General features: G+C 70.4%; 53 protein-coding genes, 2 tRNA genes, 1 other RNA gene and 1 pseudogene (2 of these 57 running past the window's edge). 36 read left to right on the top strand and 21 right to left on the bottom strand.

The window, feature by feature from the left end:
* The 3 genes in view from AB0F91_RS35780 to AB0F91_RS35770 are tightly spaced (at most 26 nt apart) and all read left to right on the top strand, a layout consistent with a single transcriptional unit that may run on beyond the window.
* Positions 1–2,891 carry the 3' portion of a bifunctional [glutamine synthetase] adenylyltransferase/[glutamine synthetase]-adenylyl-L-tyrosine phosphorylase gene (locus AB0F91_RS35780; RefSeq protein WP_360604909.1) on the top strand. The gene continues 85 nt to the left of window position 1, outside the view, so the window shows 2,891 of its 2,976 coding nt (coding positions 86–2,976); its start codon lies beyond the left edge, outside the window; the stop codon is at positions 2,889–2,891.
* A 26-nt stretch (positions 2,892–2,917) separates the two neighbouring features.
* Positions 2,918–3,349, top strand: a complete 432-nt coding sequence (locus tag AB0F91_RS35775; RefSeq protein WP_360604907.1) for an acyl-CoA thioesterase — start codon at positions 2,918–2,920, stop codon at positions 3,347–3,349.
* Positions 3,346–3,978, top strand: a complete 633-nt coding sequence (locus AB0F91_RS35770; protein WP_360604905.1) for a class I SAM-dependent methyltransferase — start codon at positions 3,346–3,348, stop codon at positions 3,976–3,978. Before AB0F91_RS35775 ends, AB0F91_RS35770 begins: the two co-directional genes overlap by 4 nt.
* On the opposite strand, the gene AB0F91_RS35765 is transcribed toward AB0F91_RS35770, so the two are convergent.
* Together AB0F91_RS35765 and AB0F91_RS35760 are read right to left on the bottom strand one after the other, a co-directional pair.
* Positions 3,966–4,097 carry a hypothetical protein gene (locus AB0F91_RS35765; protein WP_360604903.1) on the bottom strand — a complete coding sequence of 44 codons (132 nt, stop codon included), beginning with the start codon at positions 4,095–4,097 and terminating at the stop codon, positions 3,966–3,968. The genes AB0F91_RS35770 and AB0F91_RS35765 overlap by 13 nt on opposite strands.
* An 82-nt stretch (positions 4,098–4,179) precedes the next feature.
* Positions 4,180–4,746 carry a TetR/AcrR family transcriptional regulator gene (locus AB0F91_RS35760; protein WP_360604901.1) on the bottom strand — a complete coding sequence of 189 codons (567 nt, stop codon included), beginning with the start codon at positions 4,744–4,746 and terminating at the stop codon, positions 4,180–4,182.
* A 221-nt stretch (positions 4,747–4,967) separates the two neighbouring features.
* Between AB0F91_RS35760 and AB0F91_RS35755 the strand changes: the two genes are divergently transcribed.
* The 3 genes from AB0F91_RS35755 to AB0F91_RS35745 are packed head-to-tail and all read left to right on the top strand — an operon-like array spanning position 4,968 to position 8,540.
* Positions 4,968–5,420: a (2Fe-2S)-binding protein gene (locus AB0F91_RS35755; RefSeq protein WP_360604899.1), complete on the top strand. Its 453-nt coding sequence runs from the start codon at positions 4,968–4,970 to the stop codon at positions 5,418–5,420.
* Complete coding sequence (locus tag AB0F91_RS35750) at positions 5,407–6,369, top strand: xanthine dehydrogenase family protein subunit M (protein ID WP_360604897.1); 963 nt, start codon at positions 5,407–5,409, stop codon at positions 6,367–6,369. Before AB0F91_RS35755 ends, AB0F91_RS35750 begins: the two co-directional genes overlap by 14 nt.
* Complete coding sequence (locus AB0F91_RS35745; RefSeq protein ID WP_360604895.1) at positions 6,366–8,540, top strand: xanthine dehydrogenase family protein molybdopterin-binding subunit; 2,175 nt, start codon at positions 6,366–6,368, stop codon at positions 8,538–8,540. The genes AB0F91_RS35750 and AB0F91_RS35745 overlap by 4 nt, the downstream gene beginning before the upstream one ends.
* Positions 8,541–8,639: 99 nt before the next feature.
* On the opposite strand, the gene glnA is transcribed toward AB0F91_RS35745, so the two are convergent.
* Complete coding sequence (gene glnA, locus AB0F91_RS35740; protein WP_360604893.1) at positions 8,640–10,064, bottom strand: type I glutamate--ammonia ligase; 1,425 nt, start codon at positions 10,062–10,064, stop codon at positions 8,640–8,642.
* A gap of 175 nt (positions 10,065–10,239) precedes the next feature.
* Between glnA and AB0F91_RS35735 the strand changes: the two genes are divergently transcribed.
* A complete protein-coding gene (locus AB0F91_RS35735; RefSeq protein WP_360604891.1) occupies positions 10,240–10,725 on the top strand; it encodes an RDD family protein in 486 nt (161 codons plus the stop codon).
* A 70-nt stretch (positions 10,726–10,795) separates the two neighbouring features.
* Here AB0F91_RS35735 and AB0F91_RS35730 read toward each other — a convergent pair whose 3' ends face one another.
* Positions 10,796–11,524, bottom strand: coding sequence for a DUF4191 domain-containing protein (locus AB0F91_RS35730; protein WP_360604889.1), 729 nt, complete (start codon positions 11,522–11,524; stop codon positions 10,796–10,798).
* Between the two features lie 64 nt (positions 11,525–11,588).
* Between AB0F91_RS35730 and AB0F91_RS35725 the strand changes: the two genes are divergently transcribed.
* From AB0F91_RS35725 to AB0F91_RS35695, 7 genes are all read left to right on the top strand, one after another.
* Positions 11,589–13,682 carry an ATP-dependent DNA helicase UvrD2 gene (locus AB0F91_RS35725; RefSeq protein ID WP_360604887.1) on the top strand — a complete coding sequence of 698 codons (2,094 nt, stop codon included), beginning with the start codon at positions 11,589–11,591 and terminating at the stop codon, positions 13,680–13,682.
* Between the two features lie 189 nt (positions 13,683–13,871).
* Positions 13,872–14,153 carry a hypothetical protein gene (locus AB0F91_RS35720; protein WP_360604885.1) on the top strand — a complete coding sequence of 94 codons (282 nt, stop codon included), beginning with the start codon at positions 13,872–13,874 and terminating at the stop codon, positions 14,151–14,153.
* Positions 14,154–14,306: 153 nt separating this feature from the next.
* Positions 14,307–14,651, top strand: coding sequence for a WhiB family transcriptional regulator (locus tag AB0F91_RS35715; RefSeq protein ID WP_360604883.1), 345 nt, complete (start codon positions 14,307–14,309; stop codon positions 14,649–14,651).
* Positions 14,648–14,905, top strand: a complete 258-nt coding sequence (locus tag AB0F91_RS35710) for a hypothetical protein (protein WP_360604881.1) — start codon at positions 14,648–14,650, stop codon at positions 14,903–14,905. The genes AB0F91_RS35715 and AB0F91_RS35710 overlap by 4 nt, the downstream gene beginning before the upstream one ends.
* Before the next feature lie 287 nt (positions 14,906–15,192).
* Complete coding sequence (locus AB0F91_RS35705) at positions 15,193–15,582, top strand: Na+/H+ antiporter NhaA (protein ID WP_360604879.1); 390 nt, start codon at positions 15,193–15,195, stop codon at positions 15,580–15,582.
* 29 nt (positions 15,583–15,611) lie between these two features.
* On the top strand, positions 15,612–16,613 hold the full coding sequence (locus tag AB0F91_RS35700) for a class I SAM-dependent methyltransferase (protein WP_360604877.1): 1,002 nt from the start codon (positions 15,612–15,614) through the stop codon (positions 16,611–16,613).
* The gene (locus AB0F91_RS35695) at positions 16,610–16,792 is read left to right on the top strand and encodes a hypothetical protein (RefSeq protein ID WP_360604875.1); all 183 of its coding nucleotides are present in this window, start codon (positions 16,610–16,612) and stop codon (positions 16,790–16,792) included. Before AB0F91_RS35700 ends, AB0F91_RS35695 begins: the two co-directional genes overlap by 4 nt.
* Before the next feature lie 751 nt (positions 16,793–17,543).
* On the opposite strand, the gene AB0F91_RS35690 is transcribed toward AB0F91_RS35695, so the two are convergent.
* The 3 genes from AB0F91_RS35690 to AB0F91_RS35680 all read right to left on the bottom strand — a co-directional run bounded on the left by AB0F91_RS35690 (position 17,544) and on the right by AB0F91_RS35680 (position 20,948).
* A complete protein-coding gene (locus AB0F91_RS35690) occupies positions 17,544–18,422 on the bottom strand; it encodes a hypothetical protein (protein WP_360604873.1) in 879 nt (292 codons plus the stop codon).
* Between the two features lie 102 nt (positions 18,423–18,524).
* Entirely contained in the window at positions 18,525–19,856 is a 1,332-nt protein-coding gene (locus AB0F91_RS35685) for an AarF/ABC1/UbiB kinase family protein (RefSeq protein WP_360604871.1), read from the bottom strand.
* Positions 19,857–19,910: 54 nt separating this feature from the next.
* Positions 19,911–20,948 carry a hypothetical protein gene (locus tag AB0F91_RS35680; RefSeq protein ID WP_360604869.1) on the bottom strand — a complete coding sequence of 346 codons (1,038 nt, stop codon included), beginning with the start codon at positions 20,946–20,948 and terminating at the stop codon, positions 19,911–19,913.
* Positions 20,949–21,169: 221 nt separating this feature from the next.
* On the opposite strand from AB0F91_RS35680, the gene AB0F91_RS35675 reads away from it, so the two are divergent.
* On the top strand, positions 21,170–21,682 hold the full coding sequence (locus tag AB0F91_RS35675) for a M48 family metallopeptidase (RefSeq protein ID WP_360604867.1): 513 nt from the start codon (positions 21,170–21,172) through the stop codon (positions 21,680–21,682).
* 1,071 nt (positions 21,683–22,753) lie between these two features.
* Here AB0F91_RS35675 and AB0F91_RS35670 read toward each other — a convergent pair.
* Positions 22,754–24,184: a zinc-dependent metalloprotease gene (locus tag AB0F91_RS35670; RefSeq protein WP_360604865.1), complete on the bottom strand. Its 1,431-nt coding sequence runs from the start codon at positions 24,182–24,184 to the stop codon at positions 22,754–22,756.
* An 89-nt stretch (positions 24,185–24,273) separates the two neighbouring features.
* Between AB0F91_RS35670 and AB0F91_RS35665 the strand changes: the two genes are divergently transcribed.
* Entirely contained in the window at positions 24,274–25,395 is a 1,122-nt protein-coding gene (locus AB0F91_RS35665) for a PDZ domain-containing protein (protein ID WP_360604863.1), read from the top strand.
* 84 nt (positions 25,396–25,479) lie between these two features.
* Here the strand turns inward: AB0F91_RS35665 and AB0F91_RS35660 are convergent, their stop codons facing one another.
* Positions 25,480–26,040, bottom strand: coding sequence for a PPA1309 family protein (locus AB0F91_RS35660; RefSeq protein ID WP_360604861.1), 561 nt, complete (start codon positions 26,038–26,040; stop codon positions 25,480–25,482).
* A 165-nt stretch (positions 26,041–26,205) separates the two neighbouring features.
* Here AB0F91_RS35660 and AB0F91_RS35655 point away from each other — a divergent pair, with 165 nt between their 5' ends.
* The 3 genes from AB0F91_RS35655 to AB0F91_RS35645 all read left to right on the top strand — a co-directional run bounded on the left by AB0F91_RS35655 (position 26,206) and on the right by AB0F91_RS35645 (position 31,427).
* Positions 26,206–29,205 carry a UPF0182 family protein gene (locus tag AB0F91_RS35655; RefSeq protein ID WP_360604921.1) on the top strand — a complete coding sequence of 1,000 codons (3,000 nt, stop codon included), beginning with the start codon at positions 26,206–26,208 and terminating at the stop codon, positions 29,203–29,205.
* 67 nt (positions 29,206–29,272) lie between these two features.
* A tRNA-Met gene (locus AB0F91_RS35650) sits at positions 29,273–29,346 on the top strand.
* 860 nt (positions 29,347–30,206) lie between these two features.
* Entirely contained in the window at positions 30,207–31,427 is a 1,221-nt protein-coding gene (locus tag AB0F91_RS35645) for a cytochrome P450 (protein WP_360604859.1), read from the top strand.
* Here the strand turns inward: AB0F91_RS35645 and AB0F91_RS35640 are convergent.
* A complete protein-coding gene (locus AB0F91_RS35640) occupies positions 31,420–32,826 on the bottom strand; it encodes an FAD-dependent monooxygenase (protein ID WP_360604857.1) in 1,407 nt (468 codons plus the stop codon). The two genes, AB0F91_RS35645 and AB0F91_RS35640, sit on opposite strands and share 8 nt — an antisense overlap.
* A gap of 77 nt (positions 32,827–32,903) precedes the next feature.
* Between AB0F91_RS35640 and AB0F91_RS35635 the strand changes: the two genes are divergently transcribed.
* From AB0F91_RS35635 to ftsX, 6 genes are all read left to right on the top strand, one after another.
* Positions 32,904–33,521, top strand: coding sequence for a TetR/AcrR family transcriptional regulator C-terminal domain-containing protein (locus AB0F91_RS35635; RefSeq protein ID WP_360604855.1), 618 nt, complete (start codon positions 32,904–32,906; stop codon positions 33,519–33,521).
* Between the two features lie 53 nt (positions 33,522–33,574).
* Positions 33,575–33,648: transfer RNA gene (locus tag AB0F91_RS35630), tRNA-Met, on the top strand.
* Between the two features lie 259 nt (positions 33,649–33,907).
* Positions 33,908–34,408 (top strand): helix-turn-helix transcriptional regulator, encoded by a 501-nt coding sequence (locus AB0F91_RS35625; RefSeq protein ID WP_360604853.1) that lies wholly within the window; start codon positions 33,908–33,910, stop codon positions 34,406–34,408.
* A gap of 63 nt (positions 34,409–34,471) precedes the next feature.
* Positions 34,472–35,575: a peptide chain release factor 2 gene (prfB, locus tag AB0F91_RS35620; RefSeq protein ID WP_354866860.1), complete on the top strand. Its 1,104-nt coding sequence runs from the start codon at positions 34,472–34,474 to the stop codon at positions 35,573–35,575.
* Positions 35,576–35,782: 207 nt separating this feature from the next.
* Complete coding sequence (gene ftsE, locus AB0F91_RS35615) at positions 35,783–36,472, top strand: cell division ATP-binding protein FtsE (protein WP_220246574.1); 690 nt, start codon at positions 35,783–35,785, stop codon at positions 36,470–36,472.
* Positions 36,473–36,530: 58 nt separating this feature from the next.
* Complete coding sequence (ftsX, locus tag AB0F91_RS35610; RefSeq protein WP_360604851.1) at positions 36,531–37,424, top strand: permease-like cell division protein FtsX; 894 nt, start codon at positions 36,531–36,533, stop codon at positions 37,422–37,424.
* Positions 37,425–37,481: 57 nt separating this feature from the next.
* On the opposite strand, the gene AB0F91_RS35605 is transcribed toward ftsX, so the two are convergent.
* A complete protein-coding gene (locus AB0F91_RS35605; RefSeq protein WP_360604849.1) occupies positions 37,482–37,649 on the bottom strand; it encodes a hypothetical protein in 168 nt (55 codons plus the stop codon).
* Between the two features lie 4 nt (positions 37,650–37,653).
* A pseudogene (locus AB0F91_RS35600) lies at positions 37,654–37,827 on the bottom strand (FAD-dependent monooxygenase); the annotation flags it as partial.
* Between the two features lie 582 nt (positions 37,828–38,409).
* Here AB0F91_RS35600 and AB0F91_RS35595 point away from each other — a divergent pair.
* The 4 genes from AB0F91_RS35595 (at position 38,410) to AB0F91_RS35580 (ending at position 40,427) form a co-directional block, all read left to right on the top strand.
* A complete protein-coding gene (locus tag AB0F91_RS35595) occupies positions 38,410–38,808 on the top strand; it encodes a BTAD domain-containing putative transcriptional regulator (protein ID WP_360604847.1) in 399 nt (132 codons plus the stop codon).
* The gene (locus AB0F91_RS35590) at positions 38,766–38,987 is read left to right on the top strand and encodes a BTAD domain-containing putative transcriptional regulator (RefSeq protein WP_360604845.1); all 222 of its coding nucleotides are present in this window, start codon (positions 38,766–38,768) and stop codon (positions 38,985–38,987) included. The genes AB0F91_RS35595 and AB0F91_RS35590 overlap by 43 nt, the downstream gene beginning before the upstream one ends.
* A 64-nt stretch (positions 38,988–39,051) precedes the next feature.
* On the top strand, positions 39,052–39,534 hold the full coding sequence (smpB, locus tag AB0F91_RS35585) for an SsrA-binding protein SmpB (RefSeq protein ID WP_360604843.1): 483 nt from the start codon (positions 39,052–39,054) through the stop codon (positions 39,532–39,534).
* Entirely contained in the window at positions 39,531–40,427 is an 897-nt protein-coding gene (locus AB0F91_RS35580; protein ID WP_360604841.1) for an amidohydrolase family protein, read from the top strand. The genes smpB and AB0F91_RS35580 overlap by 4 nt, the downstream gene beginning before the upstream one ends.
* Here the strand turns inward: AB0F91_RS35580 and AB0F91_RS35575 are convergent.
* From AB0F91_RS35575 to AB0F91_RS35555, 5 genes are all read right to left on the bottom strand, one after another.
* On the bottom strand, positions 40,417–41,754 hold the full coding sequence (locus AB0F91_RS35575; RefSeq protein ID WP_360604839.1) for an acyltransferase: 1,338 nt from the start codon (positions 41,752–41,754) through the stop codon (positions 40,417–40,419). The genes AB0F91_RS35580 and AB0F91_RS35575 overlap by 11 nt on opposite strands.
* Before the next feature lie 94 nt (positions 41,755–41,848).
* A complete protein-coding gene (locus AB0F91_RS35570) occupies positions 41,849–42,085 on the bottom strand; it encodes a hypothetical protein (protein WP_360604837.1) in 237 nt (78 codons plus the stop codon).
* 79 nt (positions 42,086–42,164) lie between these two features.
* Positions 42,165–42,806: a response regulator transcription factor gene (locus AB0F91_RS35565; protein ID WP_360604835.1), complete on the bottom strand. Its 642-nt coding sequence runs from the start codon at positions 42,804–42,806 to the stop codon at positions 42,165–42,167.
* 54 nt (positions 42,807–42,860) lie between these two features.
* Positions 42,861–43,994, bottom strand: coding sequence for a sensor domain-containing protein (locus tag AB0F91_RS35560; protein WP_360604833.1), 1,134 nt, complete (start codon positions 43,992–43,994; stop codon positions 42,861–42,863).
* Entirely contained in the window at positions 43,991–44,677 is a 687-nt protein-coding gene (locus tag AB0F91_RS35555) for a sensor domain-containing protein (RefSeq protein ID WP_360604831.1), read from the bottom strand. The genes AB0F91_RS35560 and AB0F91_RS35555 overlap by 4 nt, the downstream gene beginning before the upstream one ends.
* Positions 44,678–44,863: 186 nt before the next feature.
* Here AB0F91_RS35555 and ssrA point away from each other — a divergent pair.
* Both ssrA and ggt read left to right on the top strand, forming a co-directional pair.
* Positions 44,864–45,236, top strand: a transfer-messenger RNA (tmRNA) gene (gene ssrA, locus AB0F91_RS35550).
* A gap of 432 nt (positions 45,237–45,668) precedes the next feature.
* Positions 45,669–47,456: a gamma-glutamyltransferase gene (gene ggt / locus AB0F91_RS35545; RefSeq protein ID WP_360604829.1), complete on the top strand. Its 1,788-nt coding sequence runs from the start codon at positions 45,669–45,671 to the stop codon at positions 47,454–47,456.
* Positions 47,457–47,502: 46 nt separating this feature from the next.
* On the opposite strand, the gene AB0F91_RS35540 is transcribed toward ggt, so the two are convergent.
* Positions 47,503–48,288 (bottom strand): IclR family transcriptional regulator, encoded by a 786-nt coding sequence (locus tag AB0F91_RS35540; protein ID WP_360604827.1) that lies wholly within the window; start codon positions 48,286–48,288, stop codon positions 47,503–47,505.
* An 18-nt stretch (positions 48,289–48,306) separates the two neighbouring features.
* Positions 48,307–49,281 (bottom strand): aldo/keto reductase, encoded by a 975-nt coding sequence (locus AB0F91_RS35535; protein ID WP_360604825.1) that lies wholly within the window; start codon positions 49,279–49,281, stop codon positions 48,307–48,309.
* Positions 49,282–49,424: 143 nt separating this feature from the next.
* Here AB0F91_RS35535 and hutH point away from each other — a divergent pair, with 143 nt between their 5' ends.
* The 5 genes from hutH to hutI are packed head-to-tail and all read left to right on the top strand — an operon-like array spanning position 49,425 to position 56,233.
* Positions 49,425–50,951, top strand: coding sequence for a histidine ammonia-lyase (gene hutH / locus AB0F91_RS35530; protein WP_360604823.1), 1,527 nt, complete (start codon positions 49,425–49,427; stop codon positions 50,949–50,951).
* Positions 50,952–50,953: 2 nt separating this feature from the next.
* Positions 50,954–52,606 carry a urocanate hydratase gene (gene hutU / locus AB0F91_RS35525; protein ID WP_360604821.1) on the top strand — a complete coding sequence of 551 codons (1,653 nt, stop codon included), beginning with the start codon at positions 50,954–50,956 and terminating at the stop codon, positions 52,604–52,606.
* Complete coding sequence (locus tag AB0F91_RS35520; protein WP_360604819.1) at positions 52,603–53,799, top strand: allantoate amidohydrolase; 1,197 nt, start codon at positions 52,603–52,605, stop codon at positions 53,797–53,799. The genes hutU and AB0F91_RS35520 overlap by 4 nt, the downstream gene beginning before the upstream one ends.
* Positions 53,796–55,100: a formimidoylglutamate deiminase gene (locus AB0F91_RS35515; RefSeq protein WP_360604817.1), complete on the top strand. Its 1,305-nt coding sequence runs from the start codon at positions 53,796–53,798 to the stop codon at positions 55,098–55,100. The genes AB0F91_RS35520 and AB0F91_RS35515 overlap by 4 nt, the downstream gene beginning before the upstream one ends.
* A complete protein-coding gene (hutI, locus tag AB0F91_RS35510; RefSeq protein ID WP_360604815.1) occupies positions 55,088–56,233 on the top strand; it encodes an imidazolonepropionase in 1,146 nt (381 codons plus the stop codon). The genes AB0F91_RS35515 and hutI overlap by 13 nt, the downstream gene beginning before the upstream one ends.
* A 14-nt stretch (positions 56,234–56,247) precedes the next feature.
* On the opposite strand, the gene AB0F91_RS35505 is transcribed toward hutI, so the two are convergent.
* Both AB0F91_RS35505 and AB0F91_RS35500 read right to left on the bottom strand, forming a co-directional pair.
* Complete coding sequence (locus AB0F91_RS35505; protein ID WP_360604813.1) at positions 56,248–56,424, bottom strand: alpha/beta hydrolase; 177 nt, start codon at positions 56,422–56,424, stop codon at positions 56,248–56,250.
* Between the two features lie 134 nt (positions 56,425–56,558).
* Positions 56,559–56,679 carry the 3' portion of a nitrilase-related carbon-nitrogen hydrolase gene (locus AB0F91_RS35500; RefSeq protein WP_360604811.1) on the bottom strand. Its footprint extends 1,322 nt past the window's final position, so the window shows 121 of its 1,443 coding nt (coding positions 1,323–1,443); its start codon lies off the right edge, out of view; it ends in the stop codon at positions 56,559–56,561.

Here is a 56,679-nt window from a genome sequence, read left to right as displayed (position 1 = left end):
GCTGGTGGGACGCCGCGGGACCGGTCGAGGGCACCGCCGACGTGCTCGCGGCCCTCTCCCGCGCCGCCGATCAGGACCTCGCGTTGCAGGGCCTCGACCGCATCCGCGAAGCCGACGAAGGCGCGTGGCCCGAGCTGGACCGCGCCTTGCGCGACAACCGGACGTTCCGCGGCCGCCTGCTCGGCGTGCTGGGCACCTCCACCGCGCTCGGCGACTTCCTCGCCGCGAACCCCGGCGAGTGGCACTCCCTCGCCGACCACCGCTGCACCGTGCCCGAGCGGTTCGCCGACCGGCTGCTCGACGACCTGCGCCAGGACGACGGCACGTACGTGACCGGTCTGGCCGCCGAGCAGGCGCTGCGGACGGCGTACCGGCGGCTGCTGCTCGGCATCGCGGCCGTCGACCTCGGGCACCTCGTGGAGGAGGGGCTCGACCACCCGTCGTTCAAGGACATCACCCACCAGCTGACGCTTCTGGCCGAGGCCGCGCTGAGGGCGGGCCTCGCCGTGGCCGAGCAGGAGGTCGGGGCGAGCGCCGAAGGTGCGCTGGCCGTGATCGCGATGGGCAAGACCGGCGGACGCGAACTCAACTACGTGAGCGACGTCGACGTGATCTTCGTCGGCGCCGGCGACCTCGGTGTGGCGACGCGGCTGGCCAGCACGATGATGCGGGTAGTCGGCAAGGCGTGCTTCGAGGTCGACGCGGCGCTGCGGCCGGAAGGCAAGAGCGGGGCGCTCGTGCGCACGCTCGAGGGGCACACGGCGTACTACCGGAAGTGGGCGAAGACCTGGGAGTTCCAGGCGCTGCTCAAGGCGCGCCCGGTCGCGGGTGACACCGCGCTGGGCCAGGAATACGCGGAGATGGTCGCACCCATGGTGTGGTCGGCCGCGGACCGCGAGAACTTCGTGACCGAGGTGCAGCAGATGCGCCGGCGCGTGGAGGACCACGTCTCCGCGGAACACGCCGAGCGCGAGCTGAAGCTGGGCCGCGGTGGGCTGCGCGACGTGGAGTTCGCCGTGCAGCTGCTGCAGCTCGTGCACGGGCGCGTGGACCCCGAGCTGCGCTCACCGTCCACAATGGATGCGCTGGCGGCGCTGGGTGAGGGCGGGTACGTCGGGCGCGCGGACTCGGCGGAGATGGGCACTTCGTACGAGTTCCTGCGCACCGTCGAGCACCGGCTGCAGCTGCGCCGGCTGCGGCGCACGCACTTGTTCCCGGCGTCGAACGACACCGATGAGCTGCGCATCCTCGCGCGCGCGTGCGGGATTCGCGCGGTGCGTGGGCGCAGCCAGGGTCAGGAGCTGCTCGCCGAGTTCCGCCGGCACGCGCAGGGCATCCGGCGGTTGCACGAGAAGGTCTTCTACCGCCCGCTGCTGCAGTCCGTCGCGAACGTGCCGACGGAAGCGTTGCGGCTCACGACAAAGCAGGCCGCGAGCCGGCTCGCCGCCCTGGGTTACGCGGCGCCGGAAGGCGCGCTGCAGCACATCAAGGCGCTGACTTCGGGCGTCTCCCGGCGCGCGGCGATCCAGCAGGCGTTGCTGCCGGTGCTGCTCGATTTCCTCGCCGACACACCGGATCCCGACGGCGGTCTGCTCTCGTACCGCAAGGTGTCCGAGGCGCTCGAGGACACGCCGTGGTACCTGCGCGTGCTCCGCGACGAGGGCACGGTGGTGGAACGGCTCGCGTTCCTGCTGGGGACGTCCAAGCTCGTGCCCGACCTGCTCGTGCGCGCACCGGAAGTGTTGCAGCTGCTGGGAGAGCCGGCTCGGCTCACGGGGCGCAAGCCGGCCGAGGTGGCGACGTCGTTGCGGGCGGCCGTCCGGCGCCAGCCCGGGTTGAACGCGGCGGTCGCGGCGGCGCGTTCGTTGCGGCGGCACGAGTTGCTGCGTGTGGCGTGTGCGGATTTGCTCGGACTGCTGGACGTTCCGGCGGTGTGCGAGGCGCTTTCGAGTGTGTGGGTCGCCGTGCTGCAGGGCGCGCTGGCCGCCGCGTACCGGCAGCGGCAGGCGGAGCTGGGACGCACGCCGGCGACGGTCGCTGTGATCGGTATGGGCCGCCTCGGTGGCGCGGAGCTGGGTTACGGCTCGGACGCCGACGTGCTGTTCGTCTGCGAGCCGGCGGAAGGCGTGTCGGACTCGGACGCGGTGAAGTTCGCTTCGTCGGTGGCCGAGACCGTGCGCAAGATGCTGGGCGCACCGAGTTCGGACCCGGCGCTGGTCGTCGACGCGGATCTGCGGCCGGAGGGACGCAGCGGGCCGTTGGTCCGGACATTGGAGTCGTACCGCGCGTACTACCAGCGCTGGGGCGAGGTCTGGGAGTCGCAGGCGCTGCTGCGCGCGCGGTTCATCGCCGGTGACGAGGAGCTGGGCGAGCGGTTCATCATGATGATCGATCCCGTGCGCTACCCCGAGGGCGGCCTGGACGCGACGAAGGCCCGCGAGATCCGCCGCATCAAGGCGCGCGTGGAAACCGAGCGGCTGCCCCGCGGTGCCGACCCGACGCGCCACACGAAGCTCGGCCGCGGCGGGCTGGCCGACGTCGAGTGGACCGTGCAGCTGTTGCAGCTGCAGCACGCGCACGAGCAGCCGAGCCTGCGCACCGCGTCGACGCTCGATGCTTTGACGGCGCTCGCGGAAACGGGGCTGGCGCCCGCGGAGTCGGTGGACTACCTGCGCGAGGCGTGGCTGCTGGCCACGCGCGTGCGCAACGCCGGGATGCTCGTGCGCGGCAAGGCCGTCGACGAGGTGCCCAGCTCGGGCCGTGACCTCGCCGCCGTGGCGCGCGTGTTCGGCTACACCGTGGACGACGACCCGGGCGAGTTCCTCGACACGTACCGTCGAGTCACGCGCCGCGCCCACGCCGTGGTCGAGGAGCTGTTCTACGAGACCTAGGTTTCGCCGAGATCTAGAGTGTCGGAGTGACCGATCGCGAACCGTTCCGCACCCGGATCAAGGTGCGTCACTACGAGCTCGACTCGCTGGGCCACCTCAACCACGCCGTCTACCACTCCTACGGCGAGGTCTCGCGCATCGAACTCTTCGAATCCGCGGGCGATTCCCGGCTGCGCGAGGAAAACCTCGCACCGGTCCTGCTGGAGTCCCACATCGTCTACCGCCGCGAACTCCGCGCCGGCGACACCGTCGACGTCACCTGCGACGCCCGCTTCGGCGACGGCAAGGTCTTCTGGATGACCTCCCGCATCCTCAAACTCGACGGCACCCTCTCGGCCGAGATCACCTGCACCGTGGGTCTGATGGACCTGCAGGCCCGCCGCCTCGTCGACGACCCTCGCGGCCGCTTCGAACGCGCCGGCCTCAACCTCAAGGTGCTCTCGACGGGGGAGCGGTGACCTCCTGGCTGTCGGAGATCCGCGCCTCCTACGACACCGTCGCCCCTAGCCACTCGGTACAGCTGCGCGACGCCCTCGCCGGTAAGCCTCACCTGCGTTCATTGCTGAAGTTGTTCGCGGAACTCACCGACGGCCGCGTCGCCGACCTCGGCTGCGGACCCGGCTGGGTCACCGCCCACCTGCGCACCCTCGGCGTCGACGCCTTCGGTCTCGACCTCTCACCCGAGATGATCGCCTTCGCGCGCCGCACCCACGCCGGCGCCCCCTTCGCCGTGGTCTCGATGACGGACCTTCCCATCCCGACCGATTCGTTGGGCGGCATTCTCGCCTTCTGGTCCCTCAGCCACCTCCCCGACGCGGCCCTGCCCACCGTCTTGGCGCACTTCCACCGCGCCCTCCACCCCGGCGGCGTGGTCCTGGCGGGCTTCCACGTCGGCGGCAAAACCACCTGCAAGACTTCGGGCTACGGCGGGCACCCCATGCCCGTCCACATCCACCGCCGCCGCCCCGCCACCATGTCGGCCTTCCTGCGCGCTGCCGGCTTCTCCATCGAATCGGAACACCTGCTTGACCCGGACGCCCGCGTCTCCGGCGGCGTGGTCATCGCGCGGGCCGGTCAGTCCCAGTAGTCGAAGAGCGCTTCGCCCAGGTTCGCGGGTCGCCAGTAGGCGACGTCCACGGCGAACACGTGCGGCCACTCCTCCGGCTCGAACGGCCCGCTCAGCTCGGCCGCGGTCAGCACCCGCAACCGGCATCCCCGCTCGCCAGGCCCCGTGGTTTCGAGACCGCCAACGGAAGTCACGTACGTCGACCACGGCACCGACGACAGGTCAGTCCGCGCGCATCCCTCGCCACACGAAGTCCACGAGGCTTTCCGTGGCCGCTTTCCAGTCCTCGGCCGGGCTGAGCAGCAGCAAGCCCGCCATGGCGCGCATCACCGTGTCCACCGAGGTGTCCGGGCGGACGGTGCCGGCGGCGATGTTGGCCTTCAGCAGGGTGTCGAGGGCGTCGACCAGGGACTTGTACGCGTGGGCCGGCAGTTCGGCGCCGCTCGAGGTTGCGCGCAGGGCCTTGGCCAGGCCGCGTTTGGTGATCAGGTAATGCGCGAGGTGATCGCTCGCCCACACCCGGAACGCCTGCTCGGGTGGGCACCGCTCCAGCAGCGCCGGCGCGACGTCGACGAGCTGGCACACCTCGCGCTCGTATACGGCGAGGATGAGGTCGGCTGCGGTGGGGAAGTGGCGGTACACGGTGCCGACGCCGACCTCGGCCTGCTTCGCGATGGCGTTGAACGAAACCTCTCCCGAGCACGCGAGGGACTGGGCCGCGACGGCGAGGATGCGTTCGTGGTTGCGCCGGGTGTCCGCGCGTCGCGGGCTGACCGATCCCGTCGACATCGTCCCTCCCCGTTCTCGAGCGGCGTCTTCCCTGCTCACGACTGTAGTGCAGGTCCCCGACCGGCTCCAGGACCCGCGCTTCGTTGCGAAGCGGATAGTAATCCGATAGCCTCGGGAACGCGAGCTTGATGCGGATGACTATCCGCTAGCCTACCCGGCGCTCGCGTTCCGAGTGGCCGGCTTCTTCCACCACAACCCCACCCTGCGGGAAAGAGATCCCAGTGGACGTCTCCCTCGAAATCAACGGACGAGTCGAACGGCTCGCCATCGACCCCGGCGTGACGCTGCTCGACGCGCTGCGTGAACGCCTGGGCGTGACCGGCCCCAAGAAGGGCTGCGACCGCGGTCAGTGCGGCGCGTGCACCGTGCACGTCGACGGCAAACCCGTGCTCTCGTGCCTCACCCTGGCGGCCACCGTGCGCCGACCGGTCACCACGGTCGAAGGTCTGTCCACAGAGGACGGATTGCATCCCGTGCAACAGGCGTTCGTGGACCAGGACGCGTTGCAGTGCGGCTTCTGCACTTCCGGGCAGGTGATGTCGGCCGTCGCCGCCGTGCGCGACGACGTCACGGACGTCCGCGAGTTCATGTCCGGCAACCTGTGCCGCTGTTCGGCGTACCCGAACATCGTGGCGGCGGTCGAGCAGGCGAGGCGGGCCGATGCGACCGTTTGAGCTGACCGCGCCCACCACCGTCGAAGACGCGCTCGACGCGTCCGGAACCTTCCTCGCCGGCGGCACCACGCTCGTCGACCTGATGAAGCTCGACGTCCTCACCCCACAGCGGGTGCTGGACATCAACGATCTCCCGCTGCGCGGCATCGACACCACGGACGGCCTGCGTTTCGGTGCCCTGGAACGGATGGGCGACATCGCCGCGCATCCCGGCGTGTACCCGGCGATCTCGCGCGCACTGCTCCTGAGCGCTTCGCAGCAGCTGCGGAACATGGCCAGCATCGGCGGCAACCTGATGCAGCGCACGCGGTGCTCGTACTTCCGCGACGTCACCATGCCGTGCAACCGGCGCGACCCGGGCAGTGGCTGCTCCGCGCTGGCGGGCGTCAACCGCATGCACGCGATCCTCGGCACCAGCGACTCCTGCGTGGCGACCCACGCCAGCGACGTCGCCGTGGCGCTCGTCGCGCTGGACGCCGAGGTGGAACTCACCGGCAAGACCGGCAAGCGCACGGTGAAGCTCATCGATTTCTACCGCACGCCAGGCGAAACGCCGGACGTCGAGAACGACCTGCGACCCGGCGAGCTGATCACCGAGGTGCGCGTGCCGCGGCTGGACTGGGCCGAAAACTCCACCTACGTCAAGGTTCGCGACCGCCAGTCGTACGAGTTCGCGCTGGCTTCGGCCGCGGTGGCGCTGGACGTGCGGGACGGCGTGATCGCCGACGCGCGGGTGGCCGTCGGTGGGGTGGCGACCGTGCCGTGGCGGCTCACGACGGTGGAGGAAGCGTTGCGGGGCGAGAATGTCACGCAGGAATCGTTCGAGCAGGCCGCCGCGCTGGCCGCGGAAGGCGCGCGGCCGCTCGCGTTCAACTCGTTCAAGGTGTCCCTGGTGAAGCGCACCGTCGTGCGCGCGCTGCTGGAGCTGACCGAAGGGAGCCGTCGATGACGGACAGGCTCGACGCGCCACTGAAGGTCACCGGGCGCGCGAAGTACGCGATGGACCACAACTTCCCGGGCATGGCGTACGGCTACGTCGTGGTCAGCACCGTGGCCCACGGCCAGGTCGAGAGCATGGACGTGGGCGCGGCGAAGGAGGCGGCGGGCGTCCTCGGCGTCTACACCCCGTTCGACCGGCTGGACCTGCGCACGCCGCCGGTGTCGCCGATCATGGGCGAGACCTGGGTGCCGCTGCGCAACACCGACGTCGACTACTACGGGCAACCGATCGGATTCGTCGTCGCGGAGTCGTTCGAGCAGGCGCGTGACGCGGCGATGCTGGTGAAGGTGTCCTACGACGAGAAGCCTGCGCTGGTGTCGTTCGACGAAGGGCTCGCCTCGGCCGAGGACGCGCCGGAGTCGCGGGGGAACCCGCCGCGGATCGAGGTGCTGGCCGACGACGTCGAGTCCATTGAGGACGTTTTCGCCGCGGCGCCGTTCGTGGTGGACCACGCTTATCGCACGGCCACGCAGAACCACGCCGCGATGGAACCGCACTCGGCCGTCGCGGTGTGGGACGACGGCGAGCTCACCGTCTACACCGGCAACCAGGGCAGCAACCTCGTCGCCACGGAGCTCGCCGGCGCGCTCGCCCTCGACGTCTCGGCCGTGCACGTGATCAACCCCTACGTCGGCGGCGCGTTCGGCGGCAAGGGTCGCACGTCCACGCCCGCGTTCCTCGCGGCCGCGGCGGCGAAGGAGCTGGGCCGGCCGGTGAAGGCCGCGCTGACGCGCGAGCAGGTCTTCACGGCGACGGCCACGCGCGCCGCGACGCTGCAGAAGGTCACCATCGGCGCCGACGCTGACGGCACGATCCTCGGCCTGCGCCACGACTCGTGGTCGAGTACGGCGATGGATCGGTCGTTCGTCGAGCCGACGTCGCACGGCACCTCGCGCGAGTGGTACGCCACGAAGAACCTCTCCATCAGCCAGAAGATGGTGCCGCTCAACATCCCGCCGACCACGTTCATGCGGGCGCCGGGCGAGGCGCCGGGCTCGTTCGCGCTGGAGAGCGCGATGGACGAGCTGGCCGTCGCGCTCGACATGGACCCGATCGAGCTGCGCGTGCGCAACAGCTCGCTCGCCCCGCCCGGCAAGGACCTGCAGTGGTCGAGCAAGCACCTCGACGAGTGCTTCGCCATCGGCGCGCGCGAGTTTGGCTGGTCTGATCGGCAGCCGCACGGCCGCGTCGACGGCGACTGGCTCGTCGGTGTCGGCATGGCGACCGCGATGTTCCCCGCCCTGCGCTTCCCCGCGACGGTCGGCATCACGCTCCACGCGGACGGCACTGCCGAGGTCGCCACCAGCGGTGCCGACCCGGGAACGGGCCTGCTGAACGTGATGTCTTCGGTGGGCGCGGAGTCGCTGGACCTCGCGCCGTCCCGGATCACCCCTCGACTGGGCGACTCCAAGCTCCCCCCGGGCGGCATGTCCGGCGGCTCCACCGCGACCGCCAGCGTCGGTACCGCGATCATGCTCGCGGCCGGCGAGGTCCTCGATGCGCTGCTGGCCCTGGCTTCCGCGCCCGGCGCCCCTTTCGCGGGCCAGGAGGTGACCTACGCCGACGGCCATGTCCACGGCGACACCGACACCATGCCCTTCGGCACGCTGCTGCGTTCCGCGGGCCGGGATTCCTTGTCGGCCACGGGCTCGTCGGCGCCGGGTGAGGAGCTGACCAAGCACTCGTTCAGCTCGTTCGGCGCGCAGTTCTGCGAGGTCCGCGTCCACCGCCTGACCGGTGAGGCCCGCGTCTCCAGGCTGCTCGGCGTCTTCGACGGCGGGCGCATCATCAACGACAAGCTCGCCCGCAGCCAAATCAAGGGCGGCATGATCTGGGGCGTCTCCGCGGCGCTGCACGAGGCCCTCGAACTCGACACCTGGGGCCGCTTCGCCACGGGCGACTTCGCGAGCTACCTCCTGCCGGTCAACGCCGACATCCCCGACATCGACGTCCACTTCGTCCAGTACCCCGACACCTTCCACAACGCCGTCGGCGCCCGCGGCATCGGCGAGATCGCCACCGTCGGCGTCGCCGCCGCCATCGCCAACGCCATCTACAACGCGACCGGCGTGCGGGTCCGCCACATCCCGATCATGGTGGAGGACCTGCTGGTGGACTGAGGCTTTCCGGGCGGGGGTGCGAAAAACGGGACGGCGGCCGAGGTATTCCCTCGACCGCCGTCCCGCGTCTGACTCGGCCGTCAATTCACGGCCGGCCGATCACACGTCGTAGTAGAGCGCGAACTCGTACGGGTGCGGACGCAGCCGCAGCGGGTCGATTTCGTTTTCGCGCTTGTAGGAGATCCAGGTGTCGATCACGTCGGACGTGAAGACGCCGCCCTCGAGCAGGAAGTCATGGTCGGCTTCCAGGGTGTCGAGGACCGTGCCGAGGTCGCCGGGGACGAGCTTGACGTTCTTGGCCTCCTCGGGCGGGAGCTCGTAGAGGTCCTTGTCGATGGGCTCCGGCGGCTCGATCTTGTTCTTGATGCCGTCGAGGCCGGCCATCATCATCGCGGAGAAGGCCAGGTACGGGTTGCCCGACGAGTCCGGGCAGCGGAATTCGGCGCGCTTGGCCTTCGGGTTGTTGCCCGTGATGGGGATGCGGACACACGCCGAACGGTTTCGCTGCGAGTACACCAGTGAGACCGGTGCCTCGAAGCCCGGCACGAGGCGGTGGTACGAGTTCACGGTCGGGTTCGTGAAGGCCAGCAGGCTCGGCGCGTGCTTGAGCAGGCCGCCGATGTAGTGGCGCGCCGTGTCGGACAGGCCCGCGTAACCGGACTCGTCGTGGAACAGCGGCTGGCCGTCCTTCCACAGCGACTGGTGGCAGTGCATGCCCGAGCCGTTGTCGCCGGCGAGCGGCTTCGGCATGAACGTCGCGGTCTTGCCGGCGGCGAACACGGTGTTCTTCACGATGTACTTGAACAACTGCAGGTCGTCGGCAGCGTGCAGCAGCGTGTTGAACTTGTAGTTGATCTCCGTCTGGCCGGCGGTGCCCACCTCGTGGTGCGCGCGCTCGATCTCGAAGCCGGAGCCCTGCAGCTGGCGGACGATGTCGTCGCGCAGGTCGGCGAAGTGGTCGACCGGCGGGACGGGGAAGTAACCGCCCTTGAACTTCGTCTTGTAGCCCTGGTTGCCGCCGACCTCGTCAGCGCCGGTGTTCCACCAGCCCTCGACCGAGTCGATCTCGTGGAACGACGCGTGCTCGGCCGAGTCGAACCGCACGGAGTCGAAGATGTAGAACTCCGCCTCCGGGCCGAAGTACACGTTGTCGGCCACGCCGTACTCGGCGATGTACTGTTCGGCCTTGCGCGCGATGTTGCGCGGGTCGCGGCTGTAGGCCTCACGCGTGAACGGGTCGTGCACGAAGAAGTTCAGCGAGAGCGTCTTCGCCTTGCGGAACGGGTCGATGCGCGCGGTCTCGGGGTCCGGCAGCAGCAGCATGTCGGACTCGTGGATCGACTGGAAGCCGCGGACGGACGAGCCGTCGAAGGCCAGGCCTTCTTCGTAGGCTTCGAGGTCGAAGGCCTTCGCGGGCACCGTGAAGTGCTGCATCACGCCCGGCAGGTCGCAGAACCTGACGTCGATGGACTCCACCTTCTCGTCGGCGATCAGGCGCTGGATGTCGTCTGGAGTAGTGGGCACCCTCGGTGACTCCTTCTTCGATCGAGCTCGCTCGGCAGTACTCTCTTCGGCTCACGCTAAGAGTGCGGTGTTGCCCGACCGTCACCCGTATGTTTCACACACGTTAACGGGTGGCGTGACACGCGCCATCCGACCAGGGCAGATGTGGTGTGCGCCACCGGCATACCCTGGACGGGTGGCGAGATGGACGGGCGAATGGCTCCCCGGGACCGGCAGCGGACCGGGCTCGGAAAACCGAACCGCGTCGAAATGGCCCGGTGAAACGTTCGGTCTGCCCGAATCCGGCGTCGGCTCCGTCGCCGGCTTCGGTCCGCGCCTGCTGGCACTGGTCGTCGACCTGGTGCTCGCGGGCCTGATCACCACGCTGTTCGTGCGCTACGACCTGCAGGACGTCGCCGCGATGCAGACGTTCAACTGGTGGGCCGGCGTCGTCTGGGCCGTCATCACGACCGTCCCGGCGATGTTCTTCGGCTTCACCCCGGGCATGGGCGCCGTCGGCATCCGCGTCGCGCGCCTCGACGGCGCGACGATGGTCGGCCCGTGGCGCGCGGTGGTGCGGATGGTGCTGACCGTCGTGATCTTGCCCGCCCTCATCCGCAACACCGACGGCCGCAGCTGGCTCGACCGCGTGACCGGCACCGTCGTGATCCGGATGCGCTGACCGCAGACCCACGGAAAAGGCCTCCCACTCGGCGACGAGTCGGGAGGCCTTTTCCGTGGACCAGGCAAAGTCAGCGACGGCGGATCGTCCGCTGCACGTTGCGCATCTTCGCGCCGGCGGGCATCGGGCCCTTCGGCATGGCCGCGCCGCGGTTGCCGAGCGCCGCGAGCTTCGCCTCCAGCGCGTCGACCTGCGGCGGCTTGAGGTTGCGCGGCAGCTTCATCAGCGTGCTCTGCAGCTTCTTGAGCGGGATCTCGTTCTCGCCGTTGCCGATGGTGTAGTCGTAGATCGGGGTGTCGCCGATCAGGCGAGACACGCGCTTCTTCTCCTGCGAGAGCAGCGCCTTCACACGGTGCGGCGCGCCCTCGGCCACGAGGATCACGCCGGGCGCGCCGAGCACGCGGTGTACGGCGTCGAGCTGCGTGGTCGCGGCGACGGTCGGCGTCACGCGCCAGCTGCCGCGCATGTTCTCCAGCGCCCACGCGCCGGCGCCGGGCTGGCCGTCGGCCTTCGAGTACACGGTCTTCTGCACGCGGCGCCCGAAGATGATCACCGCGAGCAGCACGCCCAGCACGATGCCCAGCGGCAACAGCGCCCACTGCACGTTGAAGATGAACCCGACACCGAACAGGACGCCCGCGACGACCACGATCGAGCCGGCCATCCAAGGAATCAGCATCGGGTCTTCGCGGCGTTGCATCTTGAACGCCTCGAAGAGCTGCCCGCGCCGCGCCTTGCCGGCCGCGCGCTTCTCCTGCTTGGCCAGCTTGGCCGCTTCCTTGTCCTGCTTTCCCGCCATCTGACCAGGATACGGCCGCGTGCCCTGCCACGAATCCCTCGGCCCCCTCTGCGAGGATCGAGGGGTGGCAAGCGCATCGTCTCCGAAGAGTCGCCAGGGCCTGCTCGACGGGCTGGACCCCGAGCAACGAGCCGCCGCCTCCGCGCCGCGCGGGCCCGTCTGCGTTCTCGCCGGCGCCGGCACGGGCAAGACGCGCACGATCACGCACCGCATCGCGCACCTGGTCGGCGCAGGTCACGTCTCCGCCGGGCAAGTACTCGCCGTCACCTTCACCACGCGCGCGGCGGGCGAGATGCGCACGCGGCTGCGCGGTCTCGGCGTCGACGCCGCGCAAGCGCTCACCTTCCACGCCGCCGCGCGCCGGCAGCTGCGGTACTTCTGGCCGCGCGTGGTCGGCGACCGGCCGTGGGACCTCGTCGACAACAAGTTCCGGCTCGTGGCGCAGGCGGCCCAGCGCGCGCGGTTGAGCACGGAGACGGAGGTGCTGCGCGACCTAGCGAGCGAGATCGAGTGGAGCAAGGCCTCACTCGTGTCGCCCGACGACTACCCGGCCGTCGCCGCGCGCACGCAGCGCGACACCCCGGCCCCGGTGGCGCAGGTCGCGCAGGTCTACCGGTTGTACGAGGAGATCAAGAACTCGGCGCAGGTCCTCGACTTCGACGACCTCCTCCTGCACACCACCGCCGTGCTCGAAGAACACGAGGCCGTCGCCGTCGAGTTCCGCGACCGCTACCGCTGCTTCGTGGTCGACGAGTACCAGGACGTCACGCCGCTGCAGCAGCGCCTGCTCGACGCGTGGCTCGGCGGGCGCGACGACCTCACCGTCGTCGGCGACGCCAACCAGACCATCTACTCCTTCGGCGGCGCCTCGCCGCGGCCGCTGCTGGAGTTCACGCGGCGCTTCCCCGAGGCAACCGTCGTACGGCTCGAGCGCGACTACCGGTCGACGCCCGAGGTCGTCGGGCTCGCGAACCGGGTGATCGGCGCGGCGCGTGGGCGTCCGGCGGGGTCACGGCTGAAGCTCGTCGGCCAGCGGCCGCCGGGGCCCGAGCCGCGCTTCGCCGAGTACGAGGACGAGTCGGCCGAAGCGGCGGCGGTCGCGCGGCGCGCGCGCGAACTGCTCGACGGGGGAGTGTCGGCGAGCGAGATCGCCGTGCTGTTCCGCGTGAACGCGCAGTCGGAGGCCTATGAGCAGGCGCTGTCCGAGGCCGGCATCCCGTACCTCGTGCGCGGCGGCGAGCGGTTCTTCGCGCGCGCCGAGGTGCGGCAGGCGATGTCGGCGCTGCGCGTCGCGTCGAGTGACCCGACGTCGCTCGACCTGGTGACGGCGGTGCGGTCGGTGCTCGCGCGGGTGGGGCTCACCGAGCAGCCGCCGGCCGGCGGTGCGGCGAAGGAGCGGTGGGACGCGCTGCTCGCGCTGGTGGAGCTGGCCGAGGAGCTGGCGGCGAGCGTCGCCGACGCCGACCTGCCGCGGTTCGTCGCGGAGCTGGAGCAGCGCGCGGCGGCGCAGCATCCGCCGACGGTCGAGGGCGTCACGCTGGCGTCGCTGCACGCGGCGAAGGGCCTGGAGTGGGACGCGGTGTTCCTCGTCGGCCTGTCCGAGGGCACGATGCCGATCCTCCACGCGGGCGACGACGAAGCCGCGATCGAGGAAGAACGGCGGCTGTTCTACGTCGGCGTCACCCGGGCGCGGGAACACCTGTCACTCTCGTGGTCGCTGTCCCGCACGCCGGGTGGCCGCCGCAATCGCCGTCGCAGCCGGTTCCTCTACGGGCTGATCCCGGAGGACCACCCGGCTGCCCGCGTCGCGCGGTCGCAGCAGACGTCCTCGGCGCCGGGCTCGAAGGTGGCGCGCTGCCGGTTGTGCGGCGGGCCGCTGCTGCAGACGATCGAGGTGAAACTGGGGCGGTGCGCGAAGTGCCCGTCCACAGTGGATGAAGGGCTGCTGGAAAAGCTGAAGACGTGGCGAGGCGAGCGTTCGCGGGAGCTGAAGGTGCCGGCGTTCGTGGTGTTCACCGATGCGACACTCATGGCCATCGCCGAACAGCGACCGACCGACGACGGAGCACTCGTATCGATCTCCGGCATCGGCGCGACGAAGCTCGAGCGCTTCGGCGAAGAGGTCCTCAACGTGGTTCGCTCCTCGATGCGGTCTTGACCGCGTCCGCACCCTGATCGGTGCGGCGAACCCGCTGCTCGGAGGCGATCTTCGTAGCTTCGGAGAGTTTTCGGGAAAATAAGTTGCCCCGGTGTGCGAGGGGCAATAATCTGCTCCTACCCGGGTGGGAAGCCCCCGGTCTGGGGATCCATGTGACGCACGCCGCCTCGGGTGGCGAACGTTCGGACAGTGAAAGGTGGTGCCGGTGAAATGATCAGCAACATGATGCTCTCGAACCCTGGCGCCGGTCTGTCCGGCTGCGGTCTCACCCCCGCTTCGCGCCAGGGTACCGGTGTGTCCACGAGCGCCCACTTCGGCGGATTCCGTCGGATTGACGAGCGCACGTGGACCGCGGTTGAGGTCACCCTGGCCGACGCCGCCCTCGTTGGCGCGTACCCGCAGGTTGACGTCGATCTGCCGACCATCAAGCAGTTCCGTGTTCCGTTGTCGATACGGGAGCGAAGTTCCTGACCTAGTCAGGACACGAGGCTCACGAAGGCCGCGGAACCGGTAACCGGATCCGCGGCCTTCGTGTTTTTTTGGCTGCACAACCCCATGAGGAACAAGTTGTCCAGTTCGATCGACAGTCCCAAAACCACCGAAACGACAAGAAGGAGCACGGAAATGTCGTCCGCCATCGCCTTCGCCGAGGGGTTCGACCTCGGTATCGGCGACCTGCTCGACGGGGTCGCCGACCCCGAGTTCGACCTGCCCTGCCGTTCCCGCGACGCCGACCTCTGGTTCGCCGAGTCTCCCGCCGAGCTCGAGCGCGCCAAGGTCTTGTGCGCCGACTGCCCCGTCCGCGAGGCCTGCCTCGCGGGTGCTCTGGCCCGGCGCGAGCCGTGGGGTGTCTGGGGTGGCGAGATCTTCGAGCGCGGTGCCGTCATCGCGCGCAAGCGGCCCCGTGGCCGCCCGCGCAAGAACGCCGCCCTCGAGCCCGCCGCCGCCGCCCGGAGCGCCGCCGCATGACCGTCGAACTCATCACCATCCGCGACTACGAAGCGCGCACCCGCGAACCCGACCGCGCGCACCCGCTGCCCAAAAAGCTTGATACCCAGGAGACCAGCGAAATGTTGCTTCACGAAGAACTGTCCCGGGCCCGAATACGGGCCTTCCACCAAGAAACCCAAGCGCTCCGCCCCTGGCGTCGCGCCCGAGCCGCCCGCCGGTGGTCCCGCCTCGCCCGCTGGGCGGCGGACCGCTCGAGGCGGCTCGAGGACTGAGGGTCTTCGGGATCTTTGAGACTCTGAAGTGTTGAGGCTAGGAGATCTTCGAGGCTCCGGGGCTTGACGTCTTTCGAGTTGGCAGCCCTCCGAGGCTCTGACCTCGCGCCGCTGCGGTCCGTGAGATTTCTCCGGAGTCTCCGAGGACTCAAGGCGTTCGGTCCTTGGGGTTACTTCGGAGTCTCTGAGATCTTGGGCTTTCGAAGTCCGCGTTCCGTTGTCCGTGTGGAGGGCCGGTCACCCGTATGGTGGCCGGCCCTCCGGTCATTTCCGGTTTTCCGACACCGATGATCGTGGTGGCTCTGGGCTGGGCGAACCTAGCGCCGGGCGCGTACGACGCCGTGTGGAACCGGGTGCTGAGCGTGCGAATCGGCCCGCTGAGCGCCGCGCCGCCGGTGCGCGACCGGGTCAACAGCGGTCTGGGGACGCTGTTCTTTTCGGTGGTCGGGCTGGAGGCGCGGCGCGGTCTGTCGTCCCAGTGCCCGGCGGCTGTCACTGTGGCTGCGGTCGTTGCGCGGATTCCCGCCGGGGCCCGGCTCCGGCGGCGGAGTTTGTCGCCTCGACCGTTCGACCTGCGCAGCGTTGGCGCCATTGGCCGCAGGTCACCCGCCGACCACTTGGCGCTGTCCCTCCGGCATTTCCGTTCGACGGCCGCCGCCGGTTTGCCGGCTCGGTGACGGTGGGGCTTCGGGTGTTGAATGAGGTCGTGTCCGCTCATACGCACGACCACATCGACTGGGCCGACCGGCTGACTCAGCTCCGCACGGCCGACACCCTCGACACCGACGCCCTTTCGGCCATCGCCAGGCGGCTGGTCGCCGCCCTGCCCCCCGCCCCGACGATCGTCGACCTCGGCTGCGGCGCGGGCGGCATGAGCACCCACTTCGCCCGCGCCCTGGCCACCCGCGGCGGGGGCACCCTCGCGCTCGTCGACGCGACGCCGGAGCTGCTCGCCGAAGCCGAGAAGTCGGTTCGCGCAGCCGCCGACACCGCCTCGAATGCTCCCGGTGCGGCCGATGCGCAGGCCAAGCTCGGCGACCTTGCGGACACTGGTTCGGCCGGAAGCCGACCGGCGTCGGGCGGCCGCGCGGACGGTGGTTCGACCAATGCGACCTCCGGTGCCGTCGAGGTGCGAGCAGTGCGCGGTGACCTCGCGGATTCCGCGCTGCCGGGGGCGTTGCCGGCGGCGGATTTGGTGTGGGCGTCGCGCGTGGTGCACCACTTGCCGGACCAGCAGGCGGCCGTGGGGACGGTCGCGGCGGTCGCGAAGGCGGGCGGGTTGGTCGCGCTCGCGGAGGGTGGGCTCGATTTCCGTTGCCTGCCTTGGGATTTGGGCGTCGGCAGGCCCGGGCTCGAGGACCGGCTACTCGCCGCGCAGGCCGAGTGGTTCGTCGGCATGCGCGAGGGCATCGAGGGCGCCGTCGCGATGCCCTACGGCTGGTCCGTCGCGCTGGAGCGCGCCGGACTCACCGAAGTCGACTCCTTCGGCGCGCTCGTGCACCACCCCGCCCCGGGCCCGGCGGTGCTCGCGGACTACGTCGTCCACCGCGTCGCCCGCATCCTCGAGTTCGGCGGCGAGTACCTCACCCCGGACGACCGCGAAACCCTCGCCTCCCTCCTCGACCCGCACGGCCCCCACTACCTCGCCGCCCGCCGCGACCTCCACCTCACCGGCGCGAAGACCGTCCACTATGGACGACGCCCGTGACCGCCCCGGACCCCACCTGCTCCCGCTGCGGCCGCGCCCGCTGCGCCGAACCCGACCCGCTCGCCGCCCTGTCCTGGGTCTCCACCAAGGACAACGGCCGCGCCCAGTGGATCTGCGCAACCTGCGCCCGCGACCACGTCCGCGACATCGAAGCCAAACTGCCTGACGAGTACTGGTGACCCCTCGCGCGACTCTCACCGTCCTTTCGCTCGTTGTCCCGGCGCCGCAGACCGGGCCAGCCGTGCGCGCTTTGTCCGCCCGGACCTTCCGGGCGGCTCGTGGCAGGGCGCCTCATCGCCGCACGTGTTCATGCGGCGCGAGTCGCCGGCTCGCCCCTCACTTCGCTTAGCGACCGAGCGAGGCCAAATGCTTCACCCCGCCCCGGCATCGCGTGCGGAGGCGGCTTCGTCGCCGTGAGTACCAGCCGTTCGGCACGCGCTTGTCCGTGGGCTTGCAACGATGTCCCAACTCACGTCGCGGGTGGACGCTGGGCACCGGTCGTTCAGTCCGCGCTTGTCTGCGGCCTGGCTGGTGGGCTTGCATTGCTGTCAACCCCAGGTCGCGGGTGGAGTCGGCTTCGTTGTCGTGGGCACCGGTCGTTCGGTCCGCGCTTGTCTGCGGCCTGGCTGGTGGGCTTGCATTGCTGTCCCAAGCCACGCCGCCGAGGGGGCGGCTTCGCGGCTTTCCCGCCGTGGGCAGCCGTTCGGCCCGCGCTCGCCCAGCGGCCCGGGAGCCCGTCCCAGGCCTTTGCACTGACGTCTCCGTCCGGTCCTTCCAGGATGGCCGGCGATGGGCAGTCCGGCTCCGCCAGCGCGCTCGCGGTGTCGGCCTACCCGTGCTTTGAGGGGAGGCTCGGTACGGCCCTCGCTCCGTGCGAGCCTCCGGCAATGCCCGCGCGGCCAGCCGGCCGCCGTGGGGCTCACCCTGGCGTCATGCCGCTGTCTCCCGGCGGTGCACGGCGCGGACTTTCGGGCGGGGAGTGCGGGCGGCCTGGGTGTAGGCGCGGACCAGTTCGTGGGTGACGTCGGCCGGGGTGTCGTTGAGCTGGCGGGGCGTGCAGCGCACGAGGACGGTGCCGGTGGCGGTCAGGGCCAGGTGGCTGAAATCGGTGGGGCCGGCGGCGGTGCGGTAGCGCCAGGCCAGGCCGACCTGGTCCCACCAGGCGTCGGCGATGCCGATGCGGCGGCCGCGCAGGTCGCAGATCTGCGTGAAGGTTTCGCGGTCGTCGAGGGAGCGCAGCACGGCTCGAACCGCCGAGGAGCCGCGTTGGTTGCCGGCGTCGAGCTCGGCCAGCAGTTCGGTGCGGTCGCACAAGCCCCAGAACAGCGGGAGCGTCGTCAGGCGTTCGACGGCCTTCGGGTCGCTCTCCCGGCGCGCCAGGTCCAGGGCGGCGCGCGGGGCACCGGCGTAGGGGAGGCCGTCGATGATCACGGGCTCGGGCATGCGGGCGGTGCGGTAGGTGAGGACGCCGGGTTCGGAACCTGGGCGGCGGTAGTGTGGCAGGAGCAGGTGGATCTCGTTCGTGAGCGGGTGGGTGACGCCGTGCGCACGCAGCGCGTCGGTGCCCGTGATGACGGCGCCGGGGCCGTAGCGTGCGATTGCGGCGTGCAGCAGCTGTAATCGGGACGGCGGTTTGTCCTGGATCACGAACACGCCCGGGTACACGCGGCGCCACGGCCCGCCCGGACGCGCCAGCCTGGCGGCTCTTCGGGCCGAGATCCCGGCGTTGCGCAGCTTCTTGAGGTCGATCACGCCGGCCGACGTGGAGTCACGGTGAGCCACGTCAAGGATGCTTGCGGTAGTCGTCATGGTTCGAGGATGACCGCTCGGCCATCCGAGTGGAACCGGCTTCCCGGATCTGTGGATAACTCCGTGAAACAGGCCTCTGGCACCGCGGGGCCTGTGGACAACTCAGCGGGCGAAACCGGGCTGCCAGCGCTCCACGATGCCGCGCGCCGGGACCTCCGCGTCGAGTTGGCACAGGATGCCCGTGGAACCCGCCGTGACGCGGTGGATCATCAGGTACTCCGGCGGCAGGTTCAGCGACCGGCCGACGCGGAAGTCGCTGCCGCGGGTGTCACCGACGCGGCCGGCTTGGCGCTGCATCCAGCGGCGCGTGAAGTGGAACGTCGGAGTGGCCAGCGGTTCCGTGAACGGCGCGAGGTACGCCAGCACCTCGTCGGCGGCGAGGTCGGAGTCGGTGCGGACGAAGCCGTTCTCGCGCAGGAGCCGCATGAGGTCGTCGGACTCGCCGTCGAGGGCCAGGCGCGTCATCTCGCCGAGGTGGCGCGGGATGCCGTTGGGCAGCTTCGCGACGCCGCCGAAGTCGAGCACGCACAGGCGGCCGTCGTCGGTGACCATGAAGTTGCCGGGGTGCGGGTCGGAGTGCAGCAGGTGCGCCCGGGCCGGCGACGAGTAGTGGAACTCCATCAGCAGCCGGCCGGCGAGGTTGCGCGTCTCCTGGTCGCCGCCCGCGATGACCTTGGACAGCGGTGTGCCCGTGACCCACTCGGTCACCACGACCTTCGGCGCGCTCGCCACCACGCGCGGGATCAGGAACGCGGGGTCGCCCTCGAACGCCTTCACGAACGCGCGCTGGTTGTCGGCCTCGTTGAGGTAGTCGAGCTCCTCGTCCATGCGGTCGGCGAGTTCCGCCATCAGCGGCTTCACGTCGGTGCCGGGTACGAACGCCTGGAACAGCCTGCTGAACCGCTGCAGCTGCCGTAGGTCGGTGCGCAGCGCCTCGTCGGCCCCCGGGTACTGGACCTTCACGGCGACCTCGCGCCCGTCGTGCCAGGTCGCGCGGTGGACCTGGCCGATGCTGGCCGACGCCGCCGGGACGTCGTCGAAGTGCTTGAACCGGCCCTCCCACGAACGGCCGAGCTGCTGCGCCAGCACCCGGCGCGTCTGCTGCGCCGACATCGGCGGCGCGGCGGACTGCAGCTTGGTCAGCGCTTCGCGGTACGGCTTGGCCATGTCGTCCGGCACCGCGGCTTCGAAGACGCTCAGGGCCTGGCCGAACTTCATCGCGCCGCCCTTGAGCGTGCCCAGCACCTCGAACAGCTGCTCCGCCGCCTTCGCCGACAGCGTCGCGTTCACCTGTTCCGCGCTCTGGCCCGCGAGGCGCTTGCCCCATCCACCGACGGCTCGGCCGGCTATCCCGAGGGGAATGCTGGCGAGTTTCGCGGTGCGCGCCGCGCCTCGGCGCGGCATTGCGGATTCGCGGTCTGCGGAGTCGGTCACCCTCCGATTCTGCCTTGGTGACCTTGGTGGCCGCAGCCTGCCAGGGGGTGTGGGCTACGTCTCCGGTGGTGCTTCGGGCGCTCCGCAATCGCAGTCCGGGTGCGGTTCCCAGTAGCGATGACGCGAATGGCCTTCGAACGGATCGAGCTCCAGCGTGCTGTTCCACGTCGGCGGTGGCTCGGCGCTCGGCGACAGCACGCGCAGGGCCTGCGCGACGGCCAGCGAGGCACACGCCTGGACGGACCCGAGATCGGGCCGCTGGTCGACGTCCACGAGCTGGGTCGCGACACGCGGCCACGAGTCGTCGAGGTCGGTCTTGCTGAGGTCGCAGCAGCGCAACCAGGTGCTTCGCCCCGGTACGACGAGCGGGCCGACGAGGATCGTGCCGTCGCGGACACGGGCCGGCAGGTGGGTGACGCCGTCGTCGACCAGCTCCGCCACCAGCTCGGGGGCGGGCACGACGGCGTCGGTGAGCACCACGACGTCGGGCGCGCGCTGCAGGTTGCGGGCAGTGCTGACCTCGGGCGCGACGCGGGCCAGCACGTTCTGGGTGGCTTTGCGGCGCGAAAGGCCCAGCTCGGCGGTGGTGAAGCCCGAGCCGAGGTCGGCCTCGGTGACGACGCCGCCGGAGCGGATGTCGATGTGCCCCACCCCGGCGTTGGCCAGCAGCACGGCGACGGCCACGGCGATCCGGCCGTCGCCCCGGACAGCTACCAGGCTCTGGTGTCTTCGCTCGGTGAGCGCGGTCTGGTGATGGCGGGCGCGCAGGGACCAGAAGCCGGTCTCGACCCGCCTGGACGCGGGGCTCGGCGCTTCCGTGACGAGGCCCAGCGCGGTGAGCTGTTTGAGCAGAAGCCGCAGCTGGTCGCGGTGTTCGCTCTCGGCGAGCACCGCGTCGAGGCGGCGGCTGCCGTCGAGCCGGCGCACGAGCGCGACGACGCTCGGCGCCAGCCCGGTGGCCACCACGCCGTGGCGCGGGTCGAGGCCGATCTGGACTTCGTCGTTGCCGCGTTCGAGCACGTGGAGGCCCTGGAGCAGCGTCGGGTAGGCCGGGAGGAGAACGTTCGGCGGGGGAACGGTGGACAGCGTCATGATGATCAGCTTGATACTTCGTCGCCGACGGACCGGCTGCGAAGGGCGAGTTATCCACAGGCAGGGCGAGTTGTGGACAACTCGGGGCTGTGACCTTTCGACGCTCCCAAGTTGTCGGTCGGTGGCCTTACCGTTGTCGGGTGGTCGAAGCACGGATGCCCTCACTGCGGGGCCGGGGCGGAACGAACCCCCCGTCGGACACTCCTGAACACAAGGTCGAGGTGCGGCGCAGTGCGCGCCGGCACCGGACGGTCACCGCGTACTGGAAAGACGACACCCTGGTGGTGCTCATCCCGGCACGGATGACCCGCGCGGAAGAGAGGCACTGGGTCGCGGAGATGGAGCGCAAGCTGCAGCGCACCGAACCGCGAAAAGCAGCATCGCCGAAGTCCTCGGACGACGCGCTGCTGGCACGCTGCGCCGTACTGGCGGCGAAGTACGTGGATCCGCGGGCGATTCCCGCGAGCGTGCGCTGGGTGCCGCCCATGCGCACCCGCTGGGCCTCTTGCACGCCCGTCGACGCGACCATCCGCGTCAGCGACCGCCTGCGGCGCGTGCCGCCCTGGGTCCTGGACTACGTGCTGGTCCACGAGCTGGCCCACCTGCGCGAACCCGGGCACGACGCGGCGTTCTGGGCGCTGGTCAACCGGTACCCGAAGACGGAACGGGCGATCGGGTACTTGGAGGGGTTGTCGGCGGCGGCCGGGTGGGGGATTTCGGACGAGGACGACTGAGCGGAGCCGGCCCCTTGCGAGGGTTGAGGGCGGGTTGTCCCGGGTTCAGGGGCTGCGGCCCGTGAATGGGCGCGCAGTCGGTGAGGCTGGCGCTCCAGAGCGAGCTGAGGCGGTCGAGTGTTCGCGGCAAGGCTGGGCCGGTACGCAGGTCGGCCGTCTGCGGGCGGTGTTGGTCGAGCAGGCCGAATGGACCCGGGCCACATCGGCAGCGGACAACACTGCCGATGTGTTCAACTCGGGCTCGCCGGCGAGCAACTGGGGACCAAGGCCGACCCGCTGTCGTGCGAATGGCTCGGATTGAGCAGGAGCCACGGCACCGGCGCCTGAGCAAGGGGCTGTAGTGGCGGCCAGGGGTTGGTTCGCGGTGCTTCGCGGGCGGCTGGTGTCTCGTCGGGTGGTCGTGAGATTGGGGCGGCGCCACGACGGGGCCGGCCTGCACGGGGGCCCGGCTCGCCCGTTGGGGTGCTTCTCGGGCAGCTGGTGTCTCGCCGTGTGGTCGCGAGATTGGGGCCGATGGCATGGCAGGGGCCGGCCTGCACGGGGGGCCCGGCTCGCCCGTTGGAAGTGCTTCTCGGGCAGCCGGTATCTCGTCGTGCAGTCGAGAGGTCAGACCGGTGGCACGGCTGGGACCGGCCTGCAGGTTGAGCGCAGCCCGCGCGTTGGGGGTGTTTCGCGGGCGGCTGGTGTCTCGTCGGGTGGTCGCGAGATTGGGGCCGATGGCATGGCAGGGGCCGGCCTGCACGGGGGGGCCCGGCTCGCCCGTTGGGCGTGTTTCGCGGGCAGATGGTGTTTCGTCGTGCAGTCGCGAGATTGGATCGGTGGCACGGCGGGGGCCGGCCTGCACCGGGGGGCCCAGCCCGCCCGCTGCGGAGGTCTTGATCGACCCGGCCGAATGGATTCGTCCCCGTTCGGGGCACAGTCCGCCACCTGGCGGGGCCGTGCGAGAAGGCCCGCTCGGTGGCCGCGGCCGTCTCGCGTTGAAAGGCCGGCACGCCGAGTTGTTCAGAGTCCGGAAAGCAACCGGTCCTCCGTCGCGAAGGCGGCGGAGGACCGGGCCTGGACCGAATGGGATCAGGAGGTCGGGTGGTCGCCCTTGTCCTGGCTCGAGTCAGAGTCCGGCTTGGCGTCCGAACCCGAGCCCGACTCCGAATCTGAATCCGACGAAGACGCCGAAGACGCCGAAGCGGAGCCAGACTCAGCCGCCTCGCGCTTCTCCGTCTTTTCGAGCTCCGCGATCGGATCGAAGTCGTCGCCCAGGACCGGGGTGTCGCTGAGGCGGTCGGCGAAATCCAGGGGCTCGTCGAGGTCCTCGGCGGTCGGCATGAGGTCCGGGTGGGACCAGAGGCCGTCGCGCTTGTCGATGCCGTGGCGGTCGCCCACGAGTTTCCACAGGGACGACGCCGCGCGCATGCGGCGGGGGCGCAGTTCGAGGCCCACGAGGGTCGCGAAGGTCTGCTCGGCGGGGCCGCCCGTCGCGCGGCGGCGGCGGAGCGTCTCGCGCAGCGCGCCGGCGCCGGGCAGGCGGTCGCCGATGGCCTCGGCGACCACGACGTCCACCCAGCCCTCGACCAGGGCGAGCAGGGTTTCGAGCCGCTTCAGCGCCGACTCCTGCTCGGGCGTGGTCTTCGGCTCCAACAGCCCGGACGACATGGCCTCTTCGATGCTCGCCGGGTTCGACGGGTCGATCTGGCCCGCCAGCGACTCCAGCGCGGACGTGTCGACGGTGATCCCGCGCGCGAACTCCTCCACGGTCGCCAGCAGCCGCTGCCGCAGCCACGGGACGTGGGCGAACAGGCGCTGGTGCGCGGCTTCGCGCGCGGCGAGGAACACGAGCACTTCGCTGCTGGGGACCTCGAGCCCCTCGGTGAACTTCTCGATGTTCGCGGGCAGCAGCGCCGACGTGTTGGCCGGGCCCAGCGGCAGGCCGACCTCCGTGGACGTCAGCACCTCCTGGGCCAGCTGCGCGAGCGCGTTGCCGAGCTGCGAGCCGAAGGCCATCCCGCCCATCTGCCCCATCATGGACAGCAGCGGCCCGGCGGCCTGCTTGGCCTCCTCGGGCAGCGCCTGCATCCACGCGCCGGACACCTGTTGCGCGACCGGGTCGCAGAGCCGCTGCCACGTGGGCAACGTCTTCTCCACCCACGTGCGCGCGGACCACGCGACGGTGGTGTTTGCGCCGGCAGGCAGGATCGTCGCCGCGTCGAGCCACAGCTCCGCCAGGTGCGCGGCGTCGCGCACGGCCGTGGACGAGTCTCCAGTCCCCGACGCGAAGCCGATCTTGCCGTCGTCGCTGCCGCTCAGGTTCTGAAGCGCGATCTGTTTCGCCAGGTCGTAGTTCACCGGCCCGCTCGACGAGCCCGCCTGGCTGAGCATCTGGCCCAGCTGGCTCAGCATCTGCCCGAGCTGGTTGAACGCCTCCGCGCCTGACGGCTGCTCCGAGGGGTCGTTGTCGCCTCGTCTGTCGGGATCGGGCGGTCCGAAACCGAACGGGGGTTTGCTCATACGTCCACCGTACGCGGGTAGGGTCTCTCCCAGCGCGTCAACCATGGCCTTCACCGGGAAGCGAACACGGTCACCGTACGCTGTCGCTCGTGACCAAACCCGACGAGGAGACCGCGACCGCGAGCAGCCGGACCGAGCCGTCGAGGGAACCGGCGCGCGATGAGCGCCGCTTGACCCGCCGCGGCTGGACCCTGCTGGTCAGCGGCGCGCTGTTCCTGGTGTTCGTCGTAGCCGGTTTCCTGGTCCAGGTGCCGTACGTGGCCATCAGTCCGGGCCCGACGTACGACACGCTCGGTCGCGACGCCGCGGGCAACGAGGTCGTCCAGGTCAAGGGCCACGAGACGTACCAGGCCAACGGCGAGCTGCGCATGACCACCGTGTCGCTCAACGACGGGATTAACCTCTTCACCGCGCTCGGCCTCTGGGCCAGTGGCCGCTACGCGCTCGCGCCGCGCGAGGAGTACTACCGCCCCGGCGAGACCAACGAGCAGGTCAAGCAGGAGAACATCCAGCAGCTGCAGGACTCCCAGAGCAACGCCCAAGTCGCCGCCCTGCGCCACCTCGGCTACCCCGTGGAGGTCCTCGCCAAGGAGATCGTATCTGGCAGCCCCGCCGACCACGTGCTCGCGCCCGGCGACAAGCTCGTCACCGTCAACGGCACGAAGGTCACCGAAGCCGCCGACGTCGCCAAGGCCCTCACCAACACCAAGCCCGGCCAGACGGTGCAGATCACCTTCCAGGCCGACGGCCAGCCCGAACGCACCGTGCCGATCACCCTTGCCAAGCGCGACGACCGCACGCAGGGCTTCATGGGCCTCACGGCCGTCGACCACGCGCTCGCGCCGTTCAACGTCAACATCTCGCTACAGGACGTCGGCGGCCCCTCGGCCGGCCTGATGTTCACGCTGGCGATCATCGACCGCCTCGCCCCGCCCGGAAAGCCGGACAACAACCTGGCCGGCGGCCGGCACATCGCGGGCACCGGCGAGATGACCGAGACGGGAGAGGTCGGCCCGATCGGCGGCATCTCGTTCAAGGTCGTCGGCGCGCGCGAGGCCGGGGCGACCGACTTCCTCGTGCCGGCGCACAACTGCGCCGAGGCGAAGTCGGCCGTGCCGGACGGGCTGAACCTGATCAAGGTGTCCACTCTGGACGATGCGCTCACCCAGCTCCGGAACCTCAAGGCCGGCCGGCCCACGGCCCACTGCTGAGGAAGCAGAAGTGCCCGTACCAGTCCTGAACCGGAGGCCCCCACGAGGCGGCCTCCGGCTCGACGGGGCTCAGGGCAGGAAAGCTCAGGGCAGGAAGGTCGTCTTCAACGCCTCGAGCAGGTTCGGCGCGAGGTCGGGGCTCTCCACGATCTCGTCGACGGCGTCCGCGTCGGCCGAAGCGTCGTCGGGCCGCGTCCCGCGCAGCCGCATCACACAGGCCACGTCACCCTCGCGCAGCACCGCCGCCACGAGCCGCGCCTCCGTGCGGCGCGGGTGGTCGGCGGCCGCGCGGCGCAGGCGCTCGGCGTCGGCCTCCGCGACGCCTTCGAGCTCCGCCTCGACGTCGGGCGGCAGCACGATGATCTCCTGCGCGAGCGCGCAGCCCACCACGATCTCGGGCCAGGCGATCCGGCCGAGCGACTCGGCGAGGTCACCTTCTGGCAACGCTTCTTGCGCCACGGGGGTCAGCGGGTTCGCGCGGTCGAGCTGGCCGGCCAGCTCGGGCTGCTCGTCGAGCAGGGCCGCGGTGGGCACCAGCGCGAACAGCTGCGGAGGCTGGTCCCAGCCCGCGGACGCGACGAACTCTTCGACTTCCCGGGCCAGGCCGGCGACGGGGTTGGCGGCGGGCGGCTCACTCGGCTGCATGGCGACATCGTCGCAGGCCGGTCCCTGCGCCGTCGTGCGACGTCCGATTCGGGCGGTCCCGGGAACTCGGGCACCCATCCGTAGAGTTAGACCGTCAGGGGACGCCGCCGTCCCCGCGAACGTGTTCACGAAGACAGGAGCGTTGCCGTGGCGACTCGGCCCCCCGTGAGCCTGAAGCTGTCCCGCCGCAGCCGGATCCTCCTCATCATCGCCGCGGTGATCGTGCTGGCGCTGCTGCTGGGTGTCAGGCTGCTGGACACCTACGTCGACTGGCTGTGGTTCGGCGAGGTGCACGCGCGCTCGGTGTTCACCACGGAAATCCTCACGCGGATAGTCCTCTTCGTGGCCGTCGGATTGCTCGTGGGCGGCTCGCTCGCGCTCAGCCTCACCATCGCCTACCGCACGCGTCCGGTGTTCGTGCCCGTCTCGGGCAGCGACGACCCGCTCTCGCGCTACCGCTCGATGATCGTGAGCCGCATCCGGCTGTTCGGCATCGGCATCCCGCTGATCACCGGGCTCATCTCCGGCGCGTCCGCGATGGGCGACTGGCAGACGATCCAGCTGTTCCTCAACGGCACGTCGTTCGGCCAGAAAGACCCGCAGTTCGGGCTCGACATCGGCTTTTACGCGTTCACCCTGCCGTTCGTGAACTGGCTGCTCGGCTGGCTGTTCGTCACGGTCGTGGTCTCGTTCTTCGGCGCGCTGATCGCCCACTACATCTTCGGCGGCATCCGCCTTGCCGGCCGCGGCGGCCAGCTGGCCGGCCCGACGCGTGCGCAGCTCGCCATCACCGTCGGCATCTTCGTGCTGCTAAAGGCGGTCGAGTACTTCTTCGACCGGTACAACCTGCTTCTGTCCGATCGCGACATGCCGCTGTTCAACGGCGCCACCTACACCGACCTCAACGCGGTGCTACCGGCGAAGCTGATCCTGCTGTGCATCTCGGTGATCTGTGCGATCGCGTTCTTCGCCGGAGCGTTCCTGCGCAACCTGCAGCTGCCGGCGATCGCGCTCGTGCTGCTGATCCTGTCGGGCGTTCTGGTGGGCGTCGCGTGGCCCGCGATCCTCGACCAGTTCTCGGTGAAGCCGAACGCGAACGACAAGGAAGCCACGTCGATCCAGCGCAACATGGACGCGACGCGCGCGGCGTTCGGGCTGCAGAACGTGCAATACGAGGACTACAAGGGCAGCAACCAGGCGAGCCAGGACCAGGTGAAAGCCGACGCGGGCACCGTGTCCAACATTCGGCTGCTCGACCCGAACGTGCTTTCCGACACCTACACCCAGCTCGCCGGCGGTCAGAACTACTACGGCTTCCCGGCGAAGCTCGACATCGACCGCTACACCGTCAACGGCTCCACGCAGGACTACATCGTGGCCGCCAAGGAGATCAAGACCGACGGGCTCACGGGCAACCAGACCAACTGGATCACCAAGCACCTCGTGTACACCCACGGCAACGGCTTCGTCGCCGCGCCGGCGAACACGATCAACCGCGCCGTCACGGACGTGTCCGACACGAGCAGCGCCGGTTACCCGCTCATCGGCACCAGCGACACGAAGAACCCCACCGGCGCCGGCTCGGCCGGCGGCAAGCCCGGCATCAAGGTCGACCAGCCGCGCATCTACTACGGCGAGCTGGCCGACCAGAACGACTACGCGATCGTCGGCGGCACCCCCGGCAAGGCCCCGGGCGAGTCCGACTCCCCGGACCAGAAGAACTACTACTACAACGGCACGGGCGGCGTTCCGCTCGACAACTGGTTCAACAGGCTCGCCTTCGCGGCCAATTACGGCGAGCGCAACATCCTCTTCTCCGACGCCATCGGCGACGGCTCGAAGATCATGTACAACCGCACCCCGCGCGACCGGGTCAGCAAGGTCGCGCCGTGGCTGACGCTCGACGGCGACCCGTACCCGGCGGTCGTCAACGGCAAGATCGTGTGGATCGTCGACGGGTACACCACGCTCAACAACTACCCGTACTCCCAGCAGACGCAGCTCGGCGATGCCACCAACGACTCGCTCAACGGCGTCACGCGCCAGGCCAACAACTCGATCAACTACATCCGCAACTCGGTGAAGGCGACCGTCGACGCGTTCGACGGCACGGTCACCCTGTACTCGATCGACGACAAGGAACCCGTGCTCAACGCGTGGGAGAAGGTGTTCCCGGGCCTCGTGAAGCCGAGCGCCGAGATCCCGCCGGACCTGCGCGCGCACTTCCGCTACCCCGAAGATCTCTTCAAGGTCCAGCGTGAGCTGCTCGCCCGGTACCACGTGGACAACCCGCAGCAGTTCTACGCGCAGCAGTCGTTCTGGAGCGTCCCGCAGGACCCGACGGAAGACGGCAGCGCGACCACGGCGGCGGCGAACGTCGCCAACCAACCCGGTTATTACGTGCTCGCCGACGCAGCGGGTGAAGGCACGCCGACGTTCCAGCTGACGAGCGGGCTCACCGGTCTGCAACGGCAGTACCTCGCGTCGTGGATGTCGGTGTCATCCGACCCCCGGGACTACGGCACCATTCGCGTACTCCGACTACCCACGGTCACCGGCGCGAACCAAGTCGACGGGCCGGTGCAGGTGCAGAACAAGTTCCAAAGTGACCCACAGGTCGCTTCGGACCGGACACTGCTCAACAACCCCAACGTGATTCCCATTTACGGCAACATGATCACGTTGCCGGTCGCCGACGGGTTCCTCTACGTCGAGCCGGTGTACATCAGACAGCGCAACCAGCTGAGTTACCCGCAGCTGGCACGCGTACTGGTGTCGTTCGGCTCGAAGGTCGGCTACGCGCCGACGTTGAACGAGGCACTGGACCAGGTGTTCGGCAAGGGCACCGGCGCCGCGGCGACCACTCCGGTCGAAGGGGCACCACCGTCTTCGTCGACCCCGCCGACATCACCGTCGGCACCCACATCGCCGACCACGCCGACCACCCCGCCGGCCAACTCGGGCGGCTCCAACCCGGCACTCGACAAGGCGGTGACCGACATCCAGTCGGCGCTGGCGAAGCTGAAGGCCGCGCAGCAGTCGGGCAACTTCGCAGACCAAGGCGCCGCGCTCCAGGCCCTCGACGCCGCGGCGAAGGCCTACGAGAACGCCAAAAACCCCACCCCGCCATCCGGCAGCGGCGCCCCGCAGCAACCCGGCGGGTGACCTCGCGCACGGTAGTGGCACCTGCTTTGCACCTGGCTGAAACCCAGGCGTAAGGTAGGTGTCACGACGCGGGGTGGAGCAGTTCGGTAGCTCGCTGGGCTCATAACCCAGAGGTCGCAGGTTCAAATCCTGTCCCCGCTACAGAGGTAGGAGGCCCGTGCTTGCGGAATGCGCAAGCACGGGCCTCTTTCGTGTTTGTCCCCCGGGGGCCCGGGGCCCCGGGGCCCCCGCCAGGGAGGGCTTCGCCCCTCTGGACCCCCCGGTGAGGTTGCCTTGGGTGGTGAGGTGGAGGTCTGTGCTTGCGGATTGGGTGAGCGAGGCTCTTTCGTGTTTGCCCCGGGGGGGGGGTCGTGCCCCTGGACCCCCCGGTGAGGTTGCCTTGGGTGGTGAGGTGGAGGTCTGTGCTTGCGGATTGCGTGAGCGGGGCTCTTTCGTGTTTGCCCTGGGGGTCGGAACCCCGGGGCCCCGCCAGGGAGGGCCGCGAAGCCCTGGACCCTCGGTGCGGGTGAGGTGGAGGTTCGGGGCCCGCCTGCTGTGGATGTGCCGCCGTGGGGTCCGGGTGAGGTTTGCCTCGGGTGGCGGTGTGCAGGTGGTAAGGGAAAGTGCTGACTCGCGTTGGAGGGGAGCGGCGGCCGGGGTGGTGAGGTGGCCATTGGTGAGACGGGTTGCGCCAGCTCGGATCTCTCGGTGAGTCGCCTCGGGCGGTGAGCTGGCGGTGGGTGTGTGGGGCTGCGCCTTCTCGGCGCCGTGGCGGTTGCTGCGGGGTTGGGGCTCGCTTGAGTGAGGGCCGTCCGCCCGGTGTGCCCCGAGTCGCCGCCTCACCGGCTGGGTCACTCCCCGGCCGGCGGCTGCTGGAATCCGCCCATCCAACCCGCCGGCTCTTCCTATGCCGCGGCCTTTTGCCGCGAGACAGGGTTTCCCGCTTCGCGCGCGGCTCGGGTCGAGACGGCCCTCGCTTGCGAGAGCGGGGCCGTTGTCGTGGGGCGGAATAGGGTGCGGGAATGGGTGAAGGTGTGGGGTTGGCGTTGGGGGAGCTGTTCGAGGCGGGGCGGAGGGCGGATCCGTATGGGGCGTATGGGGAATGGCGGGAGAGGGCGCCCGTGGTGCGGGTGGGGGACGCGGCCGTGGCGGTGCTCGGGTTCGGGGAGGCCGAGCGCGTGGTGACGGGGGTGGAGTACGGGCACCCGGAGCCGGAGGTGATCGGGGGTGGGGACGCGGATCTGCCGGTGGATGGACAGGGGCGGGTGGTGAGGGCGTTCGCGTTCTTGAATCCGCCGGATCACACGCGGCTGCGGGGGTTGGTGGGGAAGGCGTTCACGGCGCGGACGGTGGAGGGGCTGGTGCCGCGCGTGGAGGAGTTGGTGGGGGAGTTCGTCGGGCGGGTGGTGGAGGCCGGCGAAGGCGACTTGATGGGGCAGCTGGCGATGCCGTTGCCGGTGACGGTGATCGCGGAGCTGCTGGGGGTGCCGGTCGAGGATCGGGAGCGGTTCGGGGCGTGGTCGGGGGCGATGGCGCGGGCGGCGGAGCCCGGGTTCTTGCTGGGGCCCGGGGTTGCGGAGGCGGCGGCGCGGGCGCGGCGGGAGTTCGTGGCGTACTTCAGGGAGCTGGCGGCTGAGCGGCGAAGCGCTCCGAGGGACGACCTGGTGTCGGCGCTCGTGGCGGTGTCGGACGAGGGGGACCGGCTCAGCGAGGGGGAGTTGCTGGTCACGTTGACGCTGTTGCTCGTGGCCGGGCACGAGACGACGACGAACCTGATCGGCAACGGGGTGTTGGCGTTGCTGCGGAATCCGGATCAGTACGCGGCTCTGGCTCGCGACCAGGCCCGCGACGCGGCGTTGGCCGAGGGGGCCGTCGAGGAGGTTCTGCGGTACGACTCGCCGATCCAGCTGACGATGAGGACAGTCCTGACCGACACGACCCTGGGCGGCGTCGAGCTGTCGGCGGGAACCACGGTGCTCGTGTTGGTGGGCGCCGCGAACCGGGATCCGCGGGTGTGCGAGGAGCCGGACCGGTTCGACATCACCCGCGCGCCGCGGCGCCACCTGGCCTTCGGGCGCGGGATCCACTTCTGCCTGGGCGCTCCGCTGGCGAGGCTGCAGGCGCGGACGGTGTTGCGGGAGCTCGCGCGCCGGGCGCCGGAGCTGCGCCTGGCCGCAGAGCCGGAGTGGGCGGAGACGGTGACGTTGCGCGGCCTGCGAACGCTCCCCATCGCGATCAGGTGACGGGCAGCCAGGCGAAGTGACCGTCCGGGCGGACCAAGGCGGCGGGGGGCGAACGGCAGCGCTGGGAGGTCCGTTGTGGACAGTGGGCCCGGAACCGCGGGCAGGCCCGACAGATCTGCCCCCGGCGTGGTGAGCAGGACGTGGTGGCCGGGGTGGAAGAGGGTGCTGGCCCAGGCGCCGCCGGGGAGGCGGAAGTCGGCGAGGCGCGCGCCGGTGAGGGGATGGGCGTGCGGGGGTGCGGGATAGCGGACGGCGAGCCCGGAGACCAGGCCGGACAGGTGGTGGGACACCTCGGGCAGCTCGGCGAGGGTGGTGAAGAGCGCGCGCAGGGCGCGGCTGGAGCGGCTTTGCGGGATGAGGCCGTTCTGGGCCGCGACGTTCTCGAGCACGGCGGCCCCGACGGCGCGCCGTTCGGCTCATACGTGTCGAGCACGTCGTCGAAGCCGTTGAGAGCCGCGGCGAGCTTCCAGCCCAGGTTGGCTGCGTCCTGCACACCCAGGTTGAGGCCCTGCCCGCCGGCGGGGAAGTGGATGTGGGCGGCGTCGCCGGCGAGGAGGACGCGGCCGACGCGGTACCGCGCCGCCAGGCGGGACGCGTCGGAGAAGCGGGACAGCCGGCGGATTTCCTTGATCGACGCCGGACCGTAGTTGGCCGCAAAGGCCGCGTGCACCTCGGCCTCTGTGACTGGTGAGCCGAACGTCGCGGGGCGCCGGGCGCGGTCGCCGAAGGTCAGGCGGTACAGGAGCGGCTCGGCGAGCGGGATGAGGCCGCAGAAGCCCGTGGCGCCGTCGGACTGGACCATTCCGCGCATCGACGTCCACGTGCCGGCCGCGCGGTCGGGGACGTGGTCGACGACGACGTCGGCGACCACGCCGTAGCCGGTGCCGTTTTCGCCTTCGAACGGCACGTCCAGCAGCTTGCGCACGGTGCTGCGGCCGCCGTCGCAGCCCACCAGGTAACGGCAGCTCAAGACGAGCTCCGGCGTGACCACGCGGACGCCCGCCGCGTCCTGCGACAGCCCCACCAGCTCGTGCCCGCGCAGCACCTTGCCGCCGAGCTCCGCGAACCGCTCTTCCAGCAGCTCCTCGACCTGCGCCTGCGGGATGCCCAGCTGGTACGGGTGCCGCGTGTCCCACCCCGCGTAGCTGATCGGGACCGCCGCGAAGTGTCCCTCCTGGACGGTGGCGAACGCGCGTTCCTCCGCCCTCGGCAGCAGTCCGCGCAGGTCCAGCACCTCCGCCCTGCGCGGCTGCAGGTTCAGTGCCTTCGACAGGCCGGTGCGCTCGGACAGCCGCTCGACCACCACCGCGTCGACGCCGGCCGGGCGCAGCTCGGCCGCCAGCATCAGGCCCGTCGGGCCGGCCCCGGCGACGACGACATCGGCGTGCAGCTCGTTCATAACCACTCCTTAACGTTGTTAAATTGACCTGTCGCCAGAGTGTCCTTAACATCGTTAAATTGTCAAGGAGGTGACCCGTGGCCCTGACCAGGCGGGATATCGCGCGCTCGGGACTGCGCCTGCTCAACGAGGTGGGCCTCAACGGGCTGACGCTGCGCCTGATCGCCGGCGACCTCGGGGTGAAGGCGCCCGCGCTGTACTGGCACGTCAAGAACAAGCAGGAGCTGCTCGACGAGATGGCCACGCAGATGCTCGCCGACGCCGCGGCCGAGCGTGTGCCGCCGGACGGGCTCGACGCGTGGCAGCGCTTGGAGTACCAGGCCAGGGGCCTACGCGACACCCTGTTGACCTATCGCGACGGTGCGAAGGTCTTCTCCGGCACGTTCCTCACCGACACGAGCCTGGTCGGCCCGCCTCCGCTGCAGGAACGGATCGACGCGGGGCTCGATCCGGTGCGCGCCGCACGGGCGCACTTCGCCGTTTACAGCTTCGTGATCGGCTTCACCATCGAAGAGCAGGCCGTGTATCCGGTGCGTGGTCAACGCGACGAGCGCTACGGGGCGGAAGCCGCGGGTGCGGCCGTGCTCGCCAACCCCGAAGCCGGATTTTCCGACGGGCTCGCCATCGTGCTCGCCGGCGCCCGCCAGTGGCTGGACGCGCCATCGCCGCAGGTCGCACGCGTACAAGAGTCTTAAGTGGGGGTGCCTGAAACCCGTTGCGCCCCCCGTGTAATCTATTAACACAACGACGCGGGGTGGAGCAGCTCGGTAGCTCGCTGGGCTCATAACCCAGAGGTCGCAGGTTCAAATCCTGTCCCCGCTACTGTCGAAAAGCCCGGTTTGCACATGGTGCAGGCCGGGCTTTTTCGTGCGCTGACCTGCTGGTTCGCTCGGGTGGTGGTTGCGCTCCGAGCCCTTGGTCGTTTTGCGCCGGAACTCGCGCCCTCGTGATTGCGGAGCGTGTCCGGGTCCACAGTGGACCTGCTTCCGGATTGGGCCGAACGAGGGGATAACACTAGCCACAATGGACAGATCCCGAGGCCACTGTGGACATACCGCCGAAGAAGTGGGAACGTAGAGGTGTGTCCGAATTGAATGCAACAGCCGCCGCTCTGCTCGGTCTCCTCCACGACGGTCCCGCCACCGGCGGGCAGCTGGTCGCGGGAGCCGACGAGCGCTTCGGCGCCTTCTTCAGTGTCACCCGCAGCCAGGTCTACCGCGAGCTCCCGGCGTTGTCCAAGGAGGGCCTCGTCCGGCTGGGCAAGCAGGGTCCGCGCTCGAGCCAGCAGTACGTGCTGACCGCGGCCGGCAAGAAGGCCTTCAAGACGTGGCTCACGTCCGAGGCCGGTCCCGACCACCTGCGCAGCCCGCTCATCCTGCGGCTCGTGCACGCCGGTTCGCTCACTGCGAAGCAGCGCACCGCTCTGCTCGAGACCGCGCGCGGCACCTACCAGGCACAGCTCGACGAGGCCAGGGCGGCCACCAAGGCCGCCGACGGCCCCTACGCCAAGGCTGTCGCCGAGTTCGCGCAGGCGCAGGCCAAGGCCGCCCTGAAGCTGCTCGACGCCATCCCGTCGGCCTGACCCACGCCACAGCCCACGACCGGTTCGCAACCGGTCGTGGGTTTTGCCGTAACCTTGGTAAACGTGAGTGATGAGTTCGATGCGGCCCTCAAGGACCTGACCGGCAAGCTGACGCAGATCGAGTCGGTGATGGACCTCGATGCGCTGCGTGCGCAGGTCGCGGAGCTCGAGAGCCAGGCCTCCAGCCCCACCCTCTGGGACAACCCGGAGGAGGCGCAGAAGGTCACCAGCCAGCTCTCGCACCGCCAGAGCGAGCTGCGTCGCGTGTCCGACCTGCGTTCGCGCCTCGACGACCTGGGCGTGCTCTACGAGCTGGCCGAGGCCGAGGGTGACGCCGGCAGCATGCAGGAGGCGGAGGGCGAGCTCACCGACCTCGGCAAGGACGTCGACGCGCTCGAGGTCCGCACGCTGCTGTCCGGTGAGTACGACGACCGCAACGCCGTCGTCACCATCCGCGCGGAAGCCGGCGGTGTCGACGCGGCCGACTGGGCCGAGATGCTGCTGCGCATGTACCTGCGCTGGGCCGAGCGCCACGGCTACCCCACCGACGTCTACGACATCTCCTACGCCGAAGAGGCGGGCATCAAGTCGGCGACGTTCAAGGTGAGCGCCCCCTACGTCTACGGCACCCTCTCGGTAGAGCAGGGCACCCACCGCCTGGTGCGGATCTCGCCGTTCGACAACCAGAGCCGCCGCCAGACGTCCTTCGCCCACGTGGAGGTGCTGCCGGAGGTCGAGGAGGTCGACCACGTCGACATCGCGGAGAAGGACATCCGCGTCGACGTGTACCGCTCGTCCGGCCCCGGTGGACAGAGCGTGAACACCACCGACTCCGCGGTGCGCATCACGCACCTCCCGACCGGCATCGTGGTGTCCTGCCAGAACGAGAAGTCGCAGCTGCAGAACAAGGCCGCGGCGCTGAAGGTCCTGCAGGCCCGGCTGATGCTGCGAAAGAAGGAAGAGGAGCGGGCCGAAATGGACGCCCTCAAGGACGGCGGCTCCAGCTGGGGCAACCAGATGCGCTCCTACGTGCTGCACCCGTACCAGATGGTCAAGGACCTGCGCACCGACTTCGAGGTCGGCAACCCGAGCGCTGTGCTCGACGGTGAGATCGACGGCTTCCTCGAGGCGGGCATCCGCTGGCGCAAGCAGGCCGCGGTCGCCTGATCCGCATCCGCTCGAGTCCACTGTCGCCTGATCCGGGAACGGGCGGCTGGATCCATTGTCGACACCCGGAACCGATTCCGGGACAAGGGACTTCCGCTACCGTCCGGCGCGGCAAAAGCCACGCTTGGCGACGGCGGGGGTCCCTTGCCCGCATCGGGGGCACGGGCAACCCAGGCTTAACGAGGCCCATGGGTAGTATGCCGAACCGTGATCCGGCTCGAAGAGGTTTCCAAGGTCTACAAGACCTCGACCCGTCCTGCCCTCGAACGGGTGTCGGTCGAGATCGACAAGGGTGAGTTCGTCTTCCTCATCGGCCCTTCGGGTTCCGGGAAGTCGACGTTCCTGCGTCTGCTGCTGCGCGAAGAGGTCCCGAGCAAGGGCCGCGTGATGGTGTCCAATTTCGACGTCGCCAAGCTCGCGCGGCGCAGGGTCCCCCGCCTGCGCCAGACGATCGGCTGCGTCTTCCAGGACTTCCGCCTGCTGGCCAACAAGACCGTGGCCGAGAACGTCGCGTTCGCGCTCGAGGTGATCGGCAAGCCGCGCCTGACCATCAAGAAGGTCGTGCCCGAGGTGCTGGAGCTCGTGGGCCTGGAGGGCAAGGCGGACCGCCTGCCCAACGAGCTCTCCGGTGGCGAGCAGCAGCGCGTGGCGATCGCGCGCGCGTTCGTGAACCGGCCACTGGTGCTGCTGGCCGACGAGCCGACCGGGAACCTGGACCCCGACACCAGCCAGGACATCATGCTGCTGCTGGAGCGCATCAACCGCACGGGCACGACCGTGCTGATGGCCACTCACGACCACTCCATCGTGGACTCCATGCGGCGCCGGGTCGTCGAGCTGCAGCTCGGCCGCGTGATCCGCGACGACGCCCGCGGGGTGTACGGCATCGGTCGCTGAGCGACCCGCCGCCCGCCTTCCCCGACAGCCCCGACCCAACAAGGGACAGACACCTGCGATGCGTGCCAGTTTCGTCTTCAGCGAGGTCCTCACCGGTTTGCGCCGGAACGTCACGATGACCATCGCGATGATCCTCACCACGGCGGTCTCCCTCGCCATGCTCGGCGGTGGCCTCCTGGCCGTGCGGACGATCGACAAGATGAAGGCGAACTTCCTCGCCGAGGTCGAGGTCCAGGTCAGTCTTGTCGAGGACATCAGCGCCAACGACAAGAACTGCTCGCAGCCGCTGTGCAGCGGGCTGCGCCAGTCGCTGCAGAACAACCCCGGCGTCGAGTCCGTGGTGTACGAGAACCGCGACCAGGCCTACGAGCGGTTCAAGAAGATCTTCGCGAGCCAGCCCGAGCTGCTGGAGCTCACCGGCCCGGAGGCGCTGCCCGCGTCGCTGCAGGTGAAGCTGAAGGACCCGGACCGGAGCGCCGCGATCATCGCGGAGTACTCGGGCAAGCCCGGCGTGCGCAAGGTCGACGACCAGAAGAAGTTCCTCGACCGCGTGTTCAACGTGTTCAACGGCATCCGCAACATCGCGTTCGGGATCGCGCTCATCATGGCCATCGCGGCGCTGCTGCTGATCGCGAACACCATCCAAGTGTCGGCGTTCACCCGGCGCACGGAGGTCGGCATCATGCGGCTGGTCGGCGCGACCCGCTGGTACACGCAGCTACCGTTCCTCCTGGAGGCGGTGGTCGCCGGCGTGGTCGGTGCCGTGCTCGGCATCCTGTTCCTGCTGGCCGCCAAGCTCACGTTCCTCGACTCGGTGCTCACGGGTGAGGTCTTCCCGCAGATCACCACGCTGGAGCTGCTGTTCCCCGTGGCGCCGATCCTGCTGGCCGTGTCGGTCGTGATCTCGGCGATCACCGGGTACGTCACGCTCCGCCTGTACGTGCGCCACTAGCTTCGCCCCGACGCCGCGTGGGCAGGATTCGGTCCTGCCCACGCGGCGTCGTCGTTTTCAGGGCACGGCGGCCAGTGCGGCGTCCAGTTCGTCCACCTGGGACGGTGCCGGCAGCGCGTGCGGGTGACCGTCGGGGCGGACGACGGCCACCACCGGCTTCGGGCCCAGCGCGTCGGCCGGCGGGCCTGCTCCGTACCGCGGCTCGACGACGAACGCCTGCCGCACCTGGTCACCGGCGTGCCGCGCCAGAGCCCGCCACGCTGGGGAGACACGGGGGCCCGGCCACAGCGAGGACCGACTCGGGCGGCTCACCCTGCACGGCGCCACCGAGGCAGCGGCCCAGGTTCACCGCGTCCTGCAGGCCCGTGTTCATGCCTTGTACGCCGACCGGGCTCATGATGTGGGACGCGTCACCGCCAGGCGCGTCCGGCTGGTGCGCAACGCGGCCGCGATCCGCGCGTGCACAAGGAGCGTGGTGTTGACCGCAGCTCGCTCAGCGTGTTGTGGCCGAAGCCGCGTTCGTCGACCATTCGCTGGAAGAACTCGCGTGAGGGCGGAGTGTCGTCGGTGCTGTGCGCGCGACACATGGCGAATCGAAAGGTGAACCCCCAGTTCAACAGTCTCGTCTTGCGGAAATCCGGACGAGTACGCGGATTCCGTGGACTTCGACGATCCCGTCCCCAGGCGGCCGGCCTCTTGGCGGCGGGTCGTCGGATGTGCGCGGCACCATCGCCGACATGAGAAAGGAATACGCAATTCCTGGTGGAAAGGCAGGTGCCTCGACAGCCGCTTTCCGTGTCATGGCGACCCGGCACGCACACGTCTTCAGGAGCAGCGCGTGCGCCTTGGTGCCGTCGGGGTCCGGGCCGTCCCGAATCGTGCTTCGATCGATTGCGCGCAGAGGTTTCCCGCGAACTGGGGTCCGGGGAGAGTGGTCGTTTTGTCACCTTCTATGCGTTTTCCTGCTGGCTGGCTCAAAGTCCGGATGGCCGGGAACAGTCACGCGGCGTGGGCCACGCACGTCCACCACCTGCGCCGCCTGCTCACCGGGCTCGGCGCGCCGAGTGCAGAGCCGGTCCGGAGCGAGCCGTCCGGCTATGTCCGCGACGTCGAGCCCGAGCGCAGCGTGCTGCCGGTTGCGGGGCGCCACACCGACGCGGCGGCCGCGGCCCGGTCCGGCCTCGCGCTGTGGCGGGGTTCGGCACCGGCCGGCATGCCGCTGGGCCGCCGCCTCGAAGGGCACCGCCTCGACAAGCTGCACCGGCAGACGGTGCGCGCCTGGATCGAGGCCGAGCCGCGCTGGGCCGCCACGCCGAGCTGCTTCCCGCTCTCGGGGAACTCGTGGCGAAAGACCCGTTCGACGAGGGGCGGCACGCCTGCCTGATCGAGGCGCTGTGCCGCAGCGACCGCCGTACCGACGCCCTGCGGGCCTGCCGCGACCTGCACGCGACGCTGGTAGATGAGTTGGGTGTCGGCCCGTCTCCGCGGTTGCTGCAGCTGCGGAGCAGCATCCTGGCCGACGAGCCCGGCACGCCGGATCGGTGGCTCGGCGCGGTGCCCTGACCAGGGGAGCGGCGCGGGGAAACCCTGTCGGCTCGCGCGGGGAAAACCACGTAGAGTTGACATCATGCCCAAGGAACGTGGACAGAAGGTCATCGCGTCGAACCGCAAGGCTCGGCACGACTACTCCATCCTGGACACCTACGAAGCGGGACTGGTGCTGCAGGGCACGGAGGTGAAGAGCCTTCGGGAGGGCAAGGCCTCGCTGGTCGACGCGTTCGCGACCGTCGACGACGGTGAGGTGTGGCTGCGCAACGTGCACATCCCGGAGTACACGCAGGGCACGTGGACCAACCACATGCCGCGGCGGACGCGCAAGCTGCTGCTGCACCGCAGTGAGATCGAGAAGCTGATCGGCAAGACGAAGGAGAGCGGCCTGTCGCTCGTGCCGCTGTCGATGTACTTCAAGGACGGCAAGGTCAAGGTCGAGATCGCGCTGGCCAAGGGCAAGAAGGCCTACGACAAGCGCCAGACGCTGGCCAAGCGCGACGCCGAACGCGACATCAGCAAGGCCATGGGCCGCGCGCTGAAGGGCCGGTTCACGGAGTGACGCTCGGTCCGGTCTCGGACGCCGACGTCGCTCGGTGGACCGCCGCCCTCGGCCTCGACGGGCTCGTCGACATCCACGTGCACTTCCTCCCGAAGCCCGTGATGGACAAGGTCTGGGCCTACTTCGACCAGGCGCAGACGCACTACGGCACCGAATGGCCGGTGCACTACCGGACCACGGAGCAAGAGCGCGTGCAGACGCTGCGTGAGCTGGGCGTGAAGCAGTTCGCGCCGCTGGTGTACCCGCACAAGCCGGGCATGGCGGAGTGGCTCACGTCGTGGGTGCTGGAGTTCGCCGAGCAGGTACCCGAAGCGGTGCCCACGGGCACCTTCTACCCTGAGCCGGCCGCCGCGTCCTCAGTGGACGCCACCCTGCGCGCCGGTGCGCGGTGCTTCAAGGCCCACGTGCAGGTCGGCGCGTACGACCCGCGGGACGACCTGCTGAAGCCGGTGTGGGGTTCGCTGGCCGACGCGGGCGTGCCCGTGGTAGTCCACTGTGGACACGGCCCGCTACGGGGCGATTTCACGGGGCTGAACGTGTTCGCCGAGGTCCTCGAACGGCACCCGAACCTCACGGCCGTGCTGGCTCATGCGGCGATGCCCGAGTTCACCAGCGCGTTCGACCTGATGGCGCGCTTCCCTCGCGTGCACATCGACACGACCATGGTCGGCGTGCCGTTCGCGCAGAAGATGTCGCCGCTGCCGGCCGACTGGACCGACCGGCTCGTCGAGTTCGCCGACCGCGTGGTGCTGGGCACCGACTTCCCGAACATCCCGTACGCCTACGCCACGCAGCTGCAGGCGATCGCCGGCTGGGCAGCCGACGATCGCCTGGGTGAGCCGTTCCTGCGGGCCGTGCTGCACGACACGCCCGCGAAGCTGCTCAGCGTTTGACCTTCGCCGCCTCCGTGATCGCGACGGCCCGGCCGAGCAACGGCGTCAGCGACACCTGACGGCCGGCCAGCGCGAATCCGGCGGCGAGCAGCACGACCCAGGGGATCGGACCGTGGGCGAAGCCTTCGCTCAGCGGCTGGAACCCGTGCGCGGCGAGCCCGAGCAGGCCACCGGACGCGAGCAGCCCGGCCAGCACGAGCTGCGGCGTCCGAGCGGTGATCACCACGTCGTCGCGCTGTGTTTCGAAGCGGGAGAAGAGCCGCAGCAGCACCAGCAGCACGGCTGCGCACAGCGCGAACCACGCCGGCGCCAGCACCAGCCACAGCGCCGAACCGGGCGCCGGCGTCGCGTACCCCAGGCCGAGCACCGTCACGCCGGAGACGACGATCAGGGCCGGCATGTGCCACAGGTACACACTCATGAACCGCGCGCCGATCCAGCTCAGTGCCGTGCCGACACCAGGGCGCGCGGCCAGCGCGTTGAGCTGCGGGCGGACCGCGAGCAGCAGACCGAGCTGGCCCACGGCGAGAAACAGCAGCAACACGGTGGGCGGGCTCATGTTCGACACGGGCGCGCCCGGCATGCCGATCATGCTCGCGGGGTAGGGGCCGAACGCGACCAGCAGCGCCGTCACCCCGAAACCGGCGGCGGACAACGCGAGCGCACCGCGCCGCGCGAGCTCGCCCAGCCGGCCCTCCACGTAAGCGAAACCGAGCTGGTGCACGGCCACCCACACGAACACCGCGTTGACGTACCCGATCAATCCGAGGTCGGCGAACCGCGCGACGTCGACGAGCGCACCCGCCACGGCCATCACCAGCGGCACCCACAGGCCCCAGCGGCGGTGCGCCGCGACCATCAGCGGCGTGAGCAGCACCGTGAGCAGGTAGACGGACAGGAACCACAGCAGCTGCGCGGCGACCGAGCTGGCCACCTGTAGTGGCTGCGGCGGAATTCCCATGCCCTGCAGCAGATCCGGCACCACGAGCCACACGGCCAGCAGCGGAAGTACGGGCACCAGCAGCCTTCGGACGCGTGCGGCGAGCCACGCGCGGGAGGATTCCGCGCGGCGCAAGGAAATCAGGTTCGCCGCGCCGCCCGCGAAGAAGACCAGCGGCATCACTTGCGAAAGCCATGTCACGACCCACCAGCCGGGCGTCGCGAGCGCGTTGCCCGTCGCCAGCGTGCCGCGGGAGTACGAAAGCACCGGCATCACCCAGTGCTGCGTGATCACGGCCAGGATCGCGCCTGCCCGGACCACGTCGAGGAACTTGTCGCGGCCGCCGGAGGCGACCGGTGTGCTGCCCCGCAGCAGGCTCGTCGTCATGCCTCTAAGGCTGGTCGCCGCGGGCTTTCCGGACAGCGGGGTGAGCCGCCGAGTTCGACCTCCGGCCAGCCCGTGGTCGATACGGGGGTTGTCCCTACCTCAGGCCGTCGGGCTCCGGTTCCGAGTGCGAGGGTTCCGAGTGCGTGGTGGCGCTCACCCGGTACTCCCAGCCGTGCTCGGTCATGCCGAGCTCGTACAGCGTCTCGATCTTCGGGCCGCCGTGGAGGTGGATGTGGCGCACGATCGTGCCCGGGGCCGGTTCTTCGTCGGTGAGCTCCTGGACACGGCCGTCGAGCGGACCGCCGAAGAAGCGGACGCTGCGGTCGGTCACCGGGAACTCCTCACCAGACATTGGTCCATGGTAAGCGAGGCTCTCACGCCCGTGCTGCCGCCAATACGGGTGACGGCCTTCAACGGCCCAGGTACGTCAGGACCGCTCGCACACGCCGGTGTTCTTCCGAGCTGGCTTCGAGACCGAGTTTGGAGAAGATGTTGCCGATGTGCTTTTCGACGGCGCCGTGCGACACCACGAGCCGGTTGGCGATCGCCGTGTTCGACAACCCTTGCGCCATCAGGCCCAGTACTTCCGATTCGCGCGCGGTGAGCGCGTCGAGCGGGTTGTGGCGCCCGCGGGCCATCAGCTGCGCGATCACGTCGGGGTCGATCGCGGTGCCGCCTCCCGCGACGCGGCGCACGGCGTCGAGGAAGTCGGCGACGTCGGCGACGCGCTCCTTGAGCAGGTAACCAACCCCGCCGGCGCCGCCGGAAAGCAGCTCCACCGCGTAGCTCTCCTCGACGTACTGCGAAAGCACGAGCACGGGCAATCCGGGCACGGCGGTGCGCGCGGCGAGGGCGGCGCGCAGGCCTTCGTCGGTGAACGTCGGTGGCATGCGCACGTCGACGATCGCGAGGTCGGGTCTGTGTTCGGTGACCGCGCCGAGCAGGTCGTCGCCGTTGTCGACGGCGGCGACAGTGTCGATGCCCTCGTCGGCGAGCAGGCGCGTGACCCCCGCCCGCAGCAGCACGGCGTCTTCGGCGATCACTACTCGCATCAGGCCCCCAGGCTCGTGAGAGAAACGCTCCGGGGCTATTCACTCACGAGCGGGTCACCATTGGCACGGCAGGTCCGCCCGGATCACGGTCGGTCCGCCGACGGGGCTGACCACGGTGATCACGCCGTCGATGGTCGCGGCGCGGTCGGCCAGGCCCGCGAGCCCGCCGCCGGGCCGAACCTCGGCGCCGCCGTGCCCGTTGTCGGTGATCTCGACGATCACGTGCGTTTCGCTGCGCCACACCTTAACGACCGCCTCGGTGGCGCCGGAGTGCTTGGCGATGTTGGTGAGCGTTTCGCCGACGATGAAATACGCCGTGGTCTCCACGGCGGCCGGCGGGCGGGGCTCGACGTCCACGCTCACGTCGACGGGGATCGGCGACTTCGCGGCCTGGGCCGAAAGCGCCGCGTCGAGGCCGCGGTCGCCGAGCACGGCGGGGTAGATGCCGCGCGCGAGGTCGCGCAGCTCGGAGACGGCGAGCTTGGCGTCGGCGTGGGCCTCGTCGATGAGGTCGCGCACGGCGGCGGGGTCGTTGTCGAACTTCGACTTCGCGCGCCCGAGGCTCATGGCGACGGCGACGAGCCGCTGCTGGGCGCCGTCGTGCAGGTCGCGCTCGATGCGCCGCCGCTCGGCCTCGGCCGCGTCGACGCCGCGGGCCCGCGACGCCTGCAGGTGCTCGGCCTTCTCCTCGAGCTTCTTCGTGCGGTTCGGGCCCAGGAGCGACAGGGCCAGGTTGCCGTGGAGCCAGCCCAGCCACGGCGTCACCCAGATCGCCATCGGCAGCAGCACGATCGAGGCGATTGCCACCGGCAGCTCCGCGACGGCCAGCGGGAACGCGATCATCAGGTACGCGAGGTCACGCCACGTCGTCGGGTCGGTGAGGCGGGTGAGCCAGCGGCGCGTCATCGACTGGCCCTCGAGGGGCAGCCGCTCGACCTTCGTGAGCGGCGTCCGCAGCATCGTGCGCGCCCAGCGGCGCTCCGCGTCACCCGACCAGCGGACGAACGCCGTGGTCGCGAGCAGGATCGGGAAGCCGACCCAGACCACGACCGTGCCGACGCCCACCGTCGCGCCCACCACGATCAGCACGAACTGGACCAGGCGGAACACGAAGCTCGTGATCATGTAGACGATCGTGCGCGCGGGGTTCGGCCGGGGATGCTCCGGCAGCTGCTGCTCCGTGGTCATCCGGTCACCGTGCTCGTCTCGTCGAGTTCCTGCCACGAGCGCTCCATACGCCGGCGCTGGGACACGGTGGGCCGCAGCAGAGCCACGGCGAGCTCGCCGTGCAGTGCCGCCAGGCCCCTGGTCAGCGCCACTGACAGGGCGGTGAACAGCACCCCCAGCGCCGCCCAGGGCAGCGCGCTCACCGTCGAGTCGACGGTGAGCCACCGCACATCGTATCCCGGGAAGTACCAGGCGCCCTCGGGCAGGAAGCGGTAGTAGATCGGCAGCGCGACCAGGCCCAGGCTCGTCGCCCAGAACGTCACGACCAGCACGAACTCGACGAGACCGACGGGGAAAAGCAGGAAGAAGTACGACAGGTCGCGCCACGTGGCGCCGTCCTTCAGCCGCGTGCTCCAGCGAGCGCGCTGCCCGGTCGGCGGTAACGGCAGATAGGGGCTGTCCACGTACGTGTCGAGCAGCGAAAACACCCGCGCGCGCTCCATTCGCCCCGCCCCGCGGGCCAGGAGGACGAGCAGACCCAGTAGCGGCACCCCGAGCCACACGACGAGCGTCCCGGCACCGGCCGACAGCAGCACCGTGACCAGGGTGAACGACACGATGCCCAGAGGCAGGTTGAGCAGCAGAAACCCCAGCGCCCGACCCAGTGGCGGGTGGCGCCTTCTCACGGCGGACACGGTGACCATGGCGGGGCTCCTTCTCCAAGCGAACGACCTGCTCAGCATCGCTTCGCCTGGCCCTTGCCTGAATGGGGTGCGCGGGCATGTTCCGGGTAGGGCCAGCCCCACCCCGGCCTCGTGCCGCCTGGTGCCGCCGGGAATCAACCAGGTTGCCGCACGCGTTATGATGGTGAGGTTATGAACCACCTACAAGGGGGTGAACGGTTTCGACTCTGGACGTTGAGTCAGGGGAAGCGTGTCGGTGCAGGCGAGAGACCACCGCAAGCGTCATCGCAAACCAATAAGCGCCAAGGCCAATAGCCAGCGCGACTTCGCTCTTGCTGCCTAAGTAGCAGAGTGAGTCTGTCGGCCCGGGATCGCCTCCGACCCGGTAGTCGGCATCAGCTAGGAGGCTTACCGCCAGTCCCGGCCACGGGGCCTGGTTGGGAAGCAAACAGTGGCTGGGCTCGTCACTTCAGCTTGTTCACGTGACTGAAGGGGCCAAGTAGAGACAGAGTGGACTGCGCACGGAGAAGCCCTGTCAAGACGCTAGAGGACCCGGGTTCAATTCCCGGCACCTCCACAAGAATGGCCGGCTCATGCTCACTGGGAGCATGAGCCGGTTTTCTTGTGTCGGCATTGTTTCCGGGGGCGCAGCCCCCAGACCCCGCCCGGGAGGCTGCGCCCCCGGACCCCCGTCGTGGTGGGCTGGTTTGCGTTGCCGGGTGCGTGTGGTGAGGGACCTGCTGTGTGGTTGGCGGGTGCGTTACGGGGTGCGGTGGCGAGGGTGGGAGCTGGTGTCAGTGCCGCGGGTGTGTGGTCGTGCTGCGGGAAGCACCAGACGAGACGAGAGTGGGCGTACGGAGCAACCACCCTAAATCCGCCTCAAGTCAGCTTCCAGTCGAACCCCACCGGGTGGTAAACCTCCGACCACGAAGCTCACCGGCGAGCGCACGGTGTGGTCCGTACCTCGTCGAGAGTCCCGGAAGGCCGTTGGTGGTCTGAGAAAGGGAGTGCCATGCGCCGTCGTCGAACACTCATCGTTCTGCTGGCCCTCGGGGTCGCCGCGGGCACCGTGGTGCCCGCGGCACAGGCCCAGCAAGGGGGCAAACAGCCGGTCGCCGAGGGGTACGGCGGGGCGGTCGTCTCGGACACCGTCGAGTCCACCCAGGCGGGCATCGACGTGTTGCGCAAGGGGGGCACGGCGGCCGACGCCGCGGTCGCCGTGGGCGCGACGCTCGGGGTGACCGATCCGTACGTCGCCGGGCCCGGTGGTGGCGGCTACTTCGTCTACTACGACGCCAAGACCAAGCGCGTCTCCACCATCGACGGCCGCGAGACCACGCCGGCCGCCGACGGGACCGACATGTTCATCGACCCGGCCACCGGCAAGGCCTACGACTTCGAGACCGCCGTCGAGAGCGGCCGGTCCGTCGGCGTGCCCGGCATGCTCGCCACGTGGCAGCGCGCGCTGCAGCGCTGGGGCAAGTTCAGCCTTGCCGACAACCTCAAGCCGGCCGTGCAGGTGGCGGAGCGTGGCTTCGTGGTGAACCCCGAGTTCGCCGCCGAGACGGCCTCGGTCAAGGACAAGCTGTCGCACTTCGCGCCGAGCGCCGCGCTGTTCCTGCCGGGCGGCGACGTACCGAAGGTCGGTTCCGTGTTCCGCAACCCGGACCTCGCCGACACCTACCGCCAGATCAGCCGCCAGGGCATCGGCGCGTTCTACGGCGGTTCCGTGGGCGGCGACGTCGTCAAGACCGTGCAGAACCCGCCGCTCGCCAAGGGCGCGCCGATCAAGCCGTTGTCCGGCCCGATGCAGCTGTCGGACCTGCGCGCCTACCGCGCGCTCGACGGCTCGCCGACGCGCGTGAACTACCGCGGCTACGACGTCTACGGCATGGCCCCGTCCTCCAGCGGCGGCATCACCGTCGGGGAGTCGCTGAACATCCTGGGCAACTACAACCTGTCCAAGATGGACCGCACGCAGGCGCTGCACCACTACCTGGAGGCCAGCCGCCTCGCGTTCGCCGACCGCAACCGCTACATCGGCGACTCCCGGTACGTGAAGGTCCCGCAGCAGCAGCTCCTGTCGAAGCAGTTCGCGGCCACGCGCGCGTGCCAGATCGACCCGGACAAAGCCGGTCAGAGCCCCGTCGCGCCCGGTGACCCGTACTCGCACAAGGGCGGCTGCACCACCGCGCCCGCCGCTTCGTCCGACAGCAACGAGCAGCACACCAACCACTTCGTCGTCAGCGACAAGTGGGGCAACGTCGTCTCCTACACCAACACGATCGAGCAGCTCGCCGGCAGCGGCATCACCGTCTCCGGTCGCGGCTTCCTGCTCAACAACGAGCTCACGGACTTCAACTTCACGCCCACCCAGGGCACCGCGCCCGACCCCAACCTGCCGGCCGGCGGCAAGCGTCCGCGCTCGAGCATGTCCCCGACGATCGTGCTCAAGGACGGCAAGCCCGTGCTCGCCGTCGGTTCCCCGGGCGGCGCCACGATCATCACGACGGTGCTGCAGGTCCTGGTCAACCGCCTCGACCTCGGCATGAGCCTGCCGGAAGCGATCGCCGCGCCGCGTGCGTCGCAGCGCAACGCGAAGACGTCCGACGCGGAGCCGGCCTTCCTCGCGCTGCCCACCACGAAGGGGCTCGAAGCGCTGGGGCAAAGCTTCAGCCAGGTCAGTTCCATCGGTGTCGCGGCCGGGCTGGAGTTCAAGCCGGGCGGCAAGATCCTGGCGGCCGGTGAACCGGTCCGCCGGGGTGGCACCTCCGCGATGGTGATTTCTTCACACCGCTGACCCACACGACGAAAGGCCCGCTTCGCCATCTGCGAAGCGGGCCTTTTCACTGCGGCTTCGTGCCCCCGATCCGGCTGGTGAGCTGCGCGGCCGTCTCGGCAACCGCCGCCGCGAACTCCGGAAAGGTCTCACCGCACGGCCCGTCGTCGGGGCAGAGATGCCGCAGTGTCACCGAAATCGCCGCCATCGGCCGCGCCCCGTGGTCGAACACAGGGGCGGCAACGGAAGCGAATCCGTCCGTCACGTGACCGTCCTCGACCGCCCAGCCCAGCCGCTGTTCCGCGGCCAACGTCCGGCGCAGGGCGGCCAGCGAATCCGGCCCACGCCGAGTCCGCAGCACGAACGACGCCGCGGTCGGGAACAGCGCGCGGACGTGAGCCGCCGGCAGGTGGTTCAGGATCGCCCGCCCCGACGCCGTGAGCTGCCCGGGCAGCCGCACACCGACGTCGGTGACCAGGGTTTCCGGCCGCGCCGGCCGCTCCTTGATCAGGTACAGCGACTCGTTCCCGTGCAACACACCCAGGTGCGCGGTGTGGCCGACGCGGTCCACGAGCTTGCGCAGCAGCGGCGCGGCCAGCCGTTCGAGCGGGTCGTGGCGCAAGTACGCCGACCCGAGCTCGAACGCGGCGATCCCGAGGCCGTAGCGGCGCTCGGCCGGCAGGTGGGCGACGAAACCGGCGGCGACGAGTTCGTTGAGCAGGTGGTACGTCGTCGAACGGGGCAGGTGCAGGTCCCGCGCGACGGTCGCCGCGGACACCGGACCGGCGTGGCCCGCGAGCAGCCGCAGCACGGCGAGGCCGTTGCGCAGGGCGGGAACGTCCGAACTGTTCACCTGGCTCCTTCCGAACGGTTACGGGTGTCCGCTGAAGACGGCCGAGACCGCGGCGAACAGGGTGTCGTCGAGGTCCGCGCCGACGGCCTCGCGGATCGCCTGCCACTGGGTCTCGGCGCTGGGCGAGACGACTGGCGCGGTCACCGCGGGATGCGCCAGCAGCCAGGCGAGCGCCAACCCGGCCGTGCTGATTCCGTTGTCCCGTGCGAGATCCCGCAGCGCGCCGACCCGGATGAGGTTCTCCGCCGAGTGCATGCCCGCGTAGTACCGGTCCCCGGCGAGGGCGATGCGACTCCCGGGCCCGGGCGCGGTTCCGTCGAGGTACCGGTCGGAGAGCACGCCGCCCGCGAGGGGTGAGTAGGCCAGGTACCCGATGCCCTCCGCCGCGGCCAGCGGCAGCAGGTCGCGTTCGTCCGCGCGGTTGAGCAGACTGAGTCCATTCTGGACGCACGCCGGGCGAGGCAGCGACCTCTTCGCGGCGACGTCCAGGATGGCGTCCAGGAGCCCTGCATCGACGTTGCTGACGCCGTAGGCGCGGATCAATCCCGCTTCCCGCGCGGCGGCGAACGCGGTGAGCGTCTCCTCGATCGGCGTTCGCGGATCGGGCGCGTGGGAGAGGTAGAGGTCAACGCAGCCCAGGCGCCGGATGCTCTCCGCGAGCTGCCGTTCGACGTGGGGCCCGGACAGGTCGACGTCAGTCTGGTCGGGCCGCACTATGCCGCCGACCTTGGTCAGCACGACCACGTCGTCCCGCGGCTGCTCGGCCAGCCAGCGCCCGACCGTGCGCTCGCTCTCGCCACCTCCGTAGCTGTCGGCGGTGTCGATGGTGCGAATCCCCAGGTCGTAGGCCTCGTTGAGCCGGCGCAGCCCGTCCGCGCTGTCGATCCCCAACCCCCGAGTGGTCGCCGCACCGCCGATGCCCCCGATCGAACCGGCGCCGTAGACGAACCGGGTGACTTCGACCCCGGTGTCACCGAGCGAAGACGTTTCCACTGGGCCCACTTTCCGAACGAAGGGCACGAGCGGGACACTCGTGCCACGCAGCGAAGCTCCAACCTCGCTATGTCTTGGATACCAGACGCTACCGCCAACTCCGCTCTCCCGCCCGGGCGCTGATCGTTGTTTCAATGGCTGACATGCCGGAACCAGTGCTCTTGGGCTCGAAGCCGATGACCGCGGCCGACGTCGTCGACGTCGTCCGCGGACACGCGCACGTCGGGCTCACCGAGGCGGCCGAGAAGAACCTCGCCGCCACCCGCCAGCACATCGAGGACCTCGCCCACGCGACCTCGCCCACGTATGGCGTCTCGACGGGCTTCGGCGCGCTCGCGACGCGCCACATCCCCGTGGAGAGCCGCACCGCGCTGCAACGCAGCCTCATCCGCTCGCACGCCGCGGGCGCGGGGCCGGCGGTGGAGACGGAGGTCGTGCGCTCGCTGATGCTGCTGCGCCTGCGCACGCTCGCGAGCGGCTACACCGGCGTGCGCCCGGAGACGGCGCAAGCGCTTGCGGGTCTGCTCAACGCGGGGATCACGCCGGTTGTCCACGAGTACGGCTCGCTGGGCTGCTCGGGTGACCTCGCACCGCTGGCGGCGATCGCGCTCGCGCTGATGGGCGAAGGCGAGGTGGACCATGAGGGCGAGCGCAAGCCCGCCGCCGACGCCCTGCGCGCGGCCGGCATCACGCCCGTCGTGCTGGCCGAGAAGGAAGGCCTGGCGCTCACCAACGGCACCGACGGCATGCTCGGCATGCTGCTGCTCGCGGCCGCCGACCTGCACAACCTGCTGGATGTCGCGGACCTCACCGCGGCGATGAGCGTCGAGGCGCTGCTGGGCACCGACCGGGCCTTCGCCGCCGACCTGCAGGCACTACGGCCGCATCCCGGCCAGGCGGCCAGCGCGGCGCGGATGTTCGCGGCGCTGCAAGGGTCGAAGATCGTCGAAAGCCACCGCGGGCCCGACTGCAACCGCGTGCAGGACGCGTACTCGCTGCGCTGCGCCCCGCAGGTCCACGGCGCCGCGCGCGACACGCTCGCGCACGCCGAGCTCGTAGCCGATCGCGAGCTGCGGTCCGCTGTGGACAACCCCGTGGTGCTGCCCGACGGCCGCGTCGAGTCCAACGGCAACTTCCACGGCGCGCCCGTGGCCTACGTGCTCGACTTCCTCGCGATCCCGGTCGCCGACGTCGCCGGCATCGCCGAGCGGCGCACCGACCGGATGCTCGACAAGGCGCGTTCGGCCGGCCTGCCGCCGTTCCTCGCGCACGACCCGGGTGTCGATTCCGGGCACATGATCGCGCAGTACACGCAGGCCGCGGTGGTCAGCGAACTCAAGCGGCTCGCGGTGCCGGCGTCGGTCGACTCCATCCCGAGCAGCGCGATGCAGGAGGACCACGTGTCCATGGGCTGGTCCGCGGCGCGCAAGCTGCGCAAGGCCGTCGAAGGCCTGAACACGGTGCTGGCGATCGAGCTGCTCACCGCCGCCCGCGCGCTCGACTTCCGTGCCCCGCTGGAGTCGTCGCCGGTCACCGGCGCGGTGCGCGACCTGCTCCGCACGAAGGTCGAGGGCCCCGGTCCCGACCGGCACCTGGCGCCCGAGATCGCGGCCGCCGAAGAACTCGTCCGCTCCGGCGCCGTTCTGGCCGCCGCCCGTCTGGAGGTCTGAGAATGTCTCGCACCGTCCGTGCCGCTCGCGGCACCCAGCTCACCGCGAAGTCGTGGCAGACGGAAGCCGCGCTGCGGATGTTCCACAACAACCTCGACCCCGAGGTCGCCGAGCGGCCCGAGGACCTGGTCGTCTACGGCGGCACCGGCAAAGCCGCCCGCAACTGGCCGAGCTTCGACGCGATCACGCGTGAGCTGACCACTTTGGACCATGACGAGACGTTGCTCGTGCAGTCGGGCAAGCCGGTCGGCGTGTTCCGCACGCACGAGTGGGCGCCGCGCGTGCTGATCGCGAACTCGAACCTGGTGGGCGACTGGGCGACCTGGCCCGAGTTCCGCCGCCTGGAGCAGCAGGGCCTCACGATGTACGGCCAGATGACGGCCGGCTCGTGGATCTACATCGGCACGCAGGGCATCCTGCAGGGCACGTACGAGACGTTCGCCGCCGTGGCGAAGAAGAAGTTCGGCGGCACCCTGCGCGGCACGCTCACCGTGACCGCGGGCCTCGGCGGCATGGGTGGCGCGCAGCCGCTCGCCGTGACCATGAACGACGGCGTGGCACTCGTCGTCGAATGCGATCCGCAGCGCGCGCACCGCCGCGTCGAGACGCGCTACCTCGACGAGGTGGCCGACGACCTTGACGACGCGATCCAGCGCGTCACCACCGCGAAGAAGGAACGCCGGCCGCTGTCGGTGGCCGTGGTCGGCAATGCTGCCGAGGTACTGCCGGAGCTGCTACGCCGCGGCGTCGAGGTCGACATCGTCACCGACCAGACCTCGGCGCACGACCCGCTGTCCTACCTGCCCAAGGGGGTCAGCGTGGACGACTGGCGCGACTACGCGGCCAAGAAGCCCGACGAGTTCACCGACCGCTCGCGCGAGTCGATGGCCGACCACGTGAACGCGATGCTCGGCTTCCTCGATGCAGGCGCCGAGGTCTTCGACTACGGCAACTCCCTGCGCGGCGAGGCCAAGCTCGGCGGCTGCGAGCGCGCATTCGACTTCCCGGGCTTCGTGCCCGCCTACATCCGCCCGCTGTTCTGCGAGGGCAACGGCCCGTTCCGCTGGGCGGCGCTCTCGGGCGACCCCGAGGACATCGCGGCCACCGACCGCGCGATGCTGGAGCTGTTCCCGGAGAACGAGTCCCTGGCCCGCTGGATCAAGATGGCCGGCGAGCGCGTGGCGTTCCAGGGCCTGCCGGCGCGGATCTGCTGGCTCGGTTACGGCGAGCGCCACCTCGCGGGCCTGCGGTTCAACGAGATGGTGGCCAGTGGCGAGCTCAAGGCGCCCGTGGTGATCGGGCGCGACCACCTCGACTCCGGCAGCGTCGCCTCGCCCTACCGCGAGACCGAGGCCATGGCCGACGGGTCCGACGCGATTGCCGACTGGCCGCTGCTCAACGCGCTGGTCAACACCGCGTCGGGTGCGAGCTGGGTGTCGATCCACCACGGCGGTGGCGTCGGCATGGGGCGCTCGATCCACGCGGGCCAGGTCAGCGTGGCCGACGGCACGGCGCTGGCCGCGCAGAAGCTCGAGCGCGTGCTCACCAACGACCCGGGCATGGGCGTGATCCGCCACGTCGACGCCGGTTACGACCACGCGGCCGAGGTCGCCGACGAGCGTGGCGTGCGCATTCCCATGCGGGACAACGCGTGAGCGCTTCGGGGCTGCTCGGCGAGATCGCCGACGTCGGGCGTGACGCGAAGCGCGGCGGCTACTCGCGGCACGCGTTCGATGCGCCCGAACACGATCTGCGCACGTGGTTCGTCGAGCGCGCGCAGCGGCTGGGCCTGGACGTCGAGACCGACCGCAACGGCAACCTCTGGGCCTGGTGGGGCGCACCGGGGCCGGACGCCGTGGTGACCGGCAGTCACCTCGACTCGGTGCCCGGTGGAGGCGCGTTCGACGGCCCGCTCGGTGTGACGAGCGCGCTGGCGGCCGTGGAAGCGTTGCAGAGCAAGGGGTTCCGGCCCACGAAGCCGTTCGCCGTGGTCGTGTTTGCCGAGGAGGAGGGCGGCCGGTTCGGCGTACCGTGCCTCGGTTCGCGGCTGATGACCGGCACGATCGACGCCGACAAAGCGCGAGCGCTGCGCGACCCGGACGGCGTCACGTTCTGGGAGGCGGCCGCGAAGTCCGGTCTCGACGTGGACCGGATCGGCGCGGAGCCCGACCGCCTGGGTCTCATCGGCCGGTTCCTGGAGCTGCACGTGGAGCAGGGCCGCGGCCTCATCGATCTCGGTTCGGCGGTGGCGGTGGGCAGCACGGTGATCGCCCACGGGCGGTGGCGGTTCTCGTTCGCGGGCCAGGGAAACCACGCCGGTGCGACGCTGATCGCCGACCGCGTGGACCCGATGCTGCCCGCGGCCGAGACCGTCGTGGCGGTGCGGCGGCTGGCGAAGACGCGGGCGGATGCCCGGGCGACCGTCGGCCGGCTCGTGCCGACGCCGGGTGGCACGAACGTCATCGCGTCCACTGTGGACTTGTGGCTCGACGCGCGCGTGCCCGGCACGGTGACGCCGGAGCTGGTCGAGGACATTTCGCAGGCGGCGCGGGCCGCGGCGGAGGCGGAGGGCTGCTCGCTGACCGTCACGCGCGAGTCGTACTCCGGCGACGTGGCGTTCGACGAAAAACTGCGGCGTGACCTGGGGAAGTGGCTCGGCGAGGTGCCCGAGCTGCCGACCGGCGCGGGCCACGACGCCGCCATCCTGGCCGGGTTCGTGCCCGCCGGGATGCTCTACGTGCGCAACCCCACCGGCATCAGCCACTCACCGGAGGAGTTCGCCGAGGCCGACGACGTGGAGGCCGGCGCGCGGGCGCTGGCCGAGGTGCTGGAGCGGCTGGCGGCATGACCACGTACTGGTGCGAACGGGCCTGGCTGCCCGACGGGATCGCCGAGGCCGTGCTGCTCGTGGTGCGCGACGGGCGGATCGCCTCGGTCACCTCGGGCACGCCGAGGTCCGGGACCGTCCTCGCCGGGCTCACGCTCCCGGGGTTCGCCAACGGGCACTCGCACGCGTTCCACCGCGCGTTGCGGGGCCGGACGCACCACGAGCGGGGTACGTTCTGGACCTGGCGTGAACGGATGTACTCGCTGGCCGCGCGCCTCGACCCGGACGCGTACTACCGGCTCGCACGCGGTGTCTACGCGGAGATGGTGCTCGGCGGGTACACGAGCGTCGGCGAGTTCCACTACCTGCACCACGCGCCGGGCGGCAAGGCGTACGCGTCGCCGAACGCGATGGGCGACGCGTTGCGCGAGGCGGCGCGGGACGCGGGGATCCGGCTGACGCTGCTGGACACGTGTTACCTCGCGGGCGGGATCGGCGTGCCGCCGGACGAGGTGCAGCAGCGGTTTTCCGACGGTTCGGCCGAGAAGTGGGTTTCGCGGGTGGCGTCGCTGGTCGAGGACGAGCTGTTCCGCCTCGGCGGGGCCGTTCACTCCGTGCGGGCGGTGCCGGCGGACGATTTGTCGACCGTGAACCAGGGTGTTCCCGGCGACCGGCCGCTGCACATCCACCTGTCCGAGCAGCGCGCGGAGAACGAGCAGTGCGAGGCGGCGTACGGCCGGACGCCGACCGGGTTGCTGCAGGAGCACGGTGTGCTGGGCGAGCGGCTGGTCGCCGTCCACGCGACGCACCTGACGGACCAGGACGTGAAGTGGCTGGGTGACGCGCGGTCCGCCGTGTGCTTCTGTCCGACGACCGAGCGCGACCTCGGCGACGGCATCGGCCCCGCGCGGCAGCTGCTCGACGCGGGCGTGCGGCTGGGTGTCGGCAGTGACAGCAACGCGGTGGTCGACGCGTTCGAGGAGTCCCGCGCGCTGGAGCTGGACGACCGTCTGGCCAGCGAGGAACGCGGCCGGTTCGCCGCGGAGGAGCTGCTGGCGGCGGGGACCGACCACGCGTCCGTCGGGTGGCCGGAGGTGGGGTGGCTGGCCGTCGGTGCCGGGGCGGACCTGGTGACGGTGGCGCTGGACTCCGTGCGGACGGCGGGGATCGAGCCGTCCGGGGTGGTGTTCGCGGCGGGTGCTGCGGACGTGCGCCACGTCGTGGTGGCGGGTCGGGACGTGGTGCGCGACGGCGCGCACATGCTGGTGGAGCGACCGGAAACCGTACTGGCCGAGGAGATCGAGGCGCTGTGGCAATTCTGATCACGGGAATCGGCGAGCTCACCACCAACGACCCCGAGCTAGGCCAGCTGCACGATGCGGCGCTGGTGCTCGACGGCGGCGCCGTCGCGTGGGCCGGGCCGGCTGAGCGGGCGCCGGCGGCCGACGAGCGCGTGGACGTCGAGGGGCGCGCGGTGCTGCCCGGCTGGGTCGACAGCCACACGCACCTCGTGTTCGCCGGCGACCGCACGGCGGAGTTCGAGGCGCGGATGGCCGGGAAGCCTTACACCGCAGGCGGCATCGCCGTCACGGTCCGGGCGACGCGGGAGGCCTCCGACGAGCAGCTCGCGGCGAATCTGCGCCGGCACGTCGAGGAGGCGGCCGCGCAGGGCACCACCTGCCTGGAAACCAAGACCGGGTACGGGCTGACCGTGGCCGACGAGGCCCGCTCGGCCCGGATCGCGGCGACGGTGGCCGACGAGGTCACCTACCTCGGCGCGCACCTCGTGCCGCCGGGTGCCGACGCAGAGTCCTATGTGGACCTTGTGTGCGGCGAGATGCTCGACGCGGTGGCTCCGCACGTGCGGTGGGCCGACGTGTTCTGCGAGACGGGAGCGTTCGACGAGGCCCAGTCGGCGCGGGTGCTCAAGGCGGCGGCCGAACGGGGCCTGGGGCTGCGGGTGCACGGCAACCAGCTCGGTGAGGGCCCGGGGGTGCGGCTCGCAGTGCAGCTGGGTGCGGCGAGCGTGGATCACTGCACGTACCTGAGCGACGAGGACGTCGAGGCGCTGGCGGCGTCGGACACGGTGGCGACGCTGCTGCCGGCGTGCGATTTGTCGACAAGGCAATCGCTGGCTCCGGCGCGGCGGCTGCTCGACGCGGGCGCGACGGTCGCGCTGGCCAGCAACGCGAACCCGGGCAGCTCGTACACCACGTCGATGGCGTTCTGCGTGACCACGGCCGTGCTGCAGATGCGGATGACGGTCGCGGAAGCCGTGTGGTCGGCGACGGCCGGGGGCGCGCGGGCGCTGCGGCGCGACGACGTCGGCTACCTCCGGCCGGGCGCGCGGGCCGACGTGCACGTGCTCGAAGCGCCTTCGGTGACGCACCTGGCCTACCGGCCGGGCGTACCGCTCACGCACGCGGTGTGGCGGCGAGGTGAGCGGATGGGGTGAAGGGCTCAGCCGGCTCAGCTGTCCGCGGACAGGTGCGGGTGGACGCGGTCGGCCGCGTCGTCCGGCAGGCAGTGGCCGGCGACCTCGAACACCTCGAAGCGGTAGGCGGCGTCCACGAACTCCGCGGCGTTCGTGGCGGCCGTGCGGACGAGCTTGGTGTCCTGACCGCCCCACACGTACAGCGTCGACACCGTGATGGGGCCGGCGGGGGACGGTGTACTCGTCGTCGGAGACGCCGCGGTACCAGTGCCCTCGAAGTTGACGTTCCCACCGCAAGCCGTGATGTTCGTGGCACGCAGTGCCGGCCGGGGCCCGGTCGCTGCCCTCAACGGCGAGCGGCGCGGGCACGGGTGATGGCGAGCCCGGCTACAGCGGCGAGGGAGCAGAGCCAGGCGAACCAGTCACCGAAGCGGCTGTAGAGCGTGTCGCCCGTGCCAAGGGGGACG

Source organism: Amycolatopsis sp. NPDC023774 (assembly GCF_040639695.1).
Lineage (GTDB): Bacteria > Actinomycetota > Actinomycetes > Mycobacteriales > Pseudonocardiaceae > Amycolatopsis.
Note: the sequence above shows the minus strand (reverse complement) of the source record. Positions and strands in the feature narration are given on the sequence as shown.

What these genes read in the sequence shown, in the direction of transcription:
- AB0F91_RS35690 (WP_360604873.1), bottom strand. Translation starts at nt 18,422, where the DNA reads ATGACGACTACCGCAAGCATCCTTGACGTGGCTCACCGTGACTCCACG.
- AB0F91_RS35680 (WP_360604869.1), bottom strand. Translation starts at nt 20,948, where the DNA reads ATGACGCTGTCCACCGTTCCCCCGCCGAACGTTCTCCTCCCGGCCTAC.
- ggt (WP_360604829.1), top strand. Translation starts at nt 45,669, where the DNA reads ATGCGCCGTCGTCGAACACTCATCGTTCTGCTGGCCCTCGGGGTCGCC.
- AB0F91_RS35555 (WP_360604831.1), bottom strand. Translation starts at nt 44,677, where the DNA reads ATGGTCACCGTGTCCGCCGTGAGAAGGCGCCACCCGCCACTGGGTCGG.
- hutH (WP_360604823.1), top strand. Translation starts at nt 49,425, where the DNA reads ATGCCGGAACCAGTGCTCTTGGGCTCGAAGCCGATGACCGCGGCCGAC.
- AB0F91_RS35670 (WP_360604865.1), bottom strand. Translation starts at nt 24,184, where the DNA reads ATGAGCAAACCCCCGTTCGGTTTCGGACCGCCCGATCCCGACAGACGA.
- AB0F91_RS35760 (WP_360604901.1), bottom strand. Translation starts at nt 4,746, where the DNA reads ATGTCGACGGGATCGGTCAGCCCGCGACGCGCGGACACCCGGCGCAAC.
- AB0F91_RS35560 (WP_360604833.1), bottom strand. Translation starts at nt 43,994, where the DNA reads ATGACCACGGAGCAGCAGCTGCCGGAGCATCCCCGGCCGAACCCCGCG.
- AB0F91_RS35575 (WP_360604839.1), bottom strand. Translation starts at nt 41,754, where the DNA reads ATGACGACGAGCCTGCTGCGGGGCAGCACACCGGTCGCCTCCGGCGGC.
- AB0F91_RS35730 (WP_360604889.1), bottom strand. Translation starts at nt 11,524, where the DNA reads ATGGCGGGAAAGCAGGACAAGGAAGCGGCCAAGCTGGCCAAGCAGGAG.
- AB0F91_RS35645 (WP_360604859.1), top strand. Translation starts at nt 30,207, where the DNA reads ATGGGTGAAGGTGTGGGGTTGGCGTTGGGGGAGCTGTTCGAGGCGGGG.
- hutU (WP_360604821.1), top strand. Translation starts at nt 50,954, where the DNA reads ATGTCTCGCACCGTCCGTGCCGCTCGCGGCACCCAGCTCACCGCGAAG.
- AB0F91_RS35595 (WP_360604847.1), top strand. Translation starts at nt 38,410, where the DNA reads ATGGCCGGGAACAGTCACGCGGCGTGGGCCACGCACGTCCACCACCTG.
- AB0F91_RS35750 (WP_360604897.1), top strand. Translation starts at nt 5,407, where the DNA reads ATGCGACCGTTTGAGCTGACCGCGCCCACCACCGTCGAAGACGCGCTC.
- AB0F91_RS35660 (WP_360604861.1), bottom strand. Translation starts at nt 26,040, where the DNA reads ATGCAGCCGAGTGAGCCGCCCGCCGCCAACCCCGTCGCCGGCCTGGCC.
- AB0F91_RS35745 (WP_360604895.1), top strand. Translation starts at nt 6,366, where the DNA reads ATGACGGACAGGCTCGACGCGCCACTGAAGGTCACCGGGCGCGCGAAG.
- AB0F91_RS35515 (WP_360604817.1), top strand. Translation starts at nt 53,796, where the DNA reads ATGACCACGTACTGGTGCGAACGGGCCTGGCTGCCCGACGGGATCGCC.
- AB0F91_RS35715 (WP_360604883.1), top strand. Translation starts at nt 14,307, where the DNA reads ATGTCGTCCGCCATCGCCTTCGCCGAGGGGTTCGACCTCGGTATCGGC.
- AB0F91_RS35710 (WP_360604881.1), top strand. Translation starts at nt 14,648, where the DNA reads ATGACCGTCGAACTCATCACCATCCGCGACTACGAAGCGCGCACCCGC.
- ftsX (WP_360604851.1), top strand. Translation starts at nt 36,531, where the DNA reads ATGCGTGCCAGTTTCGTCTTCAGCGAGGTCCTCACCGGTTTGCGCCGG.
- smpB (WP_360604843.1), top strand. Translation starts at nt 39,052, where the DNA reads ATGCCCAAGGAACGTGGACAGAAGGTCATCGCGTCGAACCGCAAGGCT.
- AB0F91_RS35565 (WP_360604835.1), bottom strand. Translation starts at nt 42,806, where the DNA reads ATGCGAGTAGTGATCGCCGAAGACGCCGTGCTGCTGCGGGCGGGGGTC.
- AB0F91_RS35705 (WP_360604879.1), top strand. Translation starts at nt 15,193, where the DNA reads ATGATCGTGGTGGCTCTGGGCTGGGCGAACCTAGCGCCGGGCGCGTAC.
- AB0F91_RS35640 (WP_360604857.1), bottom strand. Translation starts at nt 32,826, where the DNA reads ATGAACGAGCTGCACGCCGATGTCGTCGTCGCCGGGGCCGGCCCGACG.